Here is a 55,681-nt window from a genome sequence, read left to right as displayed (position 1 = left end):
AGGCGGACGGCGTAGTCGCTGTCGGTCTTGCGCTTGGTGCGGCCGTGCTCGCCCGGAGCGTAGGGACGCTTCTCGAGGTAGCGGGCAGCCTTCGGTGTGAGGGGGATGCCGAGGGCACGGGACAGGCGGACCTTGCGGCGGTCCTGGGACTTCGTAACCACGAAGTATTCCTTCCGATGACGTGGACGTGACTTTCACGGCTCACGGACGTATCTCCGGCGTTCTGCCTTCAGGCGCACGCCGGGGCGCAGAGAAGGTGGGGAGTGAACGAAGGGATGCCCGAAAACTCTGTTTCGAACCGCCCAAGTCTAACAGACCGCCGCGCGTGCCAATTCAGCGATCGTCGAGGATGCGGCGGATGCGTTCCAGCCGTGCTGAGATGTCGCGCTCGGCTCCCAACCCCTTCGGCTGGTAATAGCGGCGACCATCGAGTTCGTCTGGAAGATATTGCTGCGGCACGACGCCGTGCTCGCTGTCGTGCGGATAGACGTAGCCCTTGCCATGACCGAGGCGCTTGGCACCGGGATAGTGCGCGTCACGCAGATGTGGAGGCACCCGACCGAAACTCCCCGCACGCACATCAGCGATGGCCGCGTTGATCCCGAGGTAGGCGGCGTTCGACTTCGCCGTCGTGGCTAGATATACGGTCGCCTCGGCAAGCGGGATGCGCCCCTCCGGCATGCCGATGAACGCGACGGCGTCAGAAGCGGCTACCGCGATGACAAGCCCCTGCGGGTCGGCAAGGCCGATATCTTCGGAGGCTGAGATCACCAGACGACGCGCGATGAAGCGCGGGTCCTCCCCAGCTTCGATCATGCGGGCGAGGTAATGCAGCGCGGCATCCGGATCCGACCCGCGGATCGATTTGATGAACGCGCTGATGACGTCGTAGTGCTCGTCCCCTTGACGGTCGTAACGCAGCAACGCCCGGTCGACGGCCTGAGCGACATCTTCGTCGGTGATCGCCGGTACGCCGTCGTCTGTTTCGGCGACTGAGGACTGCGCCACAGCAGCAGCGGCCTCCAACCCTGTCAACGCGCGGCGCGCATCGCCAGAGGCCAGCCGTACGAGCGCGGCACGCGCAGCATCCTCGATCGACACGGTGCCGTTCAGTCCCCGGGCATCGGAGACAGCTCGATCGATGAGCAGCGCAATGTCATCGTCAGTGAGCGGCTGCAGCGTCAGCAGCAATGAGCGCGACATCAAGGGAGAGATCACCGAGAAGGACGGATTCTCGGTTGTCGCGGCGATGAGAATCACCCAACCGTTCTCGACCCCGGGCAACAGCGCATCCTGTTGCGCCTTCGTGAAGCGGTGGATCTCGTCGAGGAACAGAATCGTGGTCTGTCCGTAGAGATCGCGCTGCGTGATTGCCTCTTGCATCACCTCGCGCACGTCTTTCACACCAGCGGTGATCGCAGAAAGTTCGACGAATCGACGCCCGGAGGAGCGCGCGATCGACTGTGCGAGCGTCGTCTTGCCTGTGCCTGGCGGACCCCAGAGAATTATCGAGACCGCACCGGGCGACGCTGCCTCAGGGTCGGCCAGCGCAACGATCGGAGAGCCAGCACGCAGCAGGTGCTGTTGGCCCGCGACCTCGTCGAGCGACACGGGGCGCATCCGCACGGCAAGGGGCGTTTGTCCCGAGAGCAGTGGTGCGGATGTCATGAATCCAGGCTAATGCGCACGGCAGACACCGGCGCACCGCCGCAGTGACGGTAGGCTCGCAGACGGCGCCCAGGCGAGGTGTCGCTGGAAGGAACATGATGGCCGTCCGTGGATCGAAGAACGCCCAGCGCTCGCGCGCAGAGACCGAGCGTGCCCGGCTGTATGCGGCTCGCACGGCATGGCACGATGGCCAGATCAGTCGTCGTGTGCGTGACAACACGATCGCAGGCATTGTGGGCGGTCTGATCATCGTCGGCGCGATCGCCAGCCAGTCTGTGCACGCCGCTGTCACAGCACCTGAGCCGGAGCCGACCGAGACCTCGACGCCAGCACCGCTCGAGAATCCGTTCGCCGAGTTGTTCCCGGCCGACATCGCTGGCGAATAGGCCAGTACTTCACGCACGCGCACCACAGATGTGAGAGTTTGGCTCCACACCTGTAACGATCGGCACCTCTGTCGGAAACGCCGGTGAGTCACGCTGGGTCAAAGCTCAGCTCCTGTGCTCATTTGATCCGTCCGTGGAGGTCGCCCGTGTCCTACGTCAAGCCCGCCGAACTCGTCACCCGTATGGTCGACGCCGGCGCTTACAAGATGCAGCTGTCAGTGCGTGACACACTCATCCGCGCTTTCATGGGCGCAGCTCTCCTCACCATCGCGGCCGCCTTCGCGATCACCGTCTCCACGAACACCGGGCAACCCCTGCTGGGGGCCTTGCTGTTCCCGGTCGGTTTCGTCATCCTCTACTTGTTCGGCTTCGACCTCCTCACCGGCGTCTTCACTCTTGGCCCTTTGGCCGTGCTCGACAAGCGGCCAGGGGCAACGCTCGGTGCGATGTTCCGAAACTGGGGTCTCGTGTTCCTCGGCAACTTCGGCGGCGCATTTATGGTCGCGATCCTGATGGCGATCTACTTCACATACGGCTTCTCCACTGAGCCGAGTGCGGTCGGTGAGGCGATCAGCGAGATCGGTCACGGCCGCACAGTCGGCTACGCCGAACACGGAGCAGCTGGCATGCTGACGCTGTTCATCCGTGCCGTGCTCTGCAACTGGATGGTCTCCACCGGAGTCGTGCTGTCAATGATCTCGGACAACGTGGTCGCCAAGATCCTGGCGATGTGGCTGCCCATCATGCTGTTCTTCTACATGGGGTTCGAGCACTCGATCGTCAACATGTTCCTCTTCCCGTCCGGTCTGCTCCTCGGCGCCGACTTCACGATCATGGACTACCTGATCTGGAACGAGATCCCCACTGTGGTCGGTAACCTCGTCGGGGGGCTGCTCTTCGTGGGTCTCCCGCTGTACATCACCCACGGCCGTCCCGCTGTACGCAAGATTCGCGCCAACAAGCGCACCGGCGGCGCCAAAGTCGTCGATGACACCGCCGTCGGCGTTGCCGACACAGCCGCCGCCACGGCGTCCAGCACGCCCGTCACGGCAGCACAGCCTGTCGTCGAGCTACCCGCAGCGACCGATCGCGCCCATGAGCCGGTCAGCGTCCGCTGATCAGAGAACAAGGATGTCCCGGTGAGACCGAAGCTCACCGGGACATTCTTATGCGTCAGGCCGTCGCCGACGCCGCGAGGTAACGGTCGACGATCACCCGTGCGATGCGTGCATCGGGAGCGAGCGGAAGGCTGACGACGTCAGCGCCTGCGCGAGCGATGAGTCCGGCGAAGAATCCAGGAGCCAGTACGTGACTGGCGGCGATGACGCGTGTCGCACCACTCGCACGCGCCGCTGCCACCGCATTCCCGATCCGGGGAACCGACGCAGAGGCATACCCGACGGTGACCGGGACAGCAATCAGAGCGCGCAGTCGCTCGGCAACGCTCTCGACATCCGTCATGGCCGCGGAGTTGCTGGAACCTGCGGCGGCGAGCACAACATGATCACCCGGCAACCAGCCGTCAGGAAGCGCGGCCGCCAGGCGATCAACAAGAACATCTGCGATCAGCGGATGCGTCCCAAGCGGCTCGGCCTGACGCGCGCCGGCATGCTGACCCACCGCTTGAGAGATGTCGACAGCCGTGTGGTAGCCGACTGACAGCAGCAGCGGAACGACGATCACTCCGTCTGATCCCGCTTCGCGCTCCAGCACCTCGCCGATCTGCGGCTGCTCGACGTCGACGACGGCCGCGACGACTCGCACATCAGGTAGCAGTAGCCTGACCGACTCGACCAGTGTGCGGATCGCTTCCTGCCCGGCGGCATCGCTGGTCCCGTGGGAGCATGCGATGAGCGTCGTCATACCGGCTCTTTCACGGCGAGGCGATAGCCGCGCTTCACGACGGTCTTGACGACATCGATGTCTCCGAGCGCTTCCCGCACTCGAGCAACTGCCATCTCGACAGCGTGCGCGTTCTGGCCTGCACGCGGCAGCGACTGCGCGATCTGCTCGCGGGAAAGCACACGTCCTCCGCCGTCGAACAGTGCTCCGAGCAGACTCGCCCCAGCTCGCGACAGCGCGATGAACTCGCCATCGACGACCGCCCCACCGCTGCGCATCGAGAGGATTCCAGACGTGGTCGCCAGCTCCGGTGCTGCCCCACCCGCACCGAAGTAGCCGATCACGCAACGGGCAAGGGAACCGAGGCGCCCGCGCTCCGCGATGGTCGTGTGAAAGTCGGCATTTTGAAGTGGCGTGGCGGTGACCGGTCCGACGGCCGCGAGCAGCAGACGCCCAGATGCCGCGCGTTGCCGAATCGCATCCGTCGCCTGCAGCCGCTCTACGCAGCGAATCCACTCCGCAGCACCTGGCGCGGACGTGAACAGCACGGCGTCGACCTCACCGGACGCCGCCTGGGTGACCGAACGTTCGACCAGGTGCGGCTCAGGCGGCGGTCCCCAGCGGTAGACGGTGAGACTCACTACGTCGGCACCCGCACCAGCGAGGAGTTCATCGAGGCCGTCAGACCCTGCGCCGTGATGCTGCACCGCCACACGCTTGCCCGTGAGGGATGCTGAGAGCAGATACTCCCCCACCTCCGCGGCCGTTTCGGACTCCGCGACCCAGTCGGCGGTGAAACCGGCCTGCTGAATCGCACCATGGGCCTTCGGACCTCTGGCAACGAACTGCGTGTCCTGCAGCGCACCGGTGAGCGCTTCGGCAAGGTCGTGCTCATGGGCCGCGTCGATCCAGCCGCGAAAACCTACCCCAGTCGTCACAACGACGATGTCGGGTGGGCTCGCCACCAGTTCGCGCGTGCGTTTAATGAGCTCTTCGTCATCTGCGTTGGGGACGACGCTCAACGCCGGGGCACGGTAGACCTGTGCCCCGCGTCGCTCCAGTGCGCTCGCGAGATCGCCAGCGCGCCTGTCAGCGGCAACGACGATCGTGCAGCCAACGAGGGCGGCATCCAGAATCCTGCGGGAGGTCACGTATTGGATTCTCCCACCTGCGCAGGGTCCGGCAGGAGCAGCCCCGCGCGCGCCACCTCGCCGAACACGATCACGGCAGGGTTACTGACACCCACCGCCGCAGCGTCGGCAACCACCGCACCCAGTGTGCTGCGAGTCGTCCTCTGCCGTGGCGTGTGGCCGTTCTCCACGATCGCCATCGGGAGATTGTCGCTGATGCCGTGAGCGCGTGCAGCATCCACCACCCTCGGTAGCGCCGCTACTCCCATCAGCATCACGGTGGTCACCTGCGCGTCCGCCAACGAACGCAACGTCGTTTCAGACACCTCGCCCTGACCGTTCACGACATGTAAAGCGGATGCGGTACCTCGATGGGTGACGGGGATGCCAGCCGCCTGCGGCACGGAGATCGCGCTCGACGGGCCTGGAGTCACCTCGACCGGGATACCGGCCTGCTGGCAGGCGATGACCTCTTCACCGCCTCGTCCGTAGACGAACGGATCGCCACCCTTGAGTCGTACAACCCGCTTTCCTGCGGCGGCATGCTCGACCAGAAGCGCATTGATCTGGTCCTGCGGCACAGGATGATGGTGCGGCCGCTTGCCCACATCGATGACGAGCACGTCCGGGTCGAGCTCAGCCAGGACCTCACCGGTCGGACCGAGTCGGTCAGCGATCACGACATCGGCCTCGGCGAGCAGCCGTCTCGCGCGCACCGTCATGAGGTCAACCGGGCCTGGTCCTCCGCCGATGAGGTCCACCCGGCCGGCGCGGGCCGTGCGACGCCGCCGAAGTGGAAGCCGTCCAGATTCGAGCAGCCCTTCGATCGCGTCACGCACACCGGCGGCCCTTCGCGGATCAGCCCCTACTTCGCTGGCGACACCGATGACGACCTCCCCCGACGTCGTCTGAGCGGTCATCCTGGCGCTGCCGTGCGCACCATCTGAGGCATTGATGCAGAACACTCGACGCTGCTCACACAGCGCAGCGACCTCACGGTCGATCGCCGTGTCGCCGGTCGCCGTGTGCACGAGCCACACGTCCTGGACATCACCGACGTCGAAGCCGCGCTCCGCCCATTCGACGCCATGTTCGTGAACGAGAGCCCTCGTCTGCGGAGCAAGCTGCGGCGCCACCACCCGCACTACGGCGCCATCGGCAAGGAACCGGCCGAGGCGACGAGCGGCGACGACCCCACCGCCCACGAGTAACACCTGGCGTCCGGTCAATGACAGCCCGAGCATCGTGGTCATGTCAGCCTTCCTCGTTCGCAGTCACTGGGGTCTGAAGATAGACCTCGTCTCCGTCACGCAGTACCGGCCAGACCGCGAGATGCGCTGACGGCTTTCCTTGGCTCTCCACGCATTCTCCGGTGCGCAGATCGAACACCTGCTTATGCATTGGCGAGGCGACCGTTGGTGCATCTCCCCTGGTGCCGACGATCCCGCGCGAGATCACATGCGCGCCGCTGTACGGGTCGAAATTCGACACTGCGTGCACGCTGCCGTCACGCAGCAGGAACAACGCGACCTGCTCGCTGCCGAGGAGCGCCGCGCGTCCGCGCTCCACCTCGAGATCCTGTATCGCGCACACGCGCACCGCAGTCGCGTGATCGATCATGAGCGTCATCGGCGCACCTCCAGTGTTGTTCCCGCGATCATCACGCCGCCAAGTTCCCGCTCCTCAGCAGTCGCAGGCCGCATCTGACCCCGCGTCGCGACGTAAGCGAGCGAAGGATCCGGAGTCTCGGCGGCGTTCACGAATGATTCGAACCGCTTCAGCTTTTGCGGGTCCCGCAGGGTCGCCGCCCATTCATCCTCGTAGTTGTCGACGTGTCGGACCATGGCGGTGTCGAGGTCCGCGCAGATGCCCAGCGAGTCATCGAAGATGACCTCCTTGAGCCCGGCAAGTCCACCCTCGAGTTCCTCGCACCACGGCGCAGTGCGCTGCAATCGATCGGCGGTGCGGATGTAATACATGAAGAACCGGTCGATCGCCTGGATCAGCTGCTCGTCGGAGAGGTCGGACGCGAGCAGCTCGGCGTGCCGTGGCGTAAAACCGCCGTTGCCGCCGACGTACATGTTCCAACCCGTCTCGGTCGCGATAACTCCGACGTCCTTACCCCTCGCCTCAGCGCACTCGCGTGCGCAGCCAGAGACGCCGATCTTGAGCTTGTGCGGCGCCCTCAGCCCGCGATAGCGCAGTTCCAACCGCACGGCCATGCCCACGGAATCCAACACGCCGAAGCGGCACCAGGTCGAGCCGACGCACGATTTCACCGTGCGCAGCGACTTGCCGTAGGCCTGCCCCGACTCGAAGCCCGCGTCGACGAGGCGCTGCCAGATCAGCGGCAGCTGCTCGAGTCGCGCGCCGAACATGTCGATGCGCTGACCGCCGGTGAGCTTGGTGTACAGGCCGAAGTCCTCCGCGACTTGTCCGATCACGACCAGACCGGCCGGCGTCACCTCCCCACCCGGCATCCGCGGCACCACCGAGTATGTGCCGTCCTTCTGCATGTTGGCCATGACGTGATCGTTGGTGTCTTGCAGCGTCGCGTTCTCGCCGTCAAGGACGTGCGCGCCGACCAGGACCGACAGGATGCTGGCGAGAGCGGGCTTGCAGATATCGCAGCCTCGACCGCGACCGAAGCGCTCGACAACGGCACTGAACGTCGTCAGCTCGGCGACCCTGACCGCATCGAAAAGCTGCCGGCGAGACATGTCGAAGTGCTCGCAGAGCGCGTTCGACACGGTCTGGCCAAGCTTCGTGAGCTCCTGTCCCACGACTTTCTTGACCATGAGCACGCACGAGCCGCAGGTCGCGCCGGCCTTGGTGCACGCCTTGACCGCTGCCGCGTCCATGCAGCCCTCTTCGTGGACGGCCTGACGGATTCGACCGGCCGTGACGTTCGAGCATGAGCAGACGACCGCGGCGTCCGGCAACTCCCCGCCGGGCGCCTCCACACCGCCTTCCGGCATCAGATAAGCGACGGGATCCGCGCCGAGACGCGCGCCGACCAGCGGACGCAGCGAGCCGTATGCCGAAGCATCACCGATGAGGATGCCTCCCAGCAGCGTCTGCGCGTCATCCGACAACACCAGCTTCTTGTACACACCTGCCACGGGGTCGGCATAGACCACGTCAAGGGCGTTCGGGGTCTGAGCGAACGCATCGCCGAAGCTGGCGACGTCGACACCGGAGAGTTTGAGCTTGGCGGACTCGTCATAACCGGGGAAGGTGGCATCGCCCCCGAGCAGACGGGTCGCTGCGACCTCGGCCATCGCGTAGCCGGGGGCGACGAGACCGACGCTGCGCCCGTCGAAGTTGGCGACTTCACCGATCGCGAGGATCGCTGGGTCACTGGTGCGACAGCGATCGTCAATCAGCACGCCGCCACGGGGATGTACTTCGAGCTGGGCGTTTCTGGCGAGTTCATCGCGCGGTCGCACGCCGACGGTGAAGATCACGACGTCCGCACGCTGAAAACTGCCGTCCTGGAACTCCAACGCTGTGACAGCACCGGACTCGTCCGGGTCAAGACGCGTCGTACGCGACTCTGTGCGCACGGAGATCCCCCGCGCTTCGATCAGACGCCGCAACATGCTGCCGCCTGCCAGGTCAAGCTGTGCAGACATCAGGCGATCGGATGATTGCACCACGGTGCAGTCCACGTCGAGCCCCTGCAACGCGCCGGCGGCCTCGAGTCCCAGCAAGCCCCCGCCAATCACGGCACCCCGCAACGGGCGCCCGAGCTCACCACTGCGCTGCTGCACGAATCGGCGCAGCGCCTGAACATCGTCGAGCGTGCGATAGACGAAGCATCCGGGCAGATCCGCGCCGTCGACCGCAACGCGCGCGGCGTAGGAACCTGTGGCGAGCACCAACGTGTCGTAGGCGATCACTCCTTGATCACGAGTGACCACGGTCTGTGTGCGCCGATCAATGCGCGTCACGCGCTCGCCGGGGATCAGCGTGACCCGCTCGTCGTCGAAAACCGATCGGTCCAACACCAGGTCATCGGGCGTCGCACCGGAGAAGTAGCTGGTCAGTCCTACCCGGTCGTATGGGCCACGACCCTCGTCACCAACGACAGTGATGTGCACTCCGCCCTCAGCCCGGCTGAGCAGGCTCTCGACGAACCGGTGCGCGACCATCCCGGCGCCGACGACAAGAATCTGGGACTCGGTCACGGTCTTCTCATTCATGGCGGCTCCTGCGGTTCGGGGTTGTCCAGACACTACGAGCGCGTTGTTTCACCAACCGGGCGGCTCCCGTTACGCCCGTCGAACGTTCTCCTCACAAATCGATAACGACGTCGTGAGGGGTGAGGCCTCATCGCACATCGCTCCGCGCGTACTAGGCTGAACAGCGTCCCTTCCCCCCTCACGCGGGCTGACCGCGCAAGGAGCACATTGTGTCTGCCACCGAACCTTCGACGCCGACTCCACCGGTACCCTCACCTCCACGCATTCCGATGCCACAGCGTCCGACTGCGCCCGCAGCCGCCGCTGCACCGGTCGCGCCCGTCGCCTCAGCCGATTCCGCAAACTTCGGTCGCGTCGCTGACGACGGCACCGTCGAGGTGCAAGAGGGCGACGACTGGCGTGTCGTCGGCCAATATCCTGATGGCACCTCGGATGAGGCCCTGGCCTATTACGTCCGCAAGTTCGATGACCTCGCGTTCAAGGTGCACACGCTCGAGCAGCGCCACCAGAGCGGCGGAGCATCCGCCAACGAGCTGACCTCGCAGGCAAAGCACCTGGTCGATGAAGTGACGGGCGCCGCTGCAGTCGGAGACCTGGCTTCATTGCGTGCGCGCTTGGATGCGCTCACTGCCGCACTGGCAGAGGCGAGCGAAGCAGAAGCCCAGCAGGCCAAAGAGCTCGTTGACGCGGCAATCGCTGAGCGCACCGTTCTGGTCGAGAGCATCGAGACGATCGCTGCACGTGACCTCTCCAAGGTGCAGTGGAAGCAGGTCACCGAAGAGGTCACCGTACTCTTCGACACCTGGCAGGCCCAGCAGCAGACCGGCCCGCGCCTTCCGAAGGGCATCTCGCAGCAGCTCTGGAAGCGATTCCGCGACGCACGCTCTGTCATCGACAAGAGCCGTCGCACCTTCTACGCAGACCTTGATGAGACACACAAGTCGGCTCGCAACGAGAAGAGCCAGCTGATCGAGCGTGCAGAAGCGCTGGCATCCAAGGGTGTCGACGGCATCCCTGCCTACCGCAACCTTCTCGATGAGTGGAAGGCATCCGGCCGCGCCGGACGCAAGGCAGATGACGCACTGTGGGCCCGCTTCAAGGCCGCCGGTGACGCTCTCTACTCGGCTCGAGCCGAGCAGTCCGCCGCTGAGGAAGCCGAGTCGGCTCCGAAGATCGAGGCCAAGACGGCTCTTATCGAAGAGGCGAAGGCCGTTGCTGACGAATCCAACATCAAACAGGCTCGTGCCCTGTTGACGCGAATTCAGACCCAGTGGGATGAAATCGGACGTGTCTTCCCGCGTGACAAGGAACGCACACTCGATGACAAGCTCCGCGTTATCGAGCAGGCACTGAAGTCGCGCGAAGAGGTCGATTGGAAGCGCAACAACCCAGAGACCAAGGCGCGCGCCAACGACATGAGCCAGCAGCTTCTCGACGCGATCGAGAAGCTCGAAGCAGAGAAGGCCGCTGCGGAGAAAGCTGGCGACAAGCGGGCCGCGAAGGAAGCCGCAGACGCACTCGATGCACGCAAGGCATGGTTGAACGCCCTCGAGGGCTGAACGTTATCCACAGCCGCCCCTGGGCCGAGGACAGCACGGGCACACTGAAGGTGTGCATCCGTTGCTGTTCTACCGCCCAGGGGCTTTGCTGTCGCAGCCAGAGCTGAGCGCGGCACGCCTCGATGGTCTCCTCTTCGAGGTCGGCGACGGCTACATGTATGCGGATGTCCCTGAGGATGCGGTGGCTCGAGTAGCCTCACTCCAGTCAGTGCTCTCCCCGGGGTACGCAGCAAGCGGACCGACCGCAGCGTGGATCCACGGTGTCGGTGACGCGGCACCACTTCGTCACCATATTCAAAGAGCGACCCCGCGGCGCCAGCGCGTCACGCCGCAGCGCAATGTGATCGTTCATGAGATCCAGCTCGCGCCAAGTGATGTGCAGACGATCGCAGGGAGGCCGGTCACCACGCTCTCCCGCACGATGACTGATCTTGCCCTCCGTGCGGATCGTGACGGCGAACACGAGCGATGGATGCGCGCTCTCGCAACCGCAATGCCCGAACTGCTGCTGCCGGTGCGTGACGAGATAGCTTCACGAACGCGGATGCCGGGCAAAAGGTCAGCGGTTGCTGCTCTCGACCGCTTGTTGAACGCCCAGTGTCAGGATGTCGTCACCCGGTAAACGTCATAGACGGCGTCGATCCGCCGTACGGCGTTGAGCACGCGATCCAGATGCACCGAGTCGCCCATCTCGAACACGAACCGGCTGATGGCAAGGCGATCATCGTTGGTGTTGACCGTGGCAGAGAGAATATTCACGTGGTGCTCGCTGAGCACTCGCGTGACATCAGAGAGGAGCGCGGAACGGTCGAGAGCCTCGACTTGGATCTGCACGCGGAAGACGCTCTTCGTCGTGGGCGCCCACTCGACGTCAACAAACCGCTCCTGCTCTGCGCTGAGAGCCTTCACATTGGTGCAGTCCGACCGGTGCACCGAGACACCGCTTCCTCGCGTCACGAATCCGACGATTGAGTCCCCCGGCACTGGCGTGCAGCACTTGGCGAGCTTGACGAGAATGTCATCAGCTCCACGCACCAGAATGCCGGAGTCACCAGAGCGGGGCTCGCGCGAGGGTGCCCTGCTGGGTATATCGATGGCTCCGGTGCTGGTGTCGTTCGCCGCGATGATCGCGGTGACCTTTTCCAGCACGGACTGGGTGGAGATGTGTCCTTCACCAACCGCTGCGTATAGCGCGGAGACATCTTCGTAGCGCAGCTGATGGGCTACCTCGGTGAAAGAATCCTGGTTCATCAGACGCTGCAGCGGCAGGTTCTGCCGACGCATCGCCCTGGCGATGGATTCTTTGCCCTGTTCGATCGCCTCTTCGCGACGCTCCTTCGTGAACCAGCCACGAATCTTATTGCGTGCACGGGTGCTCTTGACGAAACTGAGCCAGTCCTGGCTCGGCCCCGAGTCCGGGTTCTTCGACGTGAAGACCTCGATCACGTCACCGCTCTTGACCTCGGTCTCCAAGGGAACGAGGCGCCCGTTGACCTTCGCACCCATCGTGCGATGCCCGATCTCGGTGTGCACGGCGTAGGCGAAGTCGACCGGAGTCGCGCCAGCCGGAAGGCCGATGACACGCCCCTTGGGCGTGAAGACGTAAACTTCCTTGGCGCCGATCTCAAAGCGCAGCGAATCGAGGAACTCACTGGGGTCTGCGGTCTCGGCCTGCCAGTCGGAGATGTGCGCGAGCCACGTCATATCCGTGTCGCTGGGCAGGGACCCCGGCTTGCCCCCGTTCATCCGCTCCTTGTACATCCAGTGCGCGGCGACGCCGAACTCGGCCTGCTGGTGCATCTCGTGCGTGCGGATCTGGATCTCCACCGTGCGACCGTTCGGCCCGATGACCGTGGTGTGCAACGACTGATACAGGTTGAACTTCGGGGTGGCGATGTAGTCCTTGAAGCGCCCCGGCAGTGGCGTCCACCTGGCATGAATCGCGCCGAGTACGGCGTAGCAGTCGCGCACCGAGTTCACCAGCACCCGAATGCCGAGGAGATCGTAGATGTCGTCGAACTCACGCCCTCGGATGACCATCTTCTGGTATACCGAATAGAGCTGCTTGGGTCGACCTGCGACCTTGCCGCGGATGCGCAAGTCGTGCAGATCTTCGTTGATCGACTCGATGACCTGCTTCAGATACTTCTCACGTTGCGGAGTGCGCTGCGCGATCAGGCTGTTGATCTCGACGTAGATCTTGGGATGCAGCACAGCGAAGGAGAGGTCCTCCAGCTCAGACTTGATCGCCTGAATACCGAGGCGATTCGCCAGGGGCGCGTAAATCTCCAGGGTCTCCCTGGCCTTCTTCTCCGCCTTCTCAGGTGGAACGAAACCCCAGGTGCGCGCATTGTGCAGACGGTCAGCGAGCTTGATCAGCAGCACGCGGAGGTCCTTGGACATCGCGACGATCATCTTGCGGACAGTCTCTGCCTGAGCGCTTTCGCCGTACTTGACCTTGTCGAGCTTCGTGACCCCGTCAACGAGCATGGCGACCTCGTCGCCGAATGTCTCCGTCAGCTCGGACAGTGCATAGCCGGTGTCCTCGACGGTGTCGTGCAAAAGCGCCGCAGCGATCGCGCGGGGCCCGAGCCCCATTTCGGCAAGGATCTGCGCAACGGCGAGCGGGTGCGTGATGTACGGTTCGCCGCTCTGGCGCTTCTGACCCTCGTGCTTTTCCTTCGCAACGCTGTATGCGCGTTCGATGATGGCGAGATCACCCTTGGGGTGGTTCACCCGCACCGAGCGGATCAGATTATCGAGGTCGTTGATCCGGGGCGCGCGAGAGAAGATGCGGGGTACGAGCCTTCTCAAGCTCGAGCCCTGCGACGACGTATTCGCCTCCGCCATCACTTCACCTCCGGGTCAGAACATTCTACGCGGGCCGGCTATGGCCGGCCCGCGTAGCGAACGAGATCAGGCGTCTGCGGTTGCGCGCGTGCGCAACTCGAGAACGCGCTTGTCTCGCTCGATGATGTTCGGCTCCTTCTCGCGGAACAGCGAGTACAACGGCGCAGCCACGAACAGTGTGGAGTAGGTCGCCACGATGATGCCGACGAAGATCGACAGCGAGATGTCTGTGAGGGTCTCGGCCCCCAACCAGAACGCGCCGATGAACAGGATCGCGCCGACCGGCAATGCCGCGACGATCGAGGTGTTGATCGAACGAATCAGGGTCTGGTTCACGGCAAGGTTCACTGACTCACCGAAGGTACGAGATGAGTTCTCGCCGTCTTCGATGGTGTTCTCTCTGATCTTGTCGAACACCACAGTGGTGTCATACAGCGAGTACGACAGAATCGTCAGGAAGCCGATCACCGCAGCAGGTGAGATCTCAAATCCGGCAAGCGCATACACGCCGACCGTGATCACGAGAACGTCCAACAGACCGATGATCGCAGCGGCAGACATCTTCCAGGTGCGGAAGTAGATCGCGAGGATCAAGAACGTCAGCGCGAGGAAGATCGCGAGGCCCCATAGCGACTGGCGGGTGACATTCGCGCCCCAGGCCGGGCCGATGTACGACGATGTGACCTCTTGCGGGTCGACCTCGAACGCCTCGGCCAGAGCATTTCCGACCGCAAGCGTCTCGCTCTGGGTCATCTGGTCGGTCTGCACACGCACGTCGGTTTCACCGACGATCGCCACCTTGGTGGCGGCATCTGGAACGATCGATTGCACCGCGTCGGTGGCAGTCTGCTGATCAGTCGATGCCGGGGCGACGACCGTGAACTGCGAGCCCCCGGTGAACTCGATCGAGAACTGCACCGGACGCAGGAACGGCACAAGCGCCGAACCTGCGACCAGGATGATCGCGATGATGAACCACAGGCGTCGCCTGCCAACGAACGGGAAAGAAGTCTTACCCGTGTAGAGGTTGTTGCCGAACTCATTCATAGAGGCCATCAGCGCTCTCCCTCGCTTCCGGCGTCGGTCTTTTTACTGCCCACGAGGGCATCTGCGCGCTTACGCTCGGCAATCGTCTGGCGGCGTTCCGCTTCTGCACGTGATCGGCTGGTCTTCGCGGCACGGCCGCCCTTGCCAGGCTCGACCTGACGGTACTGCGTGCGGGTGTGATAAACCGCTCCGAGCGCATCGGGGTCAAGACCGGACAGCTTGTGGCCATTACCGAAGAACTTCGTACGTGCCAGGATCTGCATCACCGGGTGCGTGAAGATCACGAAGATGAACACGTCGATGATCGTCGTGAGTCCCAGGGTGAAGGCAAAGCCCTTCACTGTGGAGTCCGCAAGGATGTACAGCACGACGGCAGCGAGGATGTTGATCGACTTGGAGATGTAGATCGTGCGCTTGGCGCGACCCCAACCGTCTTCCACCGCGTTCGTGATGGATTTACCGTCGCGCAGCTCATCTCGTATTCGTTCGAAATAGACGATGAACGAGTCGGCGACGAAACCGATCGACACGATCAGACCTGCGACACCGGCGAGCGAAAGGCGGAAGCCGAGTCGCCAGGCCAGGATGCAGACGATGATGTAGGTCAGTACGCCCATGACCGCGATGGATGCGATGATCACGGCGCCGAGTGCACGGTAGCTGAGCAGCGAGTACACGGCTACCAGCGCGAGGCCGATGAGTCCTGCGATCAGGCCGATCATCAGCTGCTGGGTTCCGAGTGTCGCCGAGATGCTCGCAGAGCTCTCGGTCGTGAAGCTCAGCGGCAGCGCGCCGTACTTGAGCTGGTCCGCGAGTGCCTCCGCTGACTCCTGTGTGAAAGAACCGGAGATGCTGGGCTTGCCGTTGAGGATAACGCCGTTCATCTGCGGTGCAGAGATCACTGAGCCATCCAGCACGAACGCGAACTGGTCACGCGGGCTGAGGCCTGCGAGCTTGTTCTGGTACAGGCGCTGGCTGATCTTGCCGAAGACCTCAGTGCCGTGGCTGTCGAGCGTCAGCTGTACCGTCCAGGCACCGTTGGTCTGGTCCCGACCACTGCTCGCGTCATCGATCGAGTCTCCGGTCAGCTCTGTCGGGCCAAGGATGTACTTGACCGAGTTGAGAGGGTCACAGGTAATCAGGGGCTCATCGGCTGGCGCGTTCGCCGCGTCGTTCTCGGGATTCGAGCAGTCATAGGCGAGGAACTCTGCCTGAAGTTTCTCCGTGACCCAGGCCAGATCGCTGCCGTCGGTCGGCTCCGGTGTCGGAATGGCATTGGCGGCCGGGTCCGGGGTCGGATACGGCGTCGAAGTGCCATCTTCGCCGACGAAGTCGGTGGCAGGGCTCCCGACGAAGATCACCGTGCGGAACTCGAGCTGTGCGCTCGCCTCGATACGTGCGCGGGTCTCTTCATCAGCGATCCCAGGAATCTGGACGACGATGTTTCGTCCACCCTCGGTGGTGATGTCGGACTCGGCCACGCCTGCAGCGTCTACACGCTGGCGAATGATCGCGGCGGCCTGAGCAAGCTGTTCCTGCGTGGGGTCGGCGCCATCCTCCGTGACCGCGCTGAGCACGATCTGGGTGCCGCCCTGGAGGTCGAGTGCGAGTTCAGGCGACCATGAGCTCTTCCCGAGCCCCACGCCAACCGCATTGATGCCGAACAGCGCAGCCGTCACGATGACGAGGCTGAGAAGAACCTTCCAGGCATGACGAACTGGAGAAGAAGAAGCCACGTATGTTCAGCTTTCTACGATGCCGGGTGGGCAGAGGGGGTTACTTGCCGTCGGAGTCGCGATCCAGACGGGCGCGGGTCTCCTCGGGCGTCTCGACATTGAGGTCAGCCTCGACTGCGTCATCCGCATCCGCGATTTCTTCGACGGCGTCGATCTCCTCGATGGCGTCGTTCTCCTCGATGACGTCCTTCGGCTCCACGATGCGCAGAATCGCCTGGCTGTGCACTTCGATGATGGTGCCGGGTGCGATCTCGACGAGCGCAGGCGAATCGAGGTCTTCGGGGTCGTAGGCGACGATCGTGCCGTACAGGCCACCCTGCAGCAGCACCTTGACACCGGGGACGGTCTTGGTGGCCTTCTCCTCCTGCTCGGCCTTCTGAGCCTTCTGACGCTTACGCGTGTTGAAGAACATGAAGACGAGGAGAACAGCCAGTAGGCCGAAAAGGACGATTTCCATCAGGCAGTGCCTTTCAAAGTGCGCACGCCAACGATGGACGCGCAGAGGATTCGGGGGGAAGTCTTCAGTGATTATAGGTCATTGAGCAATGCGGCAGTCTCGGGATGCTGGAGCCCGAGGTGTTGATACGCCTCAGGCATCGCGACACGCCCGCGCGGCGTTCGTCCGAGGAACCCGATGCGCACGAGGAAAGGCTCGACCACGCTCTCGACCGTCTCCGCTTCCTCGCCGACTGCTACGGCCAGAGTGCTGAGTCCCACTGGCCCACCACGGAAGCGTCGGACCAACGTCTCCAGAACGGCGCGGTCGAGCCGGTCAAGGCCGATTGGATCGACGTCATAGAGCTCAAGAGCCGCGTTGACATCTGAAATCGTTGCAGAGCCATGCTCACCATGCACGAGAGCGTAATCACGCACACGTCGAAGAAGCCGGTTCGCGATACGCGGGGTTCCTCTGGACCGTCGAGCAATCTCATTCAGTGCATCGGGTGGCATGCCGACACCGAGAACATTCGAGGAACGTTCGATGACTTTCTCAAGATCACTGTCGTCATAGAACTCAAGATGGCCAGTGAACCCGAATCGGTCGCGCAGCGGATTGGGCAGCAACCCGGAACGGGTGGTCGCGCCGACGAGAGTGAACGGTGCGAGATCGAGCGGGATGCTGGTGGCGCCCGCACCCTTGCCGACCATGATGTCGATGCGGAAGTCTTCCATCGCGAGATAGAGCATCTCTTCTGCCGAGCGGGCCATGCGGTGAATCTCATCGATGAAGAGCACTTCACCCGGAACGAGGCTCGACAGCAGCGCTGCCAGATCACCGGCGTGCTGGATTGCTGGCCCGCTGGAGAGTCGCAGCGGACGCTCGCTCTCGTAGGCCACGATCATTGCAAGCGTCGTCTTGCCGAGGCCAGGAGGGCCGGCGAGCAGGATGTGATCCGGCGGGCGATTCTGGATGCGTGCCGCATCGAGCAGCAGCTGCAGCTGACCGCGCACCTTTGGCTGTCCGACGAACTCACCAAGACTGCCAGGGCGAAGTGCGCCTTCGATTGCGAGTTCTACCTCGTCAATCGGTTCCGAAGCGTCTTTACCGTCAGAGACGCGACCATCAGACACGCGAAGCTCCAGCCTTGGCGGGGCCGAGCGCCGCGAGTGCGTGCCGCAGCAGCGCGGAGACCGAATCACGATCAGCAGCGCTAGCTGCCTCCGCCGTCTCGCTGGCCGCTTCGAGGGCGACTTTCTCTGACCAGCCGAGACCGACCAATGCCGTCGCGAGCTGCGCGACGACGTCGCCTGCACCGGAAGGGCGGGCAGCAGTGCTGGCAACCGGCCGCTGCAACTTGCCGGCGAGCTGTACGACGATCAGCTTCGCTGTCTTCGGGCCGATGCCGGAAACACGACGGAAGGGAGCGTCATCATCGTCAGCAACGGCTGTGGCGATCTGATCGACAGTGAGGTGCCCGAGCACTCCCAGCGCGGATTTCGGGCCGACGCCGGTCACGCTCAGCAGCAGCGAGAAGACCTCGAGTTGCACGGATTCGGCGAAGCCGAACAGGGTGAGCGCGTCTTCACGGACGATGAGACTGGTGTGCAGTCGCAACTGCTCGCCCGCTCGCGCGGTGTGTGCAACATCGCCAGGGACGAACACGAAGAATCCGACGCCCCCGACTTCGATCACGACATGATCGGCGCCGACGGAGAGCACGGTCCCGTGCAGTGAGGAGATCATCCTCTCAGCCTACGAGCCCGATCGTATGTATGTTCGAGCGACACGCTCAGCATCGGCCCACGCGCGTTGTGCGGGCGTCAGCGTTTCCTTGGTACCCGGAGATGCACCGCCACGCCGCCACGCGTGACACAGCGCGATCGCCAAAGCATCCGCGGCGTCGGCAGGCTGCGGGGGCGCATCAAGGCGCAGGATGCGTGCGATCATCGCCTGCACCTGCTTCTTGTCGGCCGAGCCGTAGCCGGTAACGGCAGCTTTCACCTCGCTGGGCGTGTGCGTCGCGGCCGGTAGGCCTGCTTCTGCGGCGATCAGCAACGCGACACCGCTTGCCTGAGCCGTGCCCATGACGGTATGGCTGTTGTGCTGTGCGAAAACACGCTCGACAGCCACGGCGTCCGGTTGGTGTTCTTCGAGGACTGCGCGGATGCCGGCGGCCACGGCCGCGAGGCGTTCGCCGATGGGAGCATCAGGAGGCGTATGGATCACACCGACGTGCACGAGAGTTCCCCGCCTGGCGCGATCGACGTCGACGACACCGACACCGCACCGGGTGAGTCCGGGGTCGATGCCCAGCACGCGCAAAGAGGAAGCCGCCACTCCCCCAGGCTAAGCGCCAGGAGAGTGACGGCGGAGGCGGCGCGCCTTACTCGTCTGACTCGTCGCTCTCAAGCTCAGCGTGCACCTCTGCTGTGAGGTCGAAGTTGCTGTAGATATTCTGAACGTCTTCGCTCTCCTCGAGGGCATCGATGAGGCGGAAGATCTTGCGTGCAGTATCGGCGTCGACCTCCACCTTCACATTCGGCACGAACTCGATATCGGCAGATTCGTACTCGATGCCTGCGTCGACCAGCGCGGAGCGAACCGCAACCAGGTCGGCGGGCTCGGTGGTGACTTCGAAGCCGTCGGCGTGAGGTTCGATCTCCTCGGCACCTGCCTCCAAAGCAGCCATCATGACATCATCCTCAGAGGTGCCATCGCCACTCACCACGATGATGCCCTTGCGCGTGAAGTTGTACGCCACGCTGCCGGGGTCGGCGAGGTTGCCACCGTTGCGGCTGAGAGTGGTGCGCACCTCGGCCGCGGCACGGTTCTTGTTGTCGGTTAGACACTCGATCATGAGTGCGACACCGTTCGGACCGTAGCCCTCGTACATGATTGAGGTGTACTCGACGGCCTGGCCACCGATGCCAGCGCCGCGCTTCACCGCGCGGTCGATGTTGTCCTTGGGGACCGACATCTTCTTGGCCTTGAGAACGGCATCGAACAGCGTCGGGTTGCCTTGCATGTCGGCGCCGCCCAGCTTCGCCGCCACTTCAATGTTCTTGATGAGCTTGGCCCACGACTTCGCGCGCCTGGAGTCGATGACGGCCTTCTTGTGCTTCGTCGTCGCCCACTTGGAATGCCCGGACATATATCTCCGCTCGTGTTTCCGCCCTGCTGCCATCGCAGGGCGTCATCCAGTCTAACTAACCGGGTCCCCGCTGCGTAGCCTGACAGGTCGCACGCGACGAGACCTGGCGCCAGGAGCCTGACGGGTGTAGTCCTGACTCATGGACGACAGCGGCATCGACGACACTGCCCTCGCACTCGAAGCGGCTCATCGCGCGGCATCAGCATTTCTCGGATCTGTCAACGAGCGACCAGTGTGGCCACGCGCGAACCTCGACGACATGCTCGCCGCCTTCGGCGGGCCGCTCGCAGCGGACGGCATCGCTCCGGCCTCGGTGATCGAGGAGATCGCAGAGCGTGCCGACCCCGGGCTCGTCGCGATCCCCGGCGGCCGCTTCTTCGGCTTTGTGATCGGGTCCACGCATCCCGCCGCCCTGGCCGCTGACTGGCTCGTGTCAGCGTGGGACCAGAACTCGGGCTCCTCCACGCTGACTCCCGCCACCGTCGCGATGGAACGCGTCGCCGGTCAGTGGATGCTCGAGCTGTTTGGCCTTCCCGCATCCGCCAGCGTTGGCTTCGTAACTGGCGGACAGATCGCGAACTTCACGTGTCTCGCCTCGGCCCGCCAGTCGGTGCTGGCACGCGAGGGATGGGATGTCTCCGAGAGTGGTCTCCGCGGTGCGCCTGCGCTGCGCTTCGTCGTCGGCGCTGACAGGCATGGCTCGATCGATCGTGCGGCGCGCTTTCTCGGGATCGGGCGGACAGAGCTGACGGTCGTCGATTCCGACGATCAGGGGCGGATGCGGGCCGAGGCTCTGGAGCAGGCGCTCGCTGCCGCGGACGGTCCGCTGATCGTCTGTCTCCAGGCAGGCGAGGTGCACACCGGTGCGTTCGACGACTTCCGCGAGCTGATCCCAATCGCGAAACGACATGGGGCCTGGGTGCATGTCGACGGTGCGTTCGGCCTCTGGGCTGCTGCGTCCGGAGCGCTGCGTCATCTCACAGCAGGGATGGAGCAGGCGGATTCCTGGGCGACGGATGCACACAAGACGCTGAATGTGCCCTACGACTGCGGCATGGCGATCGTTCGTGATCCGGCAGACTCGATCGCGGCATTCCGGACCGGCGGCGACTATCTCATTTACTCCGGTCTCGACCCGTGGGACGTCACGCCTGAGCTCTCCCGACGCGGGCGCGGCGTACCCGCGTGGGCAGCGATGCGGAGCTTGGGCACGTCGGGCATCGCTGCCTTGATCGACCGTCTGCATGAGAACGCCGTCGCCATGGCCACCGGCCTCTCGTCGATCGACGAGATCGAGGTCGTCAACGACGTGGACTACACCCAGGTTATGTTCCGCGCCGGATCAGATGCCGAGACGCGCTCCCTCGGCGAGGCGATCCTCGCGGATGGCACCGCGGCGATGACCGGTGCCGTGTGGCGAGGGCGAGCGGCGATTCGCTGCTCGATGTCGTCCTGGTTGACGAGCGACGAAGACGTCGAGCGCACGGTTGCGGCGGTCCGCCGACTGGTTTCGCGGTAGACGGTCGTGCGATGAACGCAGGCGCCGACCGGCTGCGCCCGGACTGGACGACGCTTCCGGTGCTCCTGCGCGCGCGCATCCTCGCCGCCATCGGCGGTGAATTCGTCGGCGATGCCCGCGCTCATGGCGGATTCAGCGCCGGTTACGCCGGCGTCGTGACGACGACCTCCGGACGCGCCTTCGTGAAGGCGTGCGCCGCCGATTGGCACCCTGATTCGCTCCGTTTTCTCCGTGACGAGATCACGAGCATGGCGGTGCTGCCCTCCGCGATCTTGCCGCGGGTGCGCGCGGTCGTCGACGACGAGACGGGAGCCGCTCTGGTGCTCGAGGTGATTGAAGGCCGGCATCCAGGAAGTCCGTGGCGTTCGGATGATCTGCACGCGATAGCGAGAAGTCTGCGACACCTCGCAACGAGTGCCGCGCCCAGCACGATGACACGCACCGAGCACCGCTCTGTGCCCGGATTCACTCGTTGGCAAGAGATCTCTGAAGACGATCGAATTCTCGGCGGTCTCCCCGCACGGCTGCAGGAACGGATGCCGGAACTGCACGACCTCGAGCGCCGCTTCCCCGCCGCAGTCAGTGGCGACGCGATCGTGCACAACGACGTACGAGCAGACAACATCATGATCACGGATGGACGCGCACAGCTGCTGGCCTGGCCGCATGCGCGGCGAGGGGCGGCATGGATCGACCTGCCTTTACTGCTGCCCAGCATCGAAGCGACCGCCGGCCCGTCGTGCGAGGACGCCTGGTCGATCTTCGAGGAGCACGGTGCCCCTGCATCGGAGGCGATGCTTCCCGTGATCTCCGGCTTCGCGTCATTCCTCTGGTTCAGTCAGGCGCAGCCCGAGATCCCCCAGCTGCCGGGATTGCGCGCTTTCCAACGCTCGCAAGCAGTACCGGCGCTGCGCTGGCTCGACAGGCTGGTCTGAAGCCGAGATCAGCGGCGCGCGCCGACCCGGTCGAGGAACCGTTCGTGGAAACGCTTCTCGCCCGTGATCTCGGGGTGGAAACTGAGGCCGAGCAGGTTCCCCTGTTCGACGGCGACGACACGTCCATCCGGCAACGCGGCGAGGACCACTGCAGCCGATCCGACGGTTTCGACGACCGGACCGCGGATGAAGGCGGCCTTCACCGGTCGAGCACCGAGCACCGGAACATCGAGCTCCGCCTCGAACGATTCGACCTGCCGGCCGAAGGCGTTGCGGCGCACGACCACGTCGAGCCCGCCGAACGACTCCTGACCGTCGATCGCGTCCACGATCGAGTCCGCGAGCATGATAAGCCCGGCGCACGTACCGAGGACAGGCATTCCGCCGGCGATCGCGTCGCGGACGGGCGCCTGCATCCCGAAAATCCGCGACAGCTTGTCGATGACGCTGGACTCCCCACCGGGGATTACCAGCCCGTCGACGGCTGCGAGCTCGCCAGGGCGCCGGACGAGCGAGACGTCGGCACCAAGTTCCGCGAGCAGGGCGGCATGCTCGCGCACGTCGCCCTGCAGCGCGAGGACGCCGACCCGGGGCTTACCAGCCACGCTCTGCGAGGCGGTGCGGCGCGGGCAGGTCGCTGACGTTGATCCCAACCATCGCTTCGCCCAGGCCACGAGACACCTCAGCGACGACCTTGGCATCGTCATAGAAGGTCGTCGCCTTCACGATTGCCGCGGCACGCTCGGCAGGGTTTCCGGATTTGAAGATGCCAGAGCCGACGAAGACGCCGTCGGCACCGAGCTGCATCATCATGGCGGCGTCTGCGGGGGTCGCGACTCCACCGGCGACGAAGAGGACCACAGGCAGCTTGCCCGTCTCCGCGATCTCGGCGACCAGCTCGTATGGCGCCTGCAGCTCTTTGGCCGCGACGTAGAGTTCGTCCTTCGTCTTCGAACGCAGCACGTTGATCTCGCTGGTGATCGTGCGAATGTGCTTCGTCGCCTCAGACACATCCCCCGTGCCCGCCTCGCCCTTGGAACGGATCATCGCCGCGCCCTCGTTGATGCGGCGCAGCGCCTCGCCGAGGTTGGTGGCACCACAGACGAATGGGACGGTGTAGCCCCACTTGTCGATGTGGTTCACATAGTCGGCAGGTGAAAGCACTTCGGACTCGTCGATGTAGTCGACGCCGAGCTCCTGGAGAATCTGCGCCTCGACGAAGTGGCCGATGCGGGCTTTCGCCATCACCGGGATCGAGACCGTCGCGATGATGCTGTCGATCATGTCAGGGTCACTCATTCGCGAGACGCCACCCTGAGCGCGGATGTCTGCCGGCACCCGCTCCAGCGCCATGACTGCGACGGCACCGGCATCCTCAGCGATCTTGGCCTGCTCCGCCGTGACCACGTCCATGATGACGCCGCCCTTCAGCATCTCGGCGAGGCCGCGCTTGACGCGCGCCGATCCGGTGGAGGAATTCTGGTCTGCAGCCATGAGCTGGTCCTTTCGGGTATCCAAACATCAACATTGATCTATGCCAAAAGATAGCACCATGTTGGCAGCCCCTAGACTCGGATGTCGAGGGGTGACATGAACGACGAGATCACTGGCACGACGGCCGCCGATATTGCGATGAGCGTGCGTGAGCTACGCGAGCGCGGCGTCTTGCGCCCCGGTACCGTTCTGCCGCCTGTCCGCGAGCTCGCAACACGTCTCGGCGTCAACCGCAACACCACGGTCGCCGCCTACCGCCAACTCGCGCAGGCGGGTCTCGTGGTCAGCCGAGGGCGGGCAGGCACCATGCTCGTCGAACACGACACGGTCGCCCAGGAGGGCTATGCCGCCGACACTGTTCTGCGCGATGTCGGCACCGGGAACCCCGATCCACGCCTCATCCCCGACCCGACCCCTGTGCTGGCGAGCGTGACTGGTCGCCCCGTGCTCTATGGCGAGCCCGTCATCGATCCGGCGCTCGATGCTTGGGCACGCGCGTGGGTCTCCCCTGATCTGCAGTCGGCGGATTTCCGTATCACTATCACCAGCGGTGCGGTGGATGCGGTAGAACGACTGCTCGCGCAGGCGCTGACCCGCGACGACGCGGTAGCTCTTGAGGATCCGTGTTTCCTTGCCAGCATCCACACTGTGCGTCTCGGTGGCTATCGGGCGGTTCCCGTTCCCGTCGATGATGAGGGGATGACGGTCGAAGGTCTGCGCGCAGCGCTGGATGCAGGAGTCCGGGCCGTGATCTGTACGCCTCGGGCGCAGAATCCGACGGGTGCGAGTCTCTCCCCCGAACGGGCTGTCGCATTGCGCGCCGTGCTGGCGGAGCATCCGTACGTCTTGATCATCGAAGATGATCACTTCTCAATGCTGTCCGCACAGCCATACGAGAGCCTGATCGGCCCGGAGCACAAGAGATTTGCGCTGCTGCGTTCAGTGTCGAAGTTCCTCGGCCCTGACATGTGTCTTGCCGTTGCGGCCACCGACACCGAGACCGCCGAACGCCTCGCGATGCGATTGAGCCCAGGGACGACCTGGGTGAGCCATCTGCTGCAGCGCCTGGCGTTGGGCTTGCTGAGCGACAGCGAGGTTCGCGCCTCGATTCGCGCCGCGGGCGGGCACTACGCCGAACGCAATGCCGACTTCGCCGGGCGGCTCAGGGCGCACGGGATCAGCACCCACTACGCCGACGGCATGAATCTCTGGGTCGAACTCCCGATCCACGCGCAGACAGTGTCGGAGCGTCTCATGCGGCGCGGCTGGTTGGTGCGCACCGGCGACGGATTCTCGCTGTCGGATCGGGATACGCCATCGCGCCACCTGAGGCTCACCGTGCACGATCTCTCGCCCGAGGATGCCGAGCAGCTGGTCACGGATATCGCGGCGGCGGTGCGGTGATGTGCACGAGCGCAGCCCGCAGCAGTGAGAAGATCGAGGGATGAAGATCCTCTCGATCCAGTCAGCTGTCGCCTACGGCCACGTGGGCAACTCCGCCGCTGTCTTTCCGCTCCAGCGCATCGGCGTCGATGTGATTCCCGTCAACACGGTGAACTTCTCCAACCACACCGGCTACGGGTCGTGGCGCGGGCCCCTGATCCCTCCCGCCGATGTGGCGGATGTCATCACCGGCATCGAAGAACGCGGCATGTTCGGCGAAGTGGATGCGATTCTCTCCGGCTATCAGGGCGGCGAGGGCATCGGTGATGTGATCATCGACGCCGTCGCGCGGGTCAAGGCGGCAAACCCGAAGGCACTGTATGCGTGCGATCCGGTGATGGGCAATGCGAAATCCGGATGCTTTGTCGCGCCGGCGATTCCTCTGCTGCTGCGCGAGCGCGTTGTCCCAGTGGCCGACATCATCACGCCGAACCAGTTCGAGCTCGGATTCCTCACCGGCACCGAACCCGACACCCTCGAATCAACACTCGCCTCAGTTGATGTGGCACGCGCGATGGGGCCGTCAACGGTGCTCGTTACGAGCGTGGAGCGCCCCGACCGCGAAGCGGGCACGATCGAGATGCTCGCAGCTGACGATGACGGTGCGTGGATCGTACAGACTCCGTACCTGCCGATGAAAGCCAACGGCTCAGGCGACGTCACCGCAGCTCTGTTCACCGCACACTACGTCGAGACGGGCAGCGCGAAGATTGCGCTCGAGCGCACGGCATCGAGCGTATTCGATTTGCTGCAGCTGACGCTGGATTCTGGAGACCGTGAGCTGAAGCTCATCGAGGCGCAGGAATCATACGCGCACCCGAAGTTGCAGTTCACAGCCCGGCAGGTTCGCTAGGCCCGATCTAGCTGACGGCAGGCGCTGGCCAGGCATTCGCGACGGCCTCACGCACTTCTCCGAGCAGCTGCGGCAGCGCCTTCGTCTTGGCGATGATCGGGAAGAAGTTCGCATCCGACTGCCAGCGCGGCACAATGTGCTGGTGCAGATGCCCGTCGACGCCTGCTCCGGCAACTGCACCCTGGTTCATGCCCAAGTTGAAACCGTCGCAGTTCGAGACTTCTCGGAGCACACGCATCCCGATCTGAGTGAGCTCGCCGATCTCGGCGACCTCCTGCGGCGTCGCCTGGTCGTAGGTCGCGATGTGGCGATACGGGCAGACAAGCAGGTGGCCCGAGTTGTACGGGAACAGGTTCAGCAGCACGTACGCGGTCTCGCCGCGCGCGACGATGAGGCGTTCCGCATCTGGGTGCTTCGGCGCCTCACAGAACGGGCACTCCTCACGCAGCGGCTCGGGCCCCGCCTGGATGTACGCCATCCGGTGCGGAGTCCACAGTCGCTGGAAGTCGTCAGGGACACCGGCAAGATGCGCGGCATCCTCGACAGCATCCCCGTCGGTCACGCCAGATCCTCCGCAGTGTGCACGAGTGCGTGCGAATCGATCGCCGCTCGAATGCGAGCCACGGCATCCGCGATGGGAACGCCGTTCTGCTGGGTGCCATCACGGAAGCGGAACGAGACGGTACCGGCTTCTTGATCCTTCTCTCCAGCGATGAGGATCAACGGCACCTTCGAGGTGGTGTGGTTGCGGATCTTCTTCTGCATGCGATCGTCAGAGTGGTCGACCTCAGCGCGTACGTCGCCGGAACGCAGTTGCGCGATGACGCCGTTCAGGTAATCGCCATACTGTTCTGCGACGGGCACGCCGACCACCTGCATCGGGGCGAGCCACACGGGGAAGTCGCCGGCGTAGTGCTCGAGCAGGATCGCGAAGAACCGTTCGACTGAACCCAGCAGCGCGCGGTGAATCATGACGGGCCGGTGCCTCTGCCCGTCAGAGCCGGTGTACTCGAGCTCGAAGCGCTCAGGCTGGTTGAAGTCGAGCTGAATGGTCGACATCTGCCAGGTACGGCCAATGGCGTCGCGCGCCTGCACCGAGATCTTTGGGCCGTAGAAAGCAGCGCCACCCGGGTCGGAGACAAGCTCGAGTCCGGATGCCACAGCGACCTCACGCAGCGACTCAATGGCGCTGGTCCATTGCTCTGGATCGCCGAGGAACTTCGGATTGCCCTCTTCATTTGTGGACAGCTCGAGGTAGAAGTCGTTCAGACCGTAATCGCGCAGCAGATCGAGCACAAGATTGAGGTTCGTGGTGAGCTCTTCTTGTACCTGATCCTGGGCGACGTAGATGTGCGCGTCATCCTGGGTGAGACCACGCACTCGAGTGAGTCCGGACAGCGTGCCGCTCTTCTCGTAGCGGTACACGGTCCCGAACTCAGCGAGGCGCAACGGAAGCTCGCGGTAGGAGCGACCACGGGAGCGGTAAATGAGGTTGTGGAACGGGCAGTTCATGGGCTTCAGGTAGTAGTCCTGGCCCTGCTTCGTGATGTTGCCGTCCTCGTCGGTGACCTCGTCGAGGTGCATCGGCGGGAACATGCCGTCCGCGTAGGTCTGCAGGTGACCGGAAGTCTCGAACAGATCCTTCTTGGTGATGTGCGGGCTGTTGACGACGTCGTAGCCGTTGCGCAGCAGGTGGCGACGGAGGTTCTCTTCGATCTCGTAGCGGATGATGCCGCCCTTGGGATGGAAGACGGCAAGGCCAGAACCGATTTCGTCCGGGAAGGAGAAGAGGTCCATCTCGACACCGAGCTTGCGGTGATCGCGACGCTCGGCCTCTGCGATGCGGTCCTTGTACTCGCGCAGTTCGTCCTTGGTCGGCCAGGCCGTTCCATAGATGCGCTGCAACTGCGGGTTCTTCTCGCTGCCGCGCCAGTAGGCCGCGGCGATGCGGGTGAGATCCCAGCCGTTGCCGATCATGCGAGTGCTCGGCAGGTGCGGTCCTCGGCAGAGATCCTTCCAGATGACCTCGCCGTCCTTGCTGACGTTGTCGTAGATCGTCAGCTCGCCGGCGCCGACCTCGACGGATGCACCTTCGGCGGCTTCGCTGTTGCTGCCCTTGAGTCCGATCAGCTCCAGCTTGAACGGTTCATCGGCAAGCTCTGCCCGTGCCTCGTCATCGGTGACGACACGGCGGGTGAAGCGCTGCCCCTCGCGGATGATGCGCTGCATCTCCTTCGAGATCGCTTTGACGTCTTCCGGCGTGAATGGAGTGTCGACGCCGAAGTCGTAATAGAAGCCGTCAGTGATCGGCGGGCCGATACCGAGGTTCGCTTGTGGGTTGATCCGCTGCACCGCCTGGGCGAGCACGTGTGCCGTGGAGTGACGCAGAATCGCCAGTCCGTCTTCGCTGTCAATCGTGACCGGTTCGACGTCGTCGGTCTCAGTCACAGTGACTGCGAGATCCTTCAGCTCGCCATTGACGCGCATGGCGACAACGGATCGATCAGAGAACAGGGCGAAGCCGTCATTCGGCTGGGCATTTTCAGGCACAGATCACTCCATAAGGTCGTTCCCCAGATTACCCGCCTTGAATGGGCCCCGTTAACGAAAAGTGCTCCCGAAGGGTGGAAGCCCCCGGGAGCGGCGAACACGTTCGTCTAGAAGGGACGACGCGTGAACTCCTCAATCATCTCACATCTCGGCGCGACTCGGCGCCGTCAGATTCCTTTGATCCAGGTGACATCGGGTTAGCCTCGTTCCCATGGGACTGTTCAGAAACGACCCGCAACGGGTGCAATTGCAGATGCCAGAGGTTGAACTGAAGGCGTCCCGCGCGCCGTGGAGTCTTTGGGCTGACGGCTTTGGACGTCTCGGCATCCGCTCAGTTCAGATCATCGTTGTCGTCGCCGTCGCGGCCGCGATCATCTTCGCCATCCAACAGATCACCCTCGTCGCAATCCCCGTCATGATCGCGCTGATCCTCGCCTGCGCGTTCAACCCGGTAATGAATTGGCTGCGACGGCGCGGAGTTCCGTCGCTGCTGGCGACCATGATGACACTTCTCGGGATCGTCATAATCCTCAGCGCGCTCGGCTGGTTGATCGTGTGGGCCGTTCGCGATCAGTGGGATGATCTGTACTCCCAGGCGGAGGAAGGCGTCCAGCATCTGATCACTTGGGGCAAGACGTTGCCGTTCGACTTCCTCAAACCCGAGCAGATCGATGAGTGGATCAACACCCTCACCGACTTCGTCACAAGTGCACAGTTCGGATCCGGAGCGATCGCCGGCGTCGGCGCCGTCGCCAGCTTCGTCACCGGAGCGGTTCTCATGGTGACGATCCTGTTCTTCTTCCTCAAGGACGGACCGCAGATGTGGGAGTTCCTGCTGCGCCCGTTTCACGGTCAGAACTACCAGCGGGCACGCCGAATCGGCGACAAAACCGTGAGCACCCTTGGCTCCTATGTGCGCGGCACCGCGACGGTCGCGGCCGTCGACGCCATCGGCATCCTGATCGGTCTGCTCATCTTGCAGGTGCCGCTCGCGCTGCCGCTTGCCGTTCTGGTCTTCCTCCTCGCCTTCATCCCCATCGTCGGCGCCACCGTCGCAGGAATCCTCGCGGCCCTGGTGGCATTGGTCGCCAACGGCTGGGTGAACGCGCTCGTCGTCGTCGGAGTCGTCGTGCTCGTCAACCAGCTCGAAGGCAACTTCCTGCAGCCCGTCTTGATGGGAAGATCCATGAAGTTGCATGCCTTCGTCATCCTGGTCGCCTTGACCGTCGGAACAGTGCTCGGAGGAATTGTGGGCGCAGTGCTCGCCGTTCCGATCACCGCCGCATTGTGGGGCGTCATCCAGGTCTGGGACGGCCCACACACGCCCGTACGCTGGGCGCGCGAAAAGCGTGCTGTCGCCGACTGATCACTGAATTCGCACGTGCCCTACGGTTGCAACCCGGCAATCGCTGGTTTGAAGCCGAGCCGGGGGTTTTCACAGCAGCCGGGACGACACACGTCGAACCAAGGCCCGATGTTGGTGGAGTTGGCGCGCTGCTGTGCAGGGCGCCCAGAGACTCTTTCCTGCACGAGATCAACGAGCGCCTGCACAAACGCAGGGTTCGTGCCAGGCGTGGGGGTGCGCGTAACCCACAGTCCGAGCCGGGCCGCCGTTTCGCGAGCCTCCGTGTCGAGATCCCACATGACCTCCATATGGTCGCTGACGAACCCCACGGGGACGATCAACACCGCGGTGCGTCCTTCGAGCGCTTCGAGTGCATCGTTGATGTCGGGCTCGAGCCAAGGCTGCGACGGCGGGCCGGATCGCGACTGGTAGACGAGCTGCCAGGAGATCCCCGGAGCAGCTTTGGCGATGACCTCCTCAGCGACAGCGAGGTGTTGCGCGGCGTAGCCTCCCCCATCGACGTCGGCGAAAAGGCCAGCGCCGGATCGAGCCGCATCGTCCGTCGGGATGCTGTGCGTGGAGAACAGCACTTCGATTCGCGAGAAGTCGTGACCCTCCCGCACCGCTTCAGCCACGCCTTCGCGCACCCCGTCGATGAAGGGCTGGATGAAGCCCGGGTGTGAGAAGAACTGCCGAACCTTGTCGATCTGGAGGGTCCGTTGCAGTCCGGTGGCCTCCAGGGCATCGGCCCAGTCCTCACGGTACTGACGACACGAGGAGTACGACGAGTACGCGCTTGTCGGAATCGCGATCATCGTCCTGACGCCGTCCCGTGCAGCTTGCGCGAGTGCCTCGTCGAGATAGGGAGCCCAGTTACGGTTGCCCCAGTAAACAGGGAGGTCAAGACCTGCCTGTGACAGCGCATCTTGGAGCGCCCGCTTGAGTTCGCGGTTTTGTTCGTTGATGGGGCTGACCCCGCCGAACTGCCGATAGTGGTGTGCGACTTCTTCGAGCCGCTCATCGGGGATACCTCGCCCGCGCGTGACGTTCCGCAAGAACGGTAGAACATCGTCTTGTCCTTCGGGGCCACCGAATCCGGAGAGGAGAACCGCGTCGTAGCTCATCGGCTGGGTGGCGTGTTCTGGACCGCTCCGCGTCGCCTCTGTGGCGCCTGGAACGAGAGAGCCGGCTTCCAGATGCACACGCGAAGCAGCGGGCGGTTTCGTGTCGCGACGGTCAGGTGTGTTGCTCATGGTGATGATTCCTCCAGATCACTGGCTTTTCTCAGACTGTGAGACTGCGCGGTAGTGGGGCGGGCATCGACTTTCTCCCAGTCTGCGATTGACCCGTCGATGACGATGAAACTCGGATGTGGGTCGGGGAACGCGATGCTCTGCCAGCGTTCCCATACGGAGGGGCTGCGTAGTCGCAGTTTGGTGAGAAGATGCGTCCACTCGTACGTGAGCTGCGCGTCGTTGACGGTCAGCCGTGCTTCAGCACCCACGGTTCGAATCTTTTCTCTGGCGAAGTGATACCCACGCGCGTCTGCCTCGTCGACGATGGCGCCGAGGTAGTCTCCGATCGCTGCTCGCGGATTATCCGTTTGTTGGAAGCGCCGCAATTGAGGATGGTGAGAGTAGCCTCGGCCCGGTTCAGTGATCACCGCTTGGGCGAGGAGCCCCTCGCGCCAGCACGCTGTAAGCGCTTGGCGGTCGAAGTACCGTGGATGCATCGACCACAGCCTCATGTTGCATCCACCATCGTCTGCTCGGCGTCCCGCAAGATGCTGGCGGCCATGCCATTGAAGATGATGCCGTGGAACGGTAGTAACACGGCCCAGTACAACCGGCCGGTGAGCCCCTTCGGGAAGTACACGGCGCGCTGGCGGTAACGACTTCCGTTCTCGGTCGGCTCCACTCCCAGCTCGAGCCAGCCGCGACCAGGCATCCGCATCTCGGCCCTCAGACGCAGCATGCGTCCTCGATCGATGGACTCAACCCGCCACACATCGATCACGTCACCGCTGTTCACCCGCGACGGATGTCGTCTGCCACGACGCATGCCGACTCCGCCGACGATCCGGTCGATCCAGCCGCGTGCCGCCCATGCCAGTGGGAAGGAATGCCATCCCTTCTCTCCGCCGATTGCTTCGATCACGTCCCATACGGCGTCTGTGGATGCGGTGCTCTCACGCTCGCGCAGGTCAGTGAAGACGGTGTGGCCCGCCCATTCCGGATCACTCGGCAATGGATCGCTCGGTGCCCCAGGGACGGTGGCGCTCTGCCAGCTCGTTTCGACTTGGCCCTCAGCTTCACGAGTGAGTGCCAGACGCACTGATGTCCGATATGGGAGGAGTCCTTCCTCAGGCAGCGGGATGTACTTGTCGATGTCGGTTTCCTCAACGACGCAGTCGTTCTGAAGGGATGCGATGATCGGCACAGCAATCTGGCGAGGAACAGGGCTGACCAGGCTCACCCACTGAGATGCAAGCCACGGCGTGAGCACGGGTAGCGATGCGATGTGTCGTTGAGGAAGCCCGGCTTCGACTGCATATCCATTCATCATCTGCCCATAGCGCAGGATGTCTGGGCCGCCGATATCGAAGGTTCGGTTGAGTTCTTCTTCGATCGAGACGGCCTGCACCAGGTAACGGAGCACGTCGCGGATGGCTATGGGCTGCACATGGTTGCGCACCCAGCGCGGCGCGGGCATGTACGGAAGAACCTCGGTGAGATGGCGAATCATCTCGAACGACGCCGAACCGGATCCGATCACGATGCCCGCCTGGAACACGACGGCGGGCACAGCGCATCCTAGAAAGACCTGGCCGACTGCTGCTCGCGACGCGAGGTGTTTCGACAGCGTGACGTTGTCGGGGTGCAGACCGCCAAGGTAAACGATTCTTCCGACCTCCGCCGCGGAAGCGGCATCAGCGAAGACCTGCGCGGCCTCTTTCTCGGCGGTCACGAAGTCACGCCCGGCACTCATCGAGTGCACGAGATAGAACGCAACGTCCACGCCGTTCATTGCTCGACGGGTCGCGACTGGATCCGAAAGGTCGCCTTTGAATACACTTACCCGTTCCCGCCACGGGACATCTCGCAGCTTCCACGGGGCACGAACGTACACGCTCACCTCATGGCCGGCGTCAAGTAGCTGGGGAACCAGACGTCCACCGATATACCCGGTCGCGCCAGTGACAAGCACATGGGTCATGAAAAAAGTCCTTCCATCGCGCAGACGATGAGTAGCAAGGTGATTGCGAATCCCACTGCATAGTTGATGCCGAGAAAGCGGCGCCAGGCGCGGTTCGCCGTTCCCGATTGCGCATCATCTATGCGCAGATATGGTGCGGCGCTGACGATGTACGGTAGCGCGGCCAGCGCGGCCAGGTTCGCTGGCCATGGCGTGAAGAGCATGAGGATTCCGGCGGCAGTCCACAGCACCACCGCGATTCTGACGGTCGTCATGGCGCCGAGGGCGGTGGCGATGGAGCCGATGCCTGCCTCGCGGTCAGGCACGATGTCCTGCACAGCGCCGAACGCATGACTTGCCATGCCCCAACAGAAGAACGCGACCATGGTCACGACAATCGCGGGGGTGATGGTCGTCCCCGCGAGCGCGAGCGCGTAAAGCGCCGGGGTGACGAAGTGGGTACTCGAGGTGATCGAATCGAGCACCGGGATTTCCTTGAATCGCGGTCCGGGCACCGAGTACGCGAGGACAGCGAAGAGGCTTACGGCCAAGATGAGCCAGGAGATCGGTCGATCAGAACCGAGGACCACGAGGGTGATAACAAATGGCACAACGAGCACCGAGGAAGCGACGAGAGTCGCCCGGTGTAGTCGGGGTGGCAGCTTCGCGCCCTCAGCGCCGCCTTTTCGGGGATTCGCCAGGTCTGACTCGTAGTCGAACACGTCGTTCACGCCGTACATCGCCAAGTTGTACGGCACGAGGAAGAAGATGGTGCCGACCACCAACGACACGTCGATCCTCCCGGTCGTCAGAAAGTAGACGGCGGCGAATGGGTACGCCGTGTTGATCCAGCTCAGCGGCCGTGAGGCGGTGAGTAACGTGCGAATCATGGATGAGCCATCAGACATCGGTGCCAGCTCTCCTCTCTTGTGCTCCGCCGAACAGCTGCCAGACTCCGGCGATCAGCAGAGCGCCGGCAATCGGATAGAGAAAGTCCTCTACTGGCATGAGACCAAACCGGATGCCGGAGATCTCATCGGCGCCGTAATCGAAGAATCCGGCCGCCATCATCACGTTGTCGAACACGGCAGTCAGCACCAGGAGCGCGGCCGTTGTCACCGCCCACGAGGAGAAGTACCGCGTTACGGTTCCTCGCCGCCCCGCATGAACGACACCGACAGCGAAGACGATGAGTGCTGTGCCGACGAAGGGCAGCGACATGACCAGATATGTCATCGGTTGTCCTCCCTCTCTCGCCAGCGTTGCCAGCCGCTCATCAGAATGAGCGTGAGGTAGCAGAGAAACCCCAAGAAAAGGAGTTCTTCGACCGGGAAATCCGGCGCAAGAAGAATGCCGGTTGCCCATCGTGAATCGAGATGCCGGAACACTCCGAGACCGATGCCCACGGCATCCCATGCAATGAAGAAAATGACGCCGATGACGAGCGCCACTCCCCCGATCAGCGGACTACGGCGGAACACGAGCGCGAAGCGCAGGTCAAGCAGCACAAGACACACTGCGCTGACAAGCAGCGATGCCGCATAGACACCACTCATGACTCCTCCAGTGGTCCTGGCGAGTGGTCGCCTCGCACGTGCTTGAGGACCAGTTCTGCACTGATGAGACACATCGGCAGCCCGACTCCCGGCACGGAGGTCGCACCTGTGTAGAAGAGGCCATCAACCCGACGGGAACGAGTCACGCCGCGAAAGAACGCACTCTGACCCAGTGTGTGGGCAGGCCCGAGGGCGCTCCCTCGGAACGTGTTGAACTGCTCGGCGAAGTCCGCAGGACCCACGGTACGTCGCACGACGACGCGCGATGCCAGATCGGGAATGCCCGCCCACGTAGCGATCTGGTCGATGGCGCGGTCAGCGACCGCAGTCACCAGCTCATCGCCAGAGGAGCCAGTTCCGCCATGCCCGATGGTGGTGTCCGGTGGCAGCGGAATGAGCACGAACAGGTTCTCATGGCCATCCGGGGCCACATCGTCGTCGGTCGCGCTCGGCTTGCAGACATACAGTGACGGTGCCTTGGGAATACGCGTCGACGTTCCGAAGATCGCTTCAAAATTGTCGTGCCAGTCGTTGGAGAAGAACAGCGTGTGATGCAGCAGTTCCGGCAGCGCCCCATCGACACCCAGCATGATGAGTACGGCGCTCGGACTGGAGACCTGCTTGTCCCACCGCTTCGGTGGGTAGGAACGGTCGGCTTCCTTGAGCAGCACCGTCTCGGTGTGGTGTTCGTCGATCGCCGAAACGACGATGTCAGCGTGGAGCCACCGCATCTGACTGTCCCGCGTGAAACCGACTGAGCGAACGGAACCGCTTTCACTGGTGATGGTGAAGACATCGCTGTCGGTGAGAAGTTCGACGTTGTTCTCCCTTGCGATCTCGACGAGCGAGGTGACGAAACTTCGGAATCCGCCGAGCGGGTACTTGACCCCATCCACCAGGTCCATGTGACTCATCAGTTGGTACAGCGCGGGTGCGTCAAACGGTGATGTGCCGAGGAACACCGCAGGGTAGCCGAGGATCTGGCGCAGGCGCACGTCATCGAAACGGCGCGCGATGAACGTCCACAGCGAACGCGTGAGCAGCGGGAGAACGGCGGGCACGGAGGTGAGCACCTTCGCCGACAGGAAGTCTCGCCATGAAGAGAACGGGTTGTAGAGGAACGAGCTCACCGCCGCGTGATAGGTCCTGGTCGCAGACGCAAGATACCTGCGAACTCGGTCGCCTCCCCCGCGTTCACGGCTCTCGAACAGCGTTGCAGCCGCGTCCGCCCCTGAACGCACATCAATAGGACGCTCTGCCTCTCGCCCTTCTGGCTCGCCATAAATGCGGTAGCCGGGTTGAAGTGGCACCAGGTCGAGGTGTTCCGCCGTTGTCGTGCCCATCATGCGATAGAAGTGTTCGAAGACCTCGGGCATGAGGTACCAGGAGGGACCGGTGTCAAAGGTGAATCCGTCCTGTTCCCATGCCCCTGCTCTTCCACCGAGTTCGCTGTTCTTCTCGAGCACCGTCACTTGATGTCCGTCCCGGGCAAGAAGACAGGCGGTGGCGAGCCCGCTGACCCCTCCACCGATGACGACGACGCGGGACGCCTTCACCGGATTGCCTTCATTGCGAGCGCACGAGCCAGAATCCGCGCTTTCACGGAATTCGGAACTCGTACCCGGGTTTTGATCAGCTCAGACACCGGTGTCGACTCAATGCGGTCGGCGAGTTCACCGAACATTGCCCGCGCGGCCCATACCGACGCCCGGCAGCCTGGAGCCAGAAGCGGAATCGATTCGTCCGCGACGCGCAAGTCGTCCCTGATGGATGCAACGATGTCGGCCTTGGCCGCCTCAGTCAGTTCGTTCTCTGTCCCTGGGAAGTACGCACGGCCGAGGTCATCATGATCTCCAGCGAAGTCGCGGAGGAAGTTGACCTTCTGGAACGCTGCGCCAAGGCTGCGGGCACCGCGGTCGAGTCGCCCGCGCTCGTCGTCCTCGCGATTCATGCCAGATTCGAAGACGGCCAGACACATGAGTCCGACGACTTCGGCGGAGCCGTAGATATAGTCGTTGAGCTCTGTCTGGGTGAACACCGCGGATTCGAGATCTCGTCTCATCGAAGCGAAGAACGGTTGACACAGGTCCATGCCGATCCCATGTTCTCGCCCGCTCAACGCGAACGCGTGCACCACAAGGTTTGTGCTGAAGCCCAGCCGCAAGGCCCGTTCGGTCTCTGCTTCGAGTTCATCGAGCAGCACTGCGCGCGTTCGAGTATCTACTCCGGCCATCTCTGCCGGACCATCGACAAGCTCGTCGGCGATGCGCACCAGTGCGTAGATGCGGGCTATGTGATCCCGCACGGGGGCATCAAGCAGACGGCTAGCCCACGCGAACGATGTCGAGTATTCACGGATGACGGTTGAGGCGGCGGCAGTCGCCGTCGCGTTGTAGAGATCGAGGTCTGTGTTTTTCATGAGACACGCGAATTGCAGGCGGAGGTCAAAGTGAGCAGTTGGCTTTTCAGCGTTGCGGGCAGAGCCGCTTCCCGGACCAGCTGGTGGACCTCATCACAACGTTCGCGGATGAAGGATTCCACAAAAACCAGTGCTCCTGATTCCTCGATCACCCGCTTGAGCCGACGGCTGTCGGCGACGCTGAGTGCGCTGTCGCCGAAGAGGGATTCGACCTCCGCCCACGCCACGTCAGAGCGTGCATATGCGATCAGGAGGGTCTCTTTCCCTTCACGCAGGTCGCTGATAGTTGATTTGCCGGTTTCTCGTTCGTCTCCGAATAGGCCGAGTACGTCATCACGCAATTGGTAGATGACACCGATCCGCCGGGCGATGGCCGTCAACTCGTCGATGACGCTCGTCGTGGAGCCGGCAAGAATCGCCGCGAGTACAAGCGGGGCTTGAAACGAATACGCGGCGGTCTTCTGATCGACCATCGCCAGGACATCCTGCGCAGTCGCCTGCTGGAGACGCATGCTGAGCCAAACGTCGTAGTGTTCTCCCGCTGCGCTCTCGAATACAGTGTCATCGAAAACATCGAGAACTGCTTGCCGTCGCTCGTCGTGGATGTCGAGCCGCGCGAGAAGTGAATGCGCGAGGGTGAGCATGAGGTCACCGGCAAGTAGCGATGATGCCTCGCCCCAGGCGTTTGCGTCCCTTCGTGTGGTTCCACGGAGCATCGCTTCCGATGCGAACCGTCCGGAGATATTCATCTCGCCGCGCCGCATCAAGTCTTTGTCGATGACGTCGTCGTGGATCACGAGTGCGATATGTAGAAGTTCCATCGCGCATGCGGCATCCACGGCGACACGCTCGTCGATACCTCCGAGCGCTTCATATGCGCCCATGAGCAAGCGTGGTCGAATTCTCTTCCCACCCGCCGCCATCCGTTCCAGAGATTCCCAAAGCTTCGTGTACGGAGCGGAGAAATCTCGCGAACGTTCACGACCCTTCGCAAGCACTTCCATCAGCCTCGACTCGAAGGCGAGAGCGATGTCGTCGACCCGAGTAGACGAGTCAGACATCATCATCAACGTCCAAGGCAGCAGCGGGGAAATGTGAGGTAAGCGCAGGAAGATGCTCGATCAGCCAAGGGCTGAATGCCCAGGGAGCCGCTTCCGTTGCGGAGGTGAGCGCCGACACCGTCGTCCACTGCGTCTCGGCCACCTCAGCGGGGTTCGGATCCAAGGCTGACGCCGCCTGGGCGATGAATACCGGACAGTGTTCGTTTTCCTCAATCCCTGAGGCATCGCGCGCGGAGTATCCGAAATCGGGAAGCGCGCATACGATCCTGTCGACGGTGAGTCCGAGTTCGAAAGCGGCGCGACGTCTCACCGCACTCTCAAGCGTCTCACCAGGACCCGGGTGGCCGCAGAACGCGTTGGTCCAGACACCTGGCCACGTCTTCTTTTCCAGCGCGCGTCTGGTCACGAGAAGACGCCCATCAGCATCAACGACGTGGCAGGAAAATGCAAGGTGCCGCGGCGTATCGACCCCATGTACACTCTCCTTACTCTGGATGCCGACGGGGCATCCGTTGCTGTCGACCAGAACGACCATCTCCATCACTTGACCTCCGTTTCGTTAGCTAAGCGAGAGTTTAACGTAGCATAAGAAATGTATGCTGTGAAAGTGACCGAATCAGACAAGAAAGTTCCACAAAGCTCACAGCTGAGCTACTTTTCGAGCGATTCGGACCTCATTGACCGTCAACGGCTCTCCGATCAGGAGCTCGACCAGAGCATCCGCGTCATGGAAGCACTTCGCGAGTGGCAAGAAGCCGCCCGCACTCTGTCCGAGGCATCCAAGCGATACATGAAGCTCAACGAAAGCGACATGCGGGCGATCCGGATGATCATGCGAGCTCAGAAGCAGAATCAGATCGTCACGCCGAAGGACATCGCACGAGAAGTCGGGATATCCAGCGCATCTACGACGAAACTGGTGGACCGTCTCGTCGCCGGAGGCCATCTCGTTCGCGTACCGCATCCGAGCGACCGACGAACAATGTGTATCGAAGTCACGGAGCACACACGAGAATCAGCTCACAACACAATCGGCCGCCAACACGCCCGCCGATTTGCCGTCGCTGCCGGAATGAGCACGGATGACCGCGAAATAGTGATTCGCTTTCTCATGGATCTCGCCGAGTCCGATCATCCCCAGGGTGAGCTGGGCGACAGCCACTGAGGCGCGTCCCCAGCCAGATCAGTCGCCGAGTTCGAACACCACTCGAATCGCATCTGCGCGGATCCAGCGCCGGGTGAAGCACAGCGCGCGGCCAGAGACGGCATCGCGATTGACGCTCTCGACCAACCAGACCAGGTCGCCCCTCCTCAGATCGAGTTCGCGTGCCACCTCGGCGGAGGCGATGTCCATGCTGGCCACGAAGGATGCCCGCTTGGGCTCGCCCTTCGTCATGTCGCGGAGGATCCTGTCTAACGATCCTTCGAATCGTAGAGCGGTCGGTAGCTCCGGCACCACATCGACCGGCACCCACTCGCTCCCCCAGGCGGCGGGCAGCCCATCGGCGAAGGAGCGTCGACGGAGCTCGAAGCAGGCGGAATCGACATCCACGCCCAGCCGTTCGGCCACATCGGCGGGTGGGGACATCGAATCGCAGGACTGCACGACCGAGCGCGGCTCTGCGCCGGCCTCGCGAACCGTCGTGGACCAGGAAGGTGTTCGTGTCGACGAGATGCGGTAGTCGATGCGTCCTGCGCGGAATGTACCGAGGCCCTGTGTACGCCGCACCAGCTGGCGTCGACGAAGCTCCTCGAGCGTAGCGCGGGCCGTGGCGCGGCTGACGCCGAACCGGTCGGCGATCTGGTGCTCGCTCGTCACTCGCGCGCCGGGCGCGAGCTGTTCGATCTCCACGCCGAGCACGTCAGCGATCTCTCGGAACTGAACGGTCGACATGGCGCGAGTGTGCCCATGCGAGATGAACGGTGTGTGACCTGACCTTGTGCGTGCAAGCAGTCAGCACCGACAGCATCCGTTCATCACGTGCACATCACTTCACCCCGCCATGTACCCCCTGGCTCGCCACTGTCAGACAGGAATGGTCCATTCGACTGGAGGGAACACCATGCACAAAGCAATAAAGCTAGGGGTGGGAGCGACCGCGCTCGTCGCCTTGCTTGCGCCTGCAACATCGGCCTTCGCCGCAGAGCCGACCGCGGCATCCTTCGCGGAGAACTTCGATGGACTCGAGTCTGCGCTGCAGCCGCGAGTCGACGAGAAGCACATCCCGGTGGATCTGCTGGGATGGACGGACACCACCCCCGAAGGCTGGACCGTCACGAACGAGCCCAGCATCGAGACCACAGGCGTCACGGAGTGGCGCGGCTGGACCTTCGCCACACCCGAGTTCTGGTCCGCGGCGCAGACCGCGCAGGGTCGCGAAAACTTCACGAAGGCCTCCGGTGTGCTCGCCGTCGCTGAGAACGACGAGTGGAGCGACTCCATCACCGGCGGCGGAGACTCGACCCTGTGGGAGAGCACGCTGACGACGCCGGAGATCGACGTCACCTCGAAGTCGACGGTGCACGCAAACTTCGATTCCAGCTACCGGCAGACGGGCGACCAGATCGGTGCCCTCGATGTGCGCTTCGATGGCGGCGCTCCCACCCGGCTGTATGAGTGGAGCACGGCTTCGCTGGGTGACCAGGTCTACCTCGAGAACCGAGCTCTGACCGTTCCGATCGACGTGCCCGAGGGTGCGACGTCTATGCAACTCGATTACGTCATCGAGAACGCGCACAACGACTGGTACTGGGCGATCGACAATATCTCGGTGGATGACTTGCCGCGTGAAGGCACCGAGGCTCCGATGCCGCCGGCACCGCCGAGCCCGGCCGACGTACCGAACGGAATCAGCGAGAACAAGGTTCTCTTCATCGACTTCGACGGCGTGCGCTATGACGAGCTCGTCAAGTACGACACCCCGAACATCGACGCGCTCGCCGAACAGGGTTCGTTCGGCATCTCCTACATGCACGACAACATTCTGGGACCGACAGTTTCCGGCAACGGACACTCGAACATGCTCACCGGTGTCTGGAGCGACAAGCACGGCGTCGAGGACAACAACTTCGTCGACATCCACATCGACCAGTACCCCAGCGTCTACGACCGCTTGGAAACGGCCAACCCAGACTTCTCGACGTTCACGACGCTCGACTGGTCTCCGATCAACCAGTTCATCCTCGACGCGCCAGACGTGAAATTGCAGCAGACCGGTGCGGGCACGAAGGTCACCGATCAGATGAGCACCAACGACGCCGTCGAGGCGCTCACCACTCGCAACCCCGATGCGCTCTTCGTCTATTTGCATGATGGCGACGCGACCGGGCACTGCTGCACCGCCGAGTCGATCGAGTACAAGATCGCGATCGAGAACCTCGACCGCCGCGTGGGCGAGCTCGTGCGTGCTGTGAAGTCGCGTGAGACCTATGACGAGGAGAACTGGCTGATCATCTCCTCCACCGATCACGGATTCACCGGCACCGGCCACGGTGGCGACCAGCACCTCACCCGCAAGGTGTGGACGCTGGCAGTCGGCGACGGCATTCCTGCAGGTCCCGCGGATCGCGAGTACCGGCAGGTCGATGTCGCGGCCACGATCCTCGACCACATGGGCGTCGCCATCGACCCCGCGTGGGGTCTTGACGGCATCCCGATCGGCACGGCTTCGACCGATCCGTTCGACACCGTGAAGGATCAACTGGGCGCTGTGGTCGATGAGGCAGCAAAGCCCGCCGACGCCGGCGGCTGGACGAAGCAGACGCCGACCGACTGGACGATCGATGAGAAGACAGAAGGCGGCGTAGCTGAATACCGCGGGTGGTCGTTCGCTTCGGGCGAGTTCTGGACGACCAGCCAGGAAGGCGAAGGCCGCGGCTCGTTCGTGCGCGGACGAGATGTTATTGCGGTCGCCGATCCGGACGAGTGGAGCGATCTGGGCGACCCGACCGAGCCGTTCGACTCGACGCTGTGGTCTCCCTGGCAGGGTGTCGATGCGGGAACGGCTGTTGATCTGTCGTTCGTCAGTCACTACCGCCAGCACGCCGGAGGTTCGCAGCACGCGCGGGTCGTCGCCGAGTTTGATGACGGCACTCAGACAGTGCTGTGGGAGCAGGATGCTGCTGCCGGAGCCCTATTCGATGTGAGCCTGCCGACTGCGCTGAACACAACGGCTCCGGATGCGTCGTCGAGTGTGCGCATTGGCTGGCAGCTGACGGCGACGGATGCCGCGAAGGATGGATACTGGGCGATCGACTCTCCCGAGATCCACACGGTATCTACCCCGAGCGACCAGACCGCGCCGACGGTGACGGTCAAGGAGGAGTCGCTGGGCGCCGAGGGAATCTACCGCGAGGTGGGCTTCAAGCTGTTCGATGACGGCAAGATCGACAAGATCGTGCTCAACGGAGCCGAAAAGGACCTCACGGACAACACCTGGAGTGATCTGAATGGTGTGAAGCCCGGAGTCTTCGGCGGTGTCGAGGGCGGCAACGTGCTCGATGTGTACGACCTCGCCGGCAACGTGACGACCCTGAACTTCACACTGGACACGACTGCGCCAGAGGCGACCATGAAGCCCGAGCCGAAAGGCAAGAAAGGTGGCCACGACTCGGTGAGCTTCGTCGTGACCGACGAGCACCAGGTGGACAAAATCGTTCTGAACGGGGTCGAGAAGGATCTGGCGAACAGCACGCAGATCACTCTGAAGAAGATCAAGCCCGGCAAAGACGGCGCTGTGAAGGGACAGAACGTCCTTGAAGTACACGACGTCGCCGGCAACGTGAAGATCGTGGAGTTCGAGCTGAGCTCGAAGAAGCCGAAGCACTAACGCTGCGGCATCCTCGACTGGATCCGGCATTCCCTCGGGGATGCCGGATCCTGTTGTTTCCCGCGGGTCCGGGAAACCATTCCCCCACTAACCGGATGCGGGGGTCGGAACTGACCCACCTCGCAGTGTCGCCTTCTGTTGGGGCGAGGTCAACCCCCTCATCACTACGCACGTCTCGACGTACCGTAACCAGACCAATCAAGAGGAGAGATGATGAGCGATCCGAAGAACACTCAAGGAACCCCCGGCAGCGATGAGGAAGCTGACACCGCTTCCGGTGGTGCCCCTGAGGACACTGAACAGATACTCGAGGATGAGACCACCGACGATGAAGGCATGCCACTCGAAAACCCATCGGGCGGCTGAACAACGATGAGCCCCTCACTCGGCCTTCGTGCCAGGGAGGGGCTTTTCGTCGTTCCCAGGACGAGTAATGTTCACTCCATGGGAACACTCGAGTACAACAGCTCTCGCCCTCCGATCGACGTCGACGACGAAACGTTGGCGCACCTGAAAATCGTGATCGGGACAAAGCTTCGCCGTCAGGAGAGCTTCATGATGACCTGGCTGACAGACGAGACGAGCCCTGCCGGTCGCCTCACAATCTGGATGCACCCGAGCATCCCTCTGGTCTTCGCGTTCGATGACCCCAAGATGCCCACGATCGATGCAAAAAGGGTCGAGCACATGATGGAACTCCTCAACGCCCGCGGCGAGCTTGTCCTCGACCAACTCGTCTAACGAGACCTACCCGGGTGGTTCCCAGAACCAGAAGATGACGGCACACGAAAAAACCCCCGGAAATCCGGGGGTTTTGTGTGTGCGCGATACTGGGATCGAACCAGTGACCTCTTCCGTGTCAGGGAAGCGCGCTACCGCTGCGCCAATCGCGCCTATAAAGGCTATTCAGTTGTGACAGTGAGGTGGCGACGGGATTCGAACCCGTGTAAACGGCTTTGCAGGCCGGTGCCTAGCCGCTCGGCCACGCCACCGTGTGGATTGACCCCACGTGCTGTGAGCCTCAAAAAGAAACTCTCTACACTCGAGCGGATGACGAGATTCGAACTCGCGACCCTCACCTTGGCAAGGTGATGCGCTACCACTGCGCTACATCCGCATTTTGTTTCCGGCGAACCGGGCACTCGTAAAACATTAGCCGATGATTCCCGAGGCGCAAAACTCAAGTCGGATCTCGCGCGTGTCTCACAGTTTGGTCTAATCTGCCCGAATCGTTCCGGTAGTATCGTTTCTCGACCCCTTGGGTCATGGGCGATTGGCGCAGTTGGTAGCGCGCTTCCTTCACACGGAAGAGGTCGTGGGTTCAAGTCCCGCATCGCCCACAAAAAATTGCCCTAAAAACCCCGGAATTCCGGGGTTTTTCTGCGTTTGGCCGAAATCGCGTCTCGAGGTCCCTACAAAAAGCTCATGGGACACGGTGGGCAAGAATTGGGCACGCTTGCGGTCATCGACTGTGATCATCTGTCATCAGACGTGGGCAAGCGTCAGCTCGCCGTACGACCGAGTAGCGACAGATTCTCGGCCGAGCGATCTCAGTCCCCGTATCCGGAGCGAGGGAAGCCTGATCTCCGTCGGCCCGACACGACCGCGCGCGCACGTCGAAGAATCCCTCCCGCGCGGGCTCGGAAGCACGTGCTGAGGCGCTTTGCGTATCCGCCGCGTACATCTACAGCATGACAACCACGACCAATGCCAGCACGCCCGCGTATCGCTCTCCCGCCCGTATCCGTCTCGTCGCGCATAGAGCCACCATGAAGCCCCCGACGCCAATCGAATCCATGACCATGACCCCCTCCGAGGCCGCCAGAACGCTGGGCACGACCACGGAGGCACTTGCGCAAGGGCGCAAAGGCGCACGAGGACCTGCTTACCTGAAGGTCGGCCGAACGGTGCACTATCGCCGCGACGTCATCGCCGAGTACGCCAGAGCTCAGGCCGCCGAAGGGTGGATGACCGCCGCTCAGGTCGCGGAGATGTTCGGCTTGCACGAGTACCAGGTGGTGGAGGCCTCCGAGCAAGGACTCTTCATCAAAGGCGAGGCCCGCAGGTACTCCCGCAGGTACCGGCGGTCGCAGGTGTTCCGGTTCTTCGCATCCACGCCGAACTGACAGTCGGACGCCTTGTCCTGAGCATTGGAAGGGTCATATCCCTTGACGAGCGCTCGAGCAGAGCTAACTAGTTCGGCGCCTAGGGTGCCGAGCTTGATGCGCTGATGAACGCAACGAGCGCACGGTCGGCGTAGCGAATGTGCCGGCCAAGAGTCGCGTAGTAAGCGCCGCTGCCATGGTAGCGGCAGTTCCAAGGTGCGTTCGAGGATCCGCAGCATCACGAATGCCTGTCGTCAGGTGAACAGCATCAGGATCACAGTTTCATGACCATGCAGTTCGAATGTGCGACACCTGCGCAAGGCGCATGTCCCTCATTTCCCTCTACTTGCCGCATGACAAGCCGTCGTATTTACGGCAGGCCTCCCTGGCCGTTCCGCATGCCCGAGCGCTGCGTCTCGGGACAGCGTCGCACGAAGCCTCATGCACTTTATGTAACGCAGCTCTTGAAGAAATCAAAGTGCTGCGGCCAGCGCAACGTCGAGCGCGGCCCGTGTCACGAACTATCAAGACACCGCGCATAGAGGACGTAAGTCTCCGAGGCCCGCAGCAACGGGCGAAACCGCAAGTGTCCCGATCTCCACAAAGACACCGCGCATGGAGCAGGAGAAGCGCGACCGCTCTTCTCCAAATGAAAAATCGGGTCACACGACCCAGAAAGAATCAACGATCATGGCGAAACCCCGTAAGAACCCCGGCGAGCTCGGCAAAGTCTCCGTCCACATCGATGGTGAGAAATGGCACGCACGCGTCTCGATCCGCGGCCTCGCCGGGGAACTCATTTTCCTCGATTCAAGCAGCGGTTCAAGAGAAGGCGCCCTGCGTAGCATCGGTCGAAAAGCTCACTCCGCATGGAGGGGACTATTCAACCCCGTGATGCCCGACATGACGATCCGGGAGCTTTCCGACTATTGGCTCGAACAGGTGCGGGCATCCGAAAAGTTTCCAGGCGGCAGGCGGCAGGCGGCACAGCGTTGTCGAGGCTCATGAGAACACGGTTAGAACGCTTATCGTGTCGACCATTGGCGCTGTCCCCATCGGAGTCGCTACTGTCGCGTTCTGCAACCGCTTCCTCGCCACGCTGGCCACATCCTCACCATCAAAGGCAAGGAACGCAAAGGCTGTGTTGAATCAAATGTTCACGCTCGCGGTGGAACACGGCGCGCTGCCGACGAATCCCGTGCGCGACGCTCCCAGGCTCCCGCGGAGCGAGACGAAGCACTTAGAGATGTCCGATGAACAGCTTGCAGGGTTGGTGTGCTTGTTACGAAAGTGGCTAGGTGTTCACCCCGGCCGTCCCGGAGGAGTTAACCCTGATATTGCGCTCTTTGAAGACCTCATGCTGCTCATGCTGGCGACGGCACTGAGGCCGTCGGAGATTCTTGGTCTGCGAGTGCAGGACATCGACCTGTCGACGCCGCACCCGGAAATCGACGTCAACGGGACGCTCACCCTTCTCCGGAGAGACGGGCTTGATCGCCAAGACGCCACAAGACACGCTGATCAAACCCGCACTATTCCAGCAGCGAACTTCGCGCGGCCGATATTTGAACGTCGGCTGACCGCGACTGCGGAGCGGGAAGACTGTCTGCTGTTTCCGGGACGTTCCGGCGGAACGATCAAGATCGCGAAGGTTCGGCGCGTGCTACGAGCCTTCCGTGACCAGAACATCGATGCGCTCACAGCCCTTAATATTGCTCCGAAATGCCTCATGCTGGAATCGTTCCGCAATCACACTTTGACGACGACCATGAACGGACTCGCGACAGACATGCTCGGACATCCAGACGCTCGTATGTCACGACAACGTGTCGTCGTCACCGGGGAGGCGCACGAAACGAGTGTTTCCGAATTCGCCCGTGGAGAATTTCATCACTTGCCCACACCTCGCAGCGTGTCCTAAGAGTCAAATGCTCACCCGAGAAAGCGTGACTCAGCAGTCGCTCCAGGGCATGTGAGAACAGCATCCTATCGGCTGTGATTCCAGTATTTTCAGGGATCCAGTAGAAAACTGAAGAGCTTCGAAGACTGGCGAGAGTCTTCGAAGCTTTTCCGTGCACCCCCTCGGACTTGAACCGAGAACCCATTGATTAAGAGAGCCTGGGGATGGGCTACCGGGTCAACCGGTGCTGCCCGATCCCCGCCGAATCAGCGGAAATCCGGACGGCATCGGTCACCACTGGTCGGCGTCGGTTTGAGTGGGCCGCGCTACTTTCGCGCTGATCGGCGCTCACAGTTGCCGACTTGGAAGGTGTGTCGGAAGGTTGTCCCACGCCGCGCAACGTGGCACCGACGAGAGAGGCAACATCATGGACAAGAACAAGGGTCTGAACCCGCTGACCACCGACGAGCGCGTCAACCAGCAGGTCGATCAAGCGAACGCCGCCATCACCCGCACAATCCGAAAGGCCTACGACCGACTCAATGAGCGCCCCGCCCTGAAAGCGTTTGAGGCTCGCGTCCTCAAGAGCTTCGAGACGCCATTCTGACCTAGCGCCACAGCGCTGGGCGCTCACAGACGACAGTAGACGTGTACGGACATCTGCTCGACACGCGTCCTGATGTGGATGTCCTCGACTACATCATAAAGGCGGCAGAGGCAGACTCGCGCGTCATCGCTCCGCTCAGGAGACTTGGCTAGCGTCGGGGTGGGCGTGGCGGGAGCGGATAACGCCACGTTTGCTCTTCGCCGTCAGGAGCATTGCGCCACTGCACAGTGATGGTCGAGTCACGCGTGCCCATAGTCCGCACGGCTCCGAACTGCACTACCTCACCGGACTTGACTTCAGGGGTTGGCTCCCACGCACTCGCGAACCGCCTTAGAGTCTCATCAGCGTCGAGGGTCACGTCGTAGGCCGTCGCGTCACCGACGTTCTCAAGCAGGTACATGTCGCCCTCAAAGTGCCTGAGCACCCAGGTGACCTTCGCAGAGGCAGTCTCGGTACCGAGAACGTGCAGATCGCCGACGTTAATCCCGTCGGCAGCGAGATTGTCGAGCGCGTCCGCGATACGCGTCATCGTGTCGATGCTCAGCCGACTCGCGGCCTCGGATCGCTCGGATGCGGCTTGGCTGGCAGCATCGGCTCGCTCGGCCCTGTCCGCCTCGCTCCTGGCAAGCTTGAGGTCGTTCTTCTGGCCGCTTCGCGCGATCCAGATGGACGCGATAATACCGCCGAGGGTCACGAGCGCGATGATGGCTTGAATCCAGACGTCCGCCGTCGAAACTGCGATGACCGCGTCGTTTACATCCATGTGCATGTGCTCATACTGCCCTAGCCCGCCGACACCCGCGCAGCTGAGGCGGACGCCGCGAACGTCACTCCGTTACGGCGGTCGATCTAGGGGCGACGGGCGATAGCGCCAGACGAGAACCACTGCACCAGCGGTACCGCCAGCACCACCGCCGCCTCAGCCTCCGCCTGTGTGTTGGGAACCCAGTCCGGCTGACCCGCGTGACGTCCCTGACCTGCCCAGAGCATCTGCACCATGCTCAAGAGCACAGCCGTGGTTGGGTAATCCTTGTGCTGCTTCTTGATGTCGAGTGCCCAGTCTTTCTGGTCGCGCATCACCGCGAAAACCTTGCCGAGGGTCGCGCTTGGGTCGGTCGGAATCACGACCGGGATAGCAGCGGCTTCGACTGCGAGAACCGCCTGGCGATAACCCGTCTCAGGCTTCGGGTTCACGCCGAAGACTGCATGCCAAGCCTCTGACAGCAGCGGGCCAGCGTGGCCGGGTGTCGAAATCGCTGTATCCGCGGCGTCCTGCACTCCTTCTGGCACGCGCTTCTCCAGACCGGCCGAACCGGCGCGTGTCCCGATCTTCCACTCTGACCCGCAGTCGAGGAGAATCCGCTCCAGGTTGCTGAGTGTGCTGTCGTAGTCAGCAGCCGTGAGCGAGTAAACCATGAAGTCCAGTAGTTGGATGTACTCGCTCGGATAGTCGTTGAGGTGTGATTCGAGGTGGCGGAACCCGTAGTCCTCCATCATTCCGCTGTACAGGACGCCGGGTATGCGCCGCTTCTGGTCAAAGACGCGCAACATCTTGGCTTCGCGTGAACCCGTCGGCGTAATGAGCGGTTCCAACCACTCGGCGAGCGGGCGACGCATCCACATCGGGATACCAGAGACAAGGGCCGCCTGCTTATCGGGAGTGCTGCCCATTGGATACCATGCCATATCCCTATCTTGGCCGACGCTTCCGACGCTGCCCCTCTGAGACACACGCGCTGTTTTCGCGCTGTTCGGCCTTTCGGGGTGAGCGCGCCGGACAGAGAAAAAGCCCCGGAGATGGCGAGATCTCTGAGGCTTAATCCGTGCACCCCCAGGGACTTGAACCCTGAACCCATTGGCCTAATAGATCAAGACGATCAAGATGGCGACACCGGGGATCATCCAGGCCCAGGTGCGCTTATTGAGTAGGAACAGCAGCACGATGCTTGCGAGTGCGACTACGAAGCCAAACATGGAAAAGCCATAGACGGCGTAGCCGAAGCCCGCGGCGTCGCACCCCTGTCCGCAGCCAAGCCCGCGAAACATCAAGTACCCCATGGCCGGCAGGCCCACGGCCACCTGAAGGAAGCAGAATAGGATGCTCAGCCAGAACTTCCAGGCCGGATGCTGCTGACGTTCTGTCATGACTGGGAGCCTAGCCAAGCTGCGCGTGCTCATGACTCACAGCGCGGCTGCCGGGCAGATGCCTAGGATCAGGGGCATGACTCGGCCTGACGTATCCACGAAAACCCCGCCTTCAGGCGGTATGGGAATCGGATTCATCGTGGTCGCTGTCCTGGGCGTCCCAACTGCCGCTGTCGCATGGACTTGGTATGGCCTCGCGCAGTTCGAGGCGCAGACCGAACAAAGCAAAGCTCTTGCAGCCGGAACCACCATGGCCGGTACTGGGGAAATCATGGGTGGGGTACCACTCGTCTTGGCCCACCTCGTCGGACTGGTCACTCTTTTGGTGCTGGGATGGAAGGGACAGCGCGGTCGTGGCATCGCTCTCGCGGTTCTGGCCGTGGTCATCGCATCAGTCATCGGCATCGGCGTTGCACAGTTGCTCTGGGACGGGGAGCTGTTCCAGCTCGGCATCGACAACGACGTGTTCGTGCCCTGATCACTACCCCATCAGCTCAACAGCGTTACCCCAGACCCAACACCGGTAGGTCTTCTCCGCAATCTCGAACTCGATGCCGACAGCAGTCTCTGTACTGCGCACCAGTAGAGCAGTAACCCGGGCATGCTGGGACCCAAACCGCACCCAGGCTTTGACTCGCTGAGGGCGGGGATAGACAGTCAGGGGGACCTTGTCCAGTGCCAGCTCCTGTTCGCTGAGGGTCTGCAATGGCCCGGCAGTCTTCGCGTAGCGTTCGAGCTGTTTCTCCTCGGCGCGCAGATCGTAATGCTCAGCGAGCCGCTTGCTAGTACCCATGCCGGCTCCTCCCTCCGGCCTACATCAAGAGTAGCAAGTCTCGAACAAGTGTTCTATTCTCTTTACCCATGAGCACTACTACTATCGAACACCAGGTGACCCTGTGGATGATCGATGATGTGCCTGCACGGATGGTCTACGCAGGCAAGCGTTGGGAGATCACTGACACTCCCACGCGCCTGAGACATTCGATCTGGGAGGCCCCACGGGAGTCGATCCTTGGACTTTATGGGTGGAGGTTCCAAGGAACCGATGACGCTGGTTTGTCGCTGATCTTCGACGTCTACAAAGGCGAGGACGGTTGGCACGTGCATCGGGCTTACGATTACTGAACGGTTTCCGCGACCACGTATTCGATTGTTGTCAGAAATTTGTCCCGCGAGGCACTGGAGGCAACAGAAACGGCAATCGGCGCCCTAGCACCGCCCGTCGAAAGCGGCTACACAGTTCTCTGTGACGGGCCATATGACGAGCGAATGCCCAGCCAGCTCGGGAGTTGCCCCCGGACCAGCGTAGGAGCGTAAAACAACTCCGATCATGCGCTGGCCATATCGAGTGCCCCGACAGGATGCGCGCAACATCCATACAGGCTCCGGGTCTCCAAGAAGCATTCGGGCGTCAGGATCCTCATCACGACTTAGGATTGCCGATTTCGTTCAAGTGCCAAGCGCGCGGCATTCAGGGTGGATTCGGCGTCGCGGACGAGCTCATCTGCTTTTGCAGCATCGACGGCTGTCTCTTCCGCGGTGATTCGAGCATTCTCTGCGTCGCCTCTCGCCCGCTCGAATTCGGCCTTGAGCTCCTCGATGTTCGTGTCCAGCCGCCGAACGTCCGCAGCGGCGGCTTCTCGCGCTCTGTTCGCCTTCGACTGCTCGCGCTGCGCACGTTCGAGTTCTCGCTCCCCCGCTTGAACGACCTTCTCCGCTTCCCTCTGCTCACGGCGCACGCGCACCTCATCCGCAGGAACCGTCACAGACACTGCCTTTCGGCCCGGTGCCCCACCGCCGAGGACCGTGTCGAAGTCGAGCGGTAAATCGTTTGACGGTTCCAGCCCGCGAAGAAGCCTTCCAGAAGCGACAGCAGCCGCCGCATCCGGATCAAAGAACGCCGCCGTAATCGTCTGCTCAACGCTCTGCACCGTGGCGTCCGCGACCCGCCACCCCTGGGCCGTCGACAGCGCAACTGCTTCCTGCGCGAGCTGACGGGTCAGCGTGCGCCGTTCACTCCCGAGCTTTGAGAGCGTCTGCGCATCGAGGCCCTCCTGCGCGTCGCGGAGGTCCGCGGCCAGCTGAAGCACCTGTCCGAGCCGATCAGCACGCTCTTGAGCGAACAGGTTCACGACCGCTGCGGTAATCGACGGCTTCCGCAACGACCGAATCTGCTCGGCTAGCTCCCGATCCGAGGACTGTTTCGCGCGCGCGTTTCGCTCGGCGACGAACTCGGAAGGGGGAAGCGTGTAAAGCTCGGCGGCGACCTCAGCCAGGGAAGGATCTGCCATCGCTCCACCAATCGGGCTATCAGTCCACACGCGCGGGTCTACATGTACGAGAGATCGGCCACCAAGTGAACGATAGTGTGTCGATCCATGCCAGCCTCGAGCCGCTCCTTCGGCGACCGGTCCCCTAGCTTAGGGTCCACGGTTGTCATCACCAGCTGGATATCGAGCGGGTGGTAGTCGCGCGGAAACGCATGCAGGATCTCACGCAAGCCCGGAACCACCGTGCCCGCCTTAGTGAACTGCCAGCGCGGATAACCTGCTTGCCCAGCGATCTCACCGGCAGCCATGATGTCCCCCTTGTCGGCGAGTTCACGCACCTCTGCCGGAGTGACGCCAAGCATGTCGGCAACATCTTTCGTCGACATGAGTGTGCGGGCTGTTTCTTCAGCGATGACGGTCTCTGAGTACAGCAGATACAGGGCGTTCTGCTGCGCGGCCTCAGCCAAGAACACTTCGGCGGGGATGCCGGCCGTCCGAAGGAACGCCAGCTCGGCGTCCGTCGGTGTCTCCGCCGATTCCATTTCCGCCAGCACGTCGAGCACAGTAGCGACGTGCTCTTCGGGAACTCCACGCTCTCGAAGAGCACGGACGAAGCGGTCAAGGCCGCTGCGCTCGGGCTGAAAAGAAACCGAAGTACCCATACCTGATGATACGAACATCAACCCGCCGCCGACAGGAACAATTAGCACTACCACCTACGTCGGGCGGTCTGGAGACCGAGGCCGCTGGCTGCGGACTTCCTCGCCCCGAGTGAGGGGCGATTCGCGCTACGGCAGGAACACTCCCCCGTCACTCCACCGCACCAGCGCACGCTCCCACTCTCCTTCAGACAAAACCACATCCGCCGCCAGCACTCCCCCTGACATATACCGCACCCGCCGTAAACCCGCCGATCCGGCAGGCAGCGACAGGACAGACGTCAAAACGCCGCCCATGCCCTCCCCTGGGGGACACGCTAAAGCACCCCTCGAGCGCCTCCGGATCATCCTCATCAGCAGTCGTCGACAGGTGGCGGATTGCAAGGATCCCCGAGTAATCCGCCGTGTACGCGAACTGCACACGCGAACGGGCGTGCACATCAACGTTCCACACCCGTGAGCGATCCTCCCTCTCCTCGTCAGTGAATCCATCGTGAAACAGCAGCGCCATGATCTTGTTCATAGCTGCTCTATGCGCGACGAATGCGAACAGTCTCCCCGGGGCACCACGGTCGCACGATTCGAGATGCCTCGCCTCTCGCACGCTACGCGCGACCTTCGTGGCGCACACGCTCGCAGGGGTAAATGAGAACCTGATGCCCCTCGCTACCTCCCGCCCGACGATCATCGCAAGAGCGCACGAATAGCAGCTTCAAACCGCGCTCTCTGGCGTCTCACAACTAAGAGCTTGCACTCCGATACGACCAAGAGGTTGTGACACATAGTTGTAAGACTCGATCGCACCGGGTGATCTCCGGAATTACCCTCCAACGGGCGAATCCGTGGTGACACGTCTCGTATCCGTAGGGTTGTGAGACGCCATAAGGACGCGCTCGACCTCATGGGTATGACGCCCGGTCATCGGGCCTAAAGTCGGGACAGCCAAACGGACACCGTCACAATCCGGCGCGCTCAGAACCGCGAGCTTCCCGGGGACCACCCGTAGGAGGTCCGGCTTGCCGGTGGTTTCGATGTTGCCTCGGAGGATGTCCGCTGGCGATAAAGGCTGCTGGAAACTGCAGCGTAGGCACCAACCAATACATAGTTTTCAGACGCGGATCGTGGAATGGCGATTGTTCAGACCATTGAACTGCTCTCCAGATTGACGGGCACGGTGAGTGATTTCAGAACCGTCTCGAGGGCCTCAAGCTGAGCCGCGCCGACCTGTATTGACAGGCGTGTGCGGAGTTCATCGAAGGCTGCTGCCCCGATGGTCATCATCTCGTAGCCCCGAGACGTGACGAGGAGCTCCTTCCGACGGGCGTCGGCTGGGTCGCGTTGCCGCTGGAGATACCCAAACTCTTCGAGGGCAGCAATGGACTTTGCTGCGGCTTGCTTAGACACGTTGAGGCTCCGACCCAGCGCGGACGCGCTCTGGGCTCCTCCGTCGATAGCCTGCAATGCGAACTCATGTGTGGCGGTCACTCCTGGGTGGCCCCGGCGTCCAAGCTCAGCGACGACTTCCTCAACCATCGCGTTGAAGCCATCTAGCAAGAGCTTCGCTAGCTCGGCACCTCGAGTTTCATCCACTCGACCAGAGTATCCCGCCCAGGCGCACTTTGACAACCACGTTGTCCAGTGTCAGAATGACAACCACATTGTCGATTAGCTATCCAAAAATAGGGAGAAATACCATGAGCGCACACGGCACCCCCGCCACTATCCCCGGCGTGGATCACCATTACGTCGACGTCAACGGCACGACCCTGCACTATGTCTCTTCCGGGACTAGTGGCTCTCCGATCTTGCTCGTCCACGGTTTCCCTGAGTCGTGGTGGGCGTTCCATAAACTGATCCCGCTACTGGCCACAACACACCGGGTCTTCGCAGTCGACCTCCGAGGTTTCGGTGATTCCGCCACTGCGATTGACGGTTTCGACAGCGCGACGGCCGCCGAAGACCTGCACCGGCTCATCCAGAGCCTCAATGTGGGCCCTGTTCACCTGGCCGGCCAGGACATCTCCGGCGGAACCGTTTTCCGGCTCGCCGCGACTTTCCCCGACGACGTTGCGAGCTTCACGGCGACCGAGATGGGTCTGGCTGGCTTCGGACTCGAAGGCCTGGGCGATATCACCCACGGCGGCTCCTGGCACATCGGCGTTCTCGCCGCCCCCGGAATTGCAGAGATGCTCTTCACGGGACGCGAGCACGAGGTCCTCGGGCAATGGGCATTCCCTTCCATGACCGCGGTGAGCGGTTCGATCACTAGCGATGATGTAGATGAGTTCGTCCGGGTTTACTCCCGCATCGACGGGTGGCGTGGTGCCATTGGCCTCTACCAGTCGATGCTCGCCGAAGCCGACACCATCAAGGCCCTCGCCGAATCGAACCCGCTCACAGTTCCCGCACTTGCCGTAGGCGGCTTCGGCGGCCCCTTCACCTTCGGGACACTCAGCCAGGTCGTCAGGGGCGACGTCGAATCAGTCCAGCTCGAAGGCATCGGGCACTACGTCGCGCTCGAGGCCCCCGATGCCCTCGCCGAAGCGATCCTGGCCTTCACCGAACGCGTCGACGCCTCTTAACCGTTCCGATTGGCCGTTGCTCTTGCGGGCACCACGAGAAATAGTGCCGCGCAGCTCGCCCCTCGCAATCCGATTCACGTGAGAGGTGTCTAGCAACCTCGGTGTCTCGAAACCCATGGGTGGCGAGTTCAAGCGGTGAGCGCAACGCCCTGAGTTCTGCGGGGTGTTCTCGATGGTTCGACCATTGTCGCCGTTGGG

At 62.8% G+C, this 55,681-nt stretch carries 58 protein-coding genes and 4 tRNA genes (1 of these 62 cut by a window edge); 21 read left to right on the top strand and 41 right to left on the bottom strand.

From position 1 onward, the window contains the following. Positions 1-161 carry the 5' portion of a 30S ribosomal protein S4 gene (gene rpsD, locus AC1C2Q_RS18580; RefSeq protein ID WP_495428902.1) on the bottom strand. It extends 469 nt beyond the left edge of the window, so only the first 161 of its 630 coding nucleotides appear in the window; its start codon is at positions 159-161; its stop codon lies beyond the left edge, outside the window. A gap of 172 nt (positions 162-333) precedes the next feature. Continuing rightward, on the bottom strand, positions 334-1,668 hold the full coding sequence (locus tag AC1C2Q_RS18575) for a replication-associated recombination protein A (protein WP_495428901.1): 1,335 nt from the start codon (positions 1,666-1,668) through the stop codon (positions 334-336). A gap of 95 nt (positions 1,669-1,763) precedes the next feature. Between AC1C2Q_RS18575 and AC1C2Q_RS18570 the strand changes: the two genes are divergently transcribed. Continuing rightward, complete coding sequence (locus AC1C2Q_RS18570; protein WP_495428900.1) at positions 1,764-2,054, top strand: hypothetical protein; 291 nt, start codon at positions 1,764-1,766, stop codon at positions 2,052-2,054. A 146-nt stretch (positions 2,055-2,200) separates the two neighbouring features. After that, entirely contained in the window at positions 2,201-3,172 is a 972-nt protein-coding gene (locus AC1C2Q_RS18565) for a formate/nitrite transporter family protein (RefSeq protein WP_495451330.1), read from the top strand. Between the two features lie 55 nt (positions 3,173-3,227). Here AC1C2Q_RS18565 and AC1C2Q_RS18560 read toward each other — a convergent pair whose 3' ends face one another. The 5 genes from AC1C2Q_RS18560 to nirB are packed head-to-tail and all read right to left on the bottom strand — an operon-like array spanning position 3,228 to position 9,231. Further along, positions 3,228-3,917 (bottom strand): sirohydrochlorin chelatase, encoded by a 690-nt coding sequence (locus AC1C2Q_RS18560; protein WP_495451329.1) that lies wholly within the window; start codon positions 3,915-3,917, stop codon positions 3,228-3,230. Further along, positions 3,914-5,056 (bottom strand): uroporphyrinogen-III synthase, encoded by a 1,143-nt coding sequence (locus AC1C2Q_RS18555; protein WP_495431655.1) that lies wholly within the window; start codon positions 5,054-5,056, stop codon positions 3,914-3,916. Before AC1C2Q_RS18555 ends, AC1C2Q_RS18560 begins: the two co-directional genes overlap by 4 nt. Next, entirely contained in the window at positions 5,044-6,279 is a 1,236-nt protein-coding gene (gene cobA, locus AC1C2Q_RS18550) for a uroporphyrinogen-III C-methyltransferase (protein WP_495451328.1), read from the bottom strand. Before cobA ends, AC1C2Q_RS18555 begins: the two co-directional genes overlap by 13 nt. Before the next feature lies 1 nt (position 6,280). Next, entirely contained in the window at positions 6,281-6,655 is a 375-nt protein-coding gene (gene nirD / locus AC1C2Q_RS18545) for a nitrite reductase small subunit NirD (RefSeq protein ID WP_495451327.1), read from the bottom strand. Next, the gene (gene nirB, locus AC1C2Q_RS18540; RefSeq protein WP_495451326.1) at positions 6,652-9,231 is read right to left on the bottom strand and encodes a nitrite reductase large subunit NirB; all 2,580 of its coding nucleotides are present in this window, start codon (positions 9,229-9,231) and stop codon (positions 6,652-6,654) included. Before nirB ends, nirD begins: the two co-directional genes overlap by 4 nt. Before the next feature lie 209 nt (positions 9,232-9,440). Between nirB and AC1C2Q_RS18535 the strand changes: the two genes are divergently transcribed. Together AC1C2Q_RS18535 and AC1C2Q_RS18530 are read left to right on the top strand one after the other, a co-directional pair. Then, positions 9,441-10,790: a DUF349 domain-containing protein gene (locus AC1C2Q_RS18535; protein WP_495451325.1), complete on the top strand. Its 1,350-nt coding sequence runs from the start codon at positions 9,441-9,443 to the stop codon at positions 10,788-10,790. Between the two features lie 52 nt (positions 10,791-10,842). Then, the gene (locus AC1C2Q_RS18530) at positions 10,843-11,412 is read left to right on the top strand and encodes a type IV toxin-antitoxin system AbiEi family antitoxin (RefSeq protein WP_495451324.1); all 570 of its coding nucleotides are present in this window, start codon (positions 10,843-10,845) and stop codon (positions 11,410-11,412) included. Here AC1C2Q_RS18530 and AC1C2Q_RS18525 read toward each other — a convergent pair. The 8 genes from AC1C2Q_RS18525 to AC1C2Q_RS18490 all read right to left on the bottom strand — a co-directional run bounded on the left by AC1C2Q_RS18525 (position 11,391) and on the right by AC1C2Q_RS18490 (position 20,016). After that, positions 11,391-13,640, bottom strand: coding sequence for a RelA/SpoT family protein (locus AC1C2Q_RS18525; protein WP_495428889.1), 2,250 nt, complete (start codon positions 13,638-13,640; stop codon positions 11,391-11,393). The two genes, AC1C2Q_RS18530 and AC1C2Q_RS18525, sit on opposite strands and share 22 nt — an antisense overlap. A 66-nt stretch (positions 13,641-13,706) precedes the next feature. Continuing rightward, positions 13,707-14,696, bottom strand: a complete 990-nt coding sequence (gene secF / locus AC1C2Q_RS18520) for a protein translocase subunit SecF (RefSeq protein ID WP_495451323.1) — start codon at positions 14,694-14,696, stop codon at positions 13,707-13,709. Continuing rightward, positions 14,696-16,423, bottom strand: coding sequence for a protein translocase subunit SecD (gene secD, locus AC1C2Q_RS18515; RefSeq protein ID WP_495451322.1), 1,728 nt, complete (start codon positions 16,421-16,423; stop codon positions 14,696-14,698). Before secD ends, secF begins: the two co-directional genes overlap by 1 nt. Positions 16,424-16,463: 40 nt before the next feature. Beyond that, on the bottom strand, positions 16,464-16,880 hold the full coding sequence (locus tag AC1C2Q_RS18510; protein WP_495451321.1) for a preprotein translocase subunit YajC: 417 nt from the start codon (positions 16,878-16,880) through the stop codon (positions 16,464-16,466). A 71-nt stretch (positions 16,881-16,951) separates the two neighbouring features. After that, a complete protein-coding gene (ruvB, locus tag AC1C2Q_RS18505) occupies positions 16,952-17,995 on the bottom strand; it encodes a Holliday junction branch migration DNA helicase RuvB (RefSeq protein WP_495428885.1) in 1,044 nt (347 codons plus the stop codon). Beyond that, positions 17,988-18,608 carry a Holliday junction branch migration protein RuvA gene (gene ruvA, locus AC1C2Q_RS18500; RefSeq protein WP_495451320.1) on the bottom strand — a complete coding sequence of 207 codons (621 nt, stop codon included), beginning with the start codon at positions 18,606-18,608 and terminating at the stop codon, positions 17,988-17,990. The genes ruvB and ruvA overlap by 8 nt, the downstream gene beginning before the upstream one ends. Before the next feature lie 9 nt (positions 18,609-18,617). Beyond that, entirely contained in the window at positions 18,618-19,202 is a 585-nt protein-coding gene (gene ruvC, locus AC1C2Q_RS18495) for a crossover junction endodeoxyribonuclease RuvC (protein ID WP_495451319.1), read from the bottom strand. A 46-nt stretch (positions 19,203-19,248) separates the two neighbouring features. Further along, positions 19,249-20,016, bottom strand: coding sequence for a YebC/PmpR family DNA-binding transcriptional regulator (locus AC1C2Q_RS18490; RefSeq protein ID WP_495428881.1), 768 nt, complete (start codon positions 20,014-20,016; stop codon positions 19,249-19,251). 139 nt (positions 20,017-20,155) lie between these two features. Here AC1C2Q_RS18490 and AC1C2Q_RS18485 point away from each other — a divergent pair, with 139 nt between their 5' ends. Together AC1C2Q_RS18485 and AC1C2Q_RS18480 are read left to right on the top strand one after the other, a co-directional pair. Further along, positions 20,156-21,535 (top strand): pyridoxal phosphate-dependent decarboxylase family protein, encoded by a 1,380-nt coding sequence (locus tag AC1C2Q_RS18485; RefSeq protein ID WP_495451318.1) that lies wholly within the window; start codon positions 20,156-20,158, stop codon positions 21,533-21,535. 11 nt (positions 21,536-21,546) lie between these two features. Next, entirely contained in the window at positions 21,547-22,470 is a 924-nt protein-coding gene (locus tag AC1C2Q_RS18480; RefSeq protein ID WP_495451317.1) for a phosphotransferase, read from the top strand. Positions 22,471-22,478: 8 nt separating this feature from the next. On the opposite strand, the gene pdxT is transcribed toward AC1C2Q_RS18480, so the two are convergent. Both pdxT and pdxS read right to left on the bottom strand, forming a co-directional pair. Further along, complete coding sequence (pdxT, locus tag AC1C2Q_RS18475; protein WP_495451316.1) at positions 22,479-23,075, bottom strand: pyridoxal 5'-phosphate synthase glutaminase subunit PdxT; 597 nt, start codon at positions 23,073-23,075, stop codon at positions 22,479-22,481. Then, the gene (gene pdxS / locus AC1C2Q_RS18470) at positions 23,065-23,964 is read right to left on the bottom strand and encodes a pyridoxal 5'-phosphate synthase lyase subunit PdxS (RefSeq protein ID WP_495428877.1); all 900 of its coding nucleotides are present in this window, start codon (positions 23,962-23,964) and stop codon (positions 23,065-23,067) included. The genes pdxT and pdxS overlap by 11 nt, the downstream gene beginning before the upstream one ends. A 96-nt stretch (positions 23,965-24,060) precedes the next feature. On the opposite strand from pdxS, the gene AC1C2Q_RS18465 reads away from it, so the two are divergent. Then, on the top strand, positions 24,061-25,368 hold the full coding sequence (locus AC1C2Q_RS18465; protein WP_495451315.1) for an aminotransferase class I/II-fold pyridoxal phosphate-dependent enzyme: 1,308 nt from the start codon (positions 24,061-24,063) through the stop codon (positions 25,366-25,368). A 40-nt stretch (positions 25,369-25,408) separates the two neighbouring features. Then, the gene (gene pdxY, locus AC1C2Q_RS18460; RefSeq protein ID WP_495428875.1) at positions 25,409-26,260 is read left to right on the top strand and encodes a pyridoxal kinase PdxY; all 852 of its coding nucleotides are present in this window, start codon (positions 25,409-25,411) and stop codon (positions 26,258-26,260) included. Positions 26,261-26,267: 7 nt separating this feature from the next. Here pdxY and AC1C2Q_RS18455 read toward each other — a convergent pair whose 3' ends face one another. Beyond that, entirely contained in the window at positions 26,268-26,822 is a 555-nt protein-coding gene (locus AC1C2Q_RS18455) for an HIT family protein (protein WP_495428873.1), read from the bottom strand. After that, positions 26,819-28,747 (bottom strand): threonine--tRNA ligase, encoded by a 1,929-nt coding sequence (gene thrS, locus AC1C2Q_RS18450; RefSeq protein ID WP_495431654.1) that lies wholly within the window; start codon positions 28,745-28,747, stop codon positions 26,819-26,821. The genes AC1C2Q_RS18455 and thrS overlap by 4 nt, the downstream gene beginning before the upstream one ends. Before the next feature lie 274 nt (positions 28,748-29,021). Here thrS and AC1C2Q_RS18445 point away from each other — a divergent pair, with 274 nt between their 5' ends. Beyond that, positions 29,022-30,176: an AI-2E family transporter gene (locus AC1C2Q_RS18445; protein ID WP_495428872.1), complete on the top strand. Its 1,155-nt coding sequence runs from the start codon at positions 29,022-29,024 to the stop codon at positions 30,174-30,176. A 20-nt stretch (positions 30,177-30,196) separates the two neighbouring features. Here the strand turns inward: AC1C2Q_RS18445 and AC1C2Q_RS18440 are convergent, their stop codons facing one another. The 10 genes from AC1C2Q_RS18440 to idi are packed head-to-tail and all read right to left on the bottom strand — an operon-like array spanning position 30,197 to position 38,921. After that, on the bottom strand, positions 30,197-31,408 hold the full coding sequence (locus tag AC1C2Q_RS18440) for a ferrochelatase (protein ID WP_495428870.1): 1,212 nt from the start codon (positions 31,406-31,408) through the stop codon (positions 30,197-30,199). Continuing rightward, on the bottom strand, positions 31,405-31,887 hold the full coding sequence (locus tag AC1C2Q_RS18435) for a pyrimidine dimer DNA glycosylase/endonuclease V (protein WP_495451383.1): 483 nt from the start codon (positions 31,885-31,887) through the stop codon (positions 31,405-31,407). Before AC1C2Q_RS18435 ends, AC1C2Q_RS18440 begins: the two co-directional genes overlap by 4 nt. A gap of 11 nt (positions 31,888-31,898) precedes the next feature. After that, complete coding sequence (locus AC1C2Q_RS18430) at positions 31,899-33,371, bottom strand: SDR family oxidoreductase (RefSeq protein WP_495428867.1); 1,473 nt, start codon at positions 33,369-33,371, stop codon at positions 31,899-31,901. Then, a complete protein-coding gene (locus tag AC1C2Q_RS18425) occupies positions 33,368-34,240 on the bottom strand; it encodes a prenyltransferase (RefSeq protein ID WP_495451314.1) in 873 nt (290 codons plus the stop codon). Before AC1C2Q_RS18425 ends, AC1C2Q_RS18430 begins: the two co-directional genes overlap by 4 nt. Positions 34,241-34,250: 10 nt before the next feature. Continuing rightward, a complete protein-coding gene (locus AC1C2Q_RS18420; RefSeq protein WP_495428865.1) occupies positions 34,251-34,586 on the bottom strand; it encodes a lycopene cyclase domain-containing protein in 336 nt (111 codons plus the stop codon). After that, positions 34,583-34,906, bottom strand: a complete 324-nt coding sequence (locus AC1C2Q_RS18415) for a lycopene cyclase domain-containing protein (protein WP_495428864.1) — start codon at positions 34,904-34,906, stop codon at positions 34,583-34,585. Before AC1C2Q_RS18415 ends, AC1C2Q_RS18420 begins: the two co-directional genes overlap by 4 nt. Then, on the bottom strand, positions 34,903-36,462 hold the full coding sequence (gene crtI / locus AC1C2Q_RS18410; RefSeq protein ID WP_495451313.1) for a phytoene desaturase family protein: 1,560 nt from the start codon (positions 36,460-36,462) through the stop codon (positions 34,903-34,905). The genes AC1C2Q_RS18415 and crtI overlap by 4 nt, the downstream gene beginning before the upstream one ends. Further along, positions 36,459-37,325: a phytoene/squalene synthase family protein gene (locus AC1C2Q_RS18405; RefSeq protein WP_495428862.1), complete on the bottom strand. Its 867-nt coding sequence runs from the start codon at positions 37,323-37,325 to the stop codon at positions 36,459-36,461. The genes crtI and AC1C2Q_RS18405 overlap by 4 nt, the downstream gene beginning before the upstream one ends. Further along, on the bottom strand, positions 37,322-38,386 hold the full coding sequence (locus AC1C2Q_RS18400; RefSeq protein WP_495451312.1) for a polyprenyl synthetase family protein: 1,065 nt from the start codon (positions 38,384-38,386) through the stop codon (positions 37,322-37,324). The genes AC1C2Q_RS18405 and AC1C2Q_RS18400 overlap by 4 nt, the downstream gene beginning before the upstream one ends. Beyond that, positions 38,379-38,921 carry an isopentenyl-diphosphate Delta-isomerase gene (idi, locus tag AC1C2Q_RS18395; protein WP_495451382.1) on the bottom strand — a complete coding sequence of 181 codons (543 nt, stop codon included), beginning with the start codon at positions 38,919-38,921 and terminating at the stop codon, positions 38,379-38,381. Before idi ends, AC1C2Q_RS18400 begins: the two co-directional genes overlap by 8 nt. Positions 38,922-38,993: 72 nt before the next feature. Here idi and AC1C2Q_RS18390 point away from each other — a divergent pair, with 72 nt between their 5' ends. Continuing rightward, entirely contained in the window at positions 38,994-39,551 is a 558-nt protein-coding gene (locus AC1C2Q_RS18390; protein WP_495451311.1) for a MarR family winged helix-turn-helix transcriptional regulator, read from the top strand. A gap of 18 nt (positions 39,552-39,569) precedes the next feature. Here the strand turns inward: AC1C2Q_RS18390 and AC1C2Q_RS18385 are convergent, their stop codons facing one another. Further along, on the bottom strand, positions 39,570-40,280 hold the full coding sequence (locus tag AC1C2Q_RS18385) for a GntR family transcriptional regulator (RefSeq protein WP_495451310.1): 711 nt from the start codon (positions 40,278-40,280) through the stop codon (positions 39,570-39,572). Between the two features lie 169 nt (positions 40,281-40,449). On the opposite strand from AC1C2Q_RS18385, the gene AC1C2Q_RS18380 reads away from it, so the two are divergent. From AC1C2Q_RS18380 to AC1C2Q_RS18370, 3 genes are all read left to right on the top strand, one after another. After that, complete coding sequence (locus AC1C2Q_RS18380) at positions 40,450-43,215, top strand: alkaline phosphatase family protein (protein WP_495451309.1); 2,766 nt, start codon at positions 40,450-40,452, stop codon at positions 43,213-43,215. Positions 43,216-43,428: 213 nt separating this feature from the next. Continuing rightward, the gene (locus AC1C2Q_RS18375; RefSeq protein ID WP_495428858.1) at positions 43,429-43,581 is read left to right on the top strand and encodes a hypothetical protein; all 153 of its coding nucleotides are present in this window, start codon (positions 43,429-43,431) and stop codon (positions 43,579-43,581) included. Positions 43,582-43,659: 78 nt separating this feature from the next. Next, the gene (locus AC1C2Q_RS18370; protein WP_495428857.1) at positions 43,660-43,956 is read left to right on the top strand and encodes a DUF7882 family protein; all 297 of its coding nucleotides are present in this window, start codon (positions 43,660-43,662) and stop codon (positions 43,954-43,956) included. 80 nt (positions 43,957-44,036) lie between these two features. On the opposite strand, the gene AC1C2Q_RS18365 is transcribed toward AC1C2Q_RS18370, so the two are convergent. The 3 genes from AC1C2Q_RS18365 to AC1C2Q_RS18355 form a co-directional block, all read right to left on the bottom strand. Further along, positions 44,037-44,108, bottom strand: a tRNA-Val gene (locus AC1C2Q_RS18365). A gap of 28 nt (positions 44,109-44,136) precedes the next feature. After that, positions 44,137-44,207, bottom strand: a tRNA-Cys gene (locus AC1C2Q_RS18360). A gap of 53 nt (positions 44,208-44,260) precedes the next feature. After that, a tRNA-Gly gene (locus AC1C2Q_RS18355) sits at positions 44,261-44,332 on the bottom strand. Positions 44,333-44,482: 150 nt separating this feature from the next. Here AC1C2Q_RS18355 and AC1C2Q_RS18350 point away from each other — a divergent pair. The 5 genes from AC1C2Q_RS18350 (at position 44,483) to AC1C2Q_RS18330 (ending at position 47,827) form a co-directional block, all read left to right on the top strand. Then, positions 44,483-44,555 (top strand) — tRNA-Val (locus AC1C2Q_RS18350). A 351-nt stretch (positions 44,556-44,906) separates the two neighbouring features. After that, a complete protein-coding gene (locus AC1C2Q_RS18345) occupies positions 44,907-45,341 on the top strand; it encodes a hypothetical protein (protein WP_495451308.1) in 435 nt (144 codons plus the stop codon). Between the two features lie 594 nt (positions 45,342-45,935). Beyond that, the gene (locus tag AC1C2Q_RS18340; protein WP_495451307.1) at positions 45,936-46,328 is read left to right on the top strand and encodes a hypothetical protein; all 393 of its coding nucleotides are present in this window, start codon (positions 45,936-45,938) and stop codon (positions 46,326-46,328) included. 22 nt (positions 46,329-46,350) lie between these two features. Further along, positions 46,351-47,241: a site-specific integrase gene (locus AC1C2Q_RS18335; protein WP_495451306.1), complete on the top strand. Its 891-nt coding sequence runs from the start codon at positions 46,351-46,353 to the stop codon at positions 47,239-47,241. Positions 47,242-47,647: 406 nt separating this feature from the next. Continuing rightward, positions 47,648-47,827, top strand: coding sequence for a hypothetical protein (locus tag AC1C2Q_RS18330; RefSeq protein WP_495451305.1), 180 nt, complete (start codon positions 47,648-47,650; stop codon positions 47,825-47,827). A 148-nt stretch (positions 47,828-47,975) separates the two neighbouring features. Here AC1C2Q_RS18330 and AC1C2Q_RS18325 read toward each other — a convergent pair whose 3' ends face one another. From AC1C2Q_RS18325 to AC1C2Q_RS18315, 3 genes are all read right to left on the bottom strand, one after another. After that, on the bottom strand, positions 47,976-48,596 hold the full coding sequence (locus tag AC1C2Q_RS18325; protein ID WP_495451304.1) for a hypothetical protein: 621 nt from the start codon (positions 48,594-48,596) through the stop codon (positions 47,976-47,978). Between the two features lie 80 nt (positions 48,597-48,676). After that, positions 48,677-49,513: a hypothetical protein gene (locus AC1C2Q_RS18320; RefSeq protein WP_495451302.1), complete on the bottom strand. Its 837-nt coding sequence runs from the start codon at positions 49,511-49,513 to the stop codon at positions 48,677-48,679. Positions 49,514-49,687: 174 nt separating this feature from the next. Next, the gene (locus AC1C2Q_RS18315) at positions 49,688-49,972 is read right to left on the bottom strand and encodes a hypothetical protein (protein WP_495451301.1); all 285 of its coding nucleotides are present in this window, start codon (positions 49,970-49,972) and stop codon (positions 49,688-49,690) included. Between the two features lie 76 nt (positions 49,973-50,048). Between AC1C2Q_RS18315 and AC1C2Q_RS18310 the strand changes: the two genes are divergently transcribed. Then, positions 50,049-50,450, top strand: a complete 402-nt coding sequence (locus tag AC1C2Q_RS18310; protein WP_495451300.1) for a hypothetical protein — start codon at positions 50,049-50,051, stop codon at positions 50,448-50,450. A 3-nt stretch (positions 50,451-50,453) separates the two neighbouring features. Here the strand turns inward: AC1C2Q_RS18310 and AC1C2Q_RS18305 are convergent, their stop codons facing one another. Further along, positions 50,454-50,765, bottom strand: coding sequence for a hypothetical protein (locus AC1C2Q_RS18305; RefSeq protein WP_495451299.1), 312 nt, complete (start codon positions 50,763-50,765; stop codon positions 50,454-50,456). A gap of 68 nt (positions 50,766-50,833) precedes the next feature. On the opposite strand from AC1C2Q_RS18305, the gene AC1C2Q_RS18300 reads away from it, so the two are divergent. Beyond that, positions 50,834-51,097 (top strand): hypothetical protein, encoded by a 264-nt coding sequence (locus AC1C2Q_RS18300; protein ID WP_495451298.1) that lies wholly within the window; start codon positions 50,834-50,836, stop codon positions 51,095-51,097. Positions 51,098-51,402: 305 nt separating this feature from the next. Here AC1C2Q_RS18300 and AC1C2Q_RS18295 read toward each other — a convergent pair whose 3' ends face one another. The 4 genes from AC1C2Q_RS18295 to AC1C2Q_RS18280 all read right to left on the bottom strand — a co-directional run bounded on the left by AC1C2Q_RS18295 (position 51,403) and on the right by AC1C2Q_RS18280 (position 54,491). Next, positions 51,403-52,263, bottom strand: coding sequence for a hypothetical protein (locus tag AC1C2Q_RS18295; RefSeq protein ID WP_495451297.1), 861 nt, complete (start codon positions 52,261-52,263; stop codon positions 51,403-51,405). A 38-nt stretch (positions 52,264-52,301) separates the two neighbouring features. Further along, positions 52,302-52,904, bottom strand: a complete 603-nt coding sequence (locus AC1C2Q_RS18290) for a helix-turn-helix domain-containing protein (RefSeq protein ID WP_495451295.1) — start codon at positions 52,902-52,904, stop codon at positions 52,302-52,304. A gap of 184 nt (positions 52,905-53,088) precedes the next feature. Further along, positions 53,089-53,424, bottom strand: a complete 336-nt coding sequence (locus AC1C2Q_RS18285; protein ID WP_495451294.1) for a hypothetical protein — start codon at positions 53,422-53,424, stop codon at positions 53,089-53,091. A 614-nt stretch (positions 53,425-54,038) separates the two neighbouring features. Next, positions 54,039-54,491 (bottom strand): MarR family winged helix-turn-helix transcriptional regulator, encoded by a 453-nt coding sequence (locus AC1C2Q_RS18280; RefSeq protein WP_495451293.1) that lies wholly within the window; start codon positions 54,489-54,491, stop codon positions 54,039-54,041. Positions 54,492-54,595: 104 nt separating this feature from the next. Between AC1C2Q_RS18280 and AC1C2Q_RS18275 the strand changes: the two genes are divergently transcribed. Then, positions 54,596-55,483 (top strand): alpha/beta fold hydrolase, encoded by an 888-nt coding sequence (locus tag AC1C2Q_RS18275; RefSeq protein ID WP_495451292.1) that lies wholly within the window; start codon positions 54,596-54,598, stop codon positions 55,481-55,483. Positions 55,484-55,681: the final 198 nt, after the last annotated feature.

This window comes from Microbacterium sp. Y356 (genome assembly GCF_059445355.1).
This window is presented reverse-complemented; position numbering and strand designations above follow the sequence as displayed.

Coding starts and splice junctions, on each gene's coding strand:
- AC1C2Q_RS18445 (WP_495428872.1), top strand. CDS start 29,022: ATGGGACTGTTCAGAAACGACCCGCAACGGGTGCAATTGCAGATGCCA.
- AC1C2Q_RS18480 (WP_495451317.1), top strand. CDS start 21,547: ATGAACGCAGGCGCCGACCGGCTGCGCCCGGACTGGACGACGCTTCCG.
- AC1C2Q_RS18310 (WP_495451300.1), top strand. CDS start 50,049: ATGACTCGGCCTGACGTATCCACGAAAACCCCGCCTTCAGGCGGTATG.
- AC1C2Q_RS18315 (WP_495451301.1), bottom strand. CDS start 49,972: ATGACAGAACGTCAGCAGCATCCGGCCTGGAAGTTCTGGCTGAGCATC.
- cobA (WP_495451328.1), bottom strand. CDS start 6,279: ATGACCACGATGCTCGGGCTGTCATTGACCGGACGCCAGGTGTTACTC.
- pdxY (WP_495428875.1), top strand. CDS start 25,409: ATGAAGATCCTCTCGATCCAGTCAGCTGTCGCCTACGGCCACGTGGGC.
- AC1C2Q_RS18570 (WP_495428900.1), top strand. CDS start 1,764: ATGATGGCCGTCCGTGGATCGAAGAACGCCCAGCGCTCGCGCGCAGAG.
- secF (WP_495451323.1), bottom strand. CDS start 14,696: ATGGCCTCTATGAATGAGTTCGGCAACAACCTCTACACGGGTAAGACT.
- AC1C2Q_RS18425 (WP_495451314.1), bottom strand. CDS start 34,240: ATGATTCGCACGTTACTCACCGCCTCACGGCCGCTGAGCTGGATCAAC.
- AC1C2Q_RS18380 (WP_495451309.1), top strand. CDS start 40,450: ATGCACAAAGCAATAAAGCTAGGGGTGGGAGCGACCGCGCTCGTCGCC.
- AC1C2Q_RS18485 (WP_495451318.1), top strand. CDS start 20,156: ATGGACGACAGCGGCATCGACGACACTGCCCTCGCACTCGAAGCGGCT.
- AC1C2Q_RS18345 (WP_495451308.1), top strand. CDS start 44,907: ATGACAACCACGACCAATGCCAGCACGCCCGCGTATCGCTCTCCCGCC.
- AC1C2Q_RS18490 (WP_495428881.1), bottom strand. CDS start 20,016: ATGTCCGGGCATTCCAAGTGGGCGACGACGAAGCACAAGAAGGCCGTC.
- AC1C2Q_RS18435 (WP_495451383.1), bottom strand. CDS start 31,887: ATGCATCCACGGTACTTCGACCGCCAAGCGCTTACAGCGTGCTGGCGC.
- AC1C2Q_RS18305 (WP_495451299.1), bottom strand. CDS start 50,765: ATGGGTACTAGCAAGCGGCTCGCTGAGCATTACGATCTGCGCGCCGAG.
- nirB (WP_495451326.1), bottom strand. CDS start 9,231: ATGAATGAGAAGACCGTGACCGAGTCCCAGATTCTTGTCGTCGGCGCC.
- AC1C2Q_RS18320 (WP_495451302.1), bottom strand. CDS start 49,513: ATGGCATGGTATCCAATGGGCAGCACTCCCGATAAGCAGGCGGCCCTT.
- AC1C2Q_RS18285 (WP_495451294.1), bottom strand. CDS start 53,424: ATGAACAAGATCATGGCGCTGCTGTTTCACGATGGATTCACTGACGAG.
- AC1C2Q_RS18300 (WP_495451298.1), top strand. CDS start 50,834: ATGAGCACTACTACTATCGAACACCAGGTGACCCTGTGGATGATCGAT.
- AC1C2Q_RS18325 (WP_495451304.1), bottom strand. CDS start 48,596: ATGCACATGGATGTAAACGACGCGGTCATCGCAGTTTCGACGGCGGAC.
- AC1C2Q_RS18465 (WP_495451315.1), top strand. CDS start 24,061: ATGAACGACGAGATCACTGGCACGACGGCCGCCGATATTGCGATGAGC.
- AC1C2Q_RS18575 (WP_495428901.1), bottom strand. CDS start 1,668: ATGACATCCGCACCACTGCTCTCGGGACAAACGCCCCTTGCCGTGCGG.
- thrS (WP_495431654.1), bottom strand. CDS start 28,747: ATGCGCGTCAATGGCGAGCTGAAGGATCTCGCAGTCACTGTGACTGAG.
- AC1C2Q_RS18370 (WP_495428857.1), top strand. CDS start 43,660: ATGGGAACACTCGAGTACAACAGCTCTCGCCCTCCGATCGACGTCGAC.
- AC1C2Q_RS18275 (WP_495451292.1), top strand. CDS start 54,596: ATGAGCGCACACGGCACCCCCGCCACTATCCCCGGCGTGGATCACCAT.
- AC1C2Q_RS18375 (WP_495428858.1), top strand. CDS start 43,429: ATGAGCGATCCGAAGAACACTCAAGGAACCCCCGGCAGCGATGAGGAA.
- AC1C2Q_RS18560 (WP_495451329.1), bottom strand. CDS start 3,917: ATGACGACGCTCATCGCATGCTCCCACGGGACCAGCGATGCCGCCGGG.
- AC1C2Q_RS18420 (WP_495428865.1), bottom strand. CDS start 34,586: ATGACATATCTGGTCATGTCGCTGCCCTTCGTCGGCACAGCACTCATC.
- nirD (WP_495451327.1), bottom strand. CDS start 6,655: ATGACGCTCATGATCGATCACGCGACTGCGGTGCGCGTGTGCGCGATA.
- AC1C2Q_RS18415 (WP_495428864.1), bottom strand. CDS start 34,906: ATGAGTGGTGTCTATGCGGCATCGCTGCTTGTCAGCGCAGTGTGTCTT.
- AC1C2Q_RS18510 (WP_495451321.1), bottom strand. CDS start 16,880: ATGGAAATCGTCCTTTTCGGCCTACTGGCTGTTCTCCTCGTCTTCATG.
- AC1C2Q_RS18405 (WP_495428862.1), bottom strand. CDS start 37,325: ATGAAAAACACAGACCTCGATCTCTACAACGCGACGGCGACTGCCGCC.
- AC1C2Q_RS18290 (WP_495451295.1), bottom strand. CDS start 52,904: ATGGGTACTTCGGTTTCTTTTCAGCCCGAGCGCAGCGGCCTTGACCGC.
- AC1C2Q_RS18525 (WP_495428889.1), bottom strand. CDS start 13,640: ATGGCGGAGGCGAATACGTCGTCGCAGGGCTCGAGCTTGAGAAGGCTC.
- AC1C2Q_RS18430 (WP_495428867.1), bottom strand. CDS start 33,371: ATGACCCATGTGCTTGTCACTGGCGCGACCGGGTATATCGGTGGACGT.
- AC1C2Q_RS18295 (WP_495451297.1), bottom strand. CDS start 52,263: ATGGCAGATCCTTCCCTGGCTGAGGTCGCCGCCGAGCTTTACACGCTT.
- AC1C2Q_RS18440 (WP_495428870.1), bottom strand. CDS start 31,408: ATGAGCAACACACCTGACCGTCGCGACACGAAACCGCCCGCTGCTTCG.
- AC1C2Q_RS18400 (WP_495451312.1), bottom strand. CDS start 38,386: ATGTCTGACTCGTCTACTCGGGTCGACGACATCGCTCTCGCCTTCGAG.
- AC1C2Q_RS18385 (WP_495451310.1), bottom strand. CDS start 40,280: ATGTCGACCGTTCAGTTCCGAGAGATCGCTGACGTGCTCGGCGTGGAG.
- AC1C2Q_RS18340 (WP_495451307.1), top strand. CDS start 45,936: ATGGAGCAGGAGAAGCGCGACCGCTCTTCTCCAAATGAAAAATCGGGT.
- pdxS (WP_495428877.1), bottom strand. CDS start 23,964: ATGGCTGCAGACCAGAATTCCTCCACCGGATCGGCGCGCGTCAAGCGC.
- ruvA (WP_495451320.1), bottom strand. CDS start 18,608: ATGATCTCCTCACTGCACGGGACCGTGCTCTCCGTCGGCGCCGATCAT.
- AC1C2Q_RS18330 (WP_495451305.1), top strand. CDS start 47,648: ATGGACAAGAACAAGGGTCTGAACCCGCTGACCACCGACGAGCGCGTC.
- idi (WP_495451382.1), bottom strand. CDS start 38,921: ATGGTCGTTCTGGTCGACAGCAACGGATGCCCCGTCGGCATCCAGAGT.